The organism is Thermodesulfobacteriota bacterium, assembly GCA_040758155.1.
In the GTDB taxonomy this organism is placed as follows: domain Bacteria; phylum Desulfobacterota; class Deferrimicrobia; order Deferrimicrobiales; family Deferrimicrobiaceae; genus UBA2219.
Genome location: JBFLWB010000144.1, coordinates 1 through 56,322, shown reverse-complemented (window position 1 = coordinate 56,322; position 56,322 = coordinate 1). Strand labels below are relative to the sequence as shown.

Here is a 56,322-nt window from a genome sequence, read left to right as displayed (position 1 = left end):
GTTCAGAAGGTCAAGCAGCTCCTTCGAGGCTTTCTGCGCGCACATCGGTTGATGCCTCCTTTCGCGAAACGATATTGTCCGGAAAGACTAACGAGATATATTCTTGCATGGAAATATCGCCGCGGGAAACGATTTCGCGGTACCTTGAATCGTACCCTTCCAGATCGTTCCGGAGGTATTCCATGGTCCGAGACGTGATCATCCTGGGATCCGGCTGCGCCGGCTCCACGGCTGCGATCTACACCGCCCGCGCCAACCTGTCTCCCCTCGTCCTCGAAGGACGAGAGCCCGGAGGGCAGCTCACCCTCACCACAGACGTCGAGAATTTCCCGGGATTCCCGGACGGGATCCAGGGTCCGGAGCTCGTCGAGGTCATGAAGAAGCAGGCCGAACGGTTCGGCGCGGAATACAGGACCGAGACCGTCGTATCCGTGGATCTTTCGAACCGTCCCTTCACCGTCCGGACCGAGGAAGACGAGTACAAGGCCCGTACCCTGATCGTCGCCACGGGCGCATCGGCCCGGATGCTCGGGCTGGATTCGGAAAGGAAGCTGATGGGGCGCGGCGTCTCGACCTGCGCCACCTGCGACGGCGCCTTCTTCCGGAACCGCGAGGTCGCGGTCGTCGGCGGCGGAGACACGGCCCTCGAGGAGGCGACCTTCCTGACGCGGTTCGCTTCGAAAGTGACCCTGATCCACCGGCGCGACCAGTTCCGCGCCTCCAAAATCATGGTGGACCGCGCCCGGAACAACCCGAAGATCGAATTCGTCCTCGACACCGTCGTCACGGAGATCCTCGATCCGGCCGCGAACGAAGTCACCGGCGTCCGGCTGAAGAACGTTAAGGACGGCTCCGAAACGACGAGGAAGGTGGATGGAGTCTTCGTCGCCATCGGGCACGATCCGAACACGAAGGTCTTCGAGGGGCAGATCGAGCTCGACCACGGCTACCTCGTACTGCGGGGCGGCTCCCGAACGAGCGTCGAAGGGGTGTTCGGCGCCGGAGACGTGCACGACAAGACGTACCGCCAGGCGGTCACCGCGGCCGGGGCGGGGTGCCGCGCGGCGATCGACGCGGAACGCTTCCTCGAAGCGGAGGGAAGATGAAGGTCTACCTGGTGCGCCACGCCGATGCGATCCCCGCCGCGCCGGTCCTTCCGGATGCCTCCCGCCACCTTTCGGCCGACGGGCGCGCCTCCTTTCGCGAAACGGCCCGGCGCCTGATGGACGACGGCGTCCGCCCCTCCCTGATCCTTTCGAGCCCGCTCGTCCGCGCCTTGCAGACGGCGGACATCCTCGCGGAGCGGCTGGAATACGAGGGCGAGGTGTCGTCATCCCTCCTCCTGGGTCCGGGATTCGACCTCGAGAAGATGAACGAGATCCTGCTCTCCTTTCCCGGGGAGACGGAAATCGCGCTCGTCGGCCACGAGCCGGACATCGGACGGATCGTCGCCCGGCTGCTCGGCCGGCCGGGCGGATTCGCCATGCCGAAAGGGGGCGTTGCGGCCTTCTCCTTTCCCGACTCCGGAAAGCGGGACAAGGGGACGTTCGTATGGCTGCGGGACGGGGAACGCAGGGTAGACGACCTGTCGGATCTATAGACGGCTTGCCAGATCGGGAGCCTGTGTGATAATTTACGTCCAGCTTGCGCGCCCCCGATCATCCATTTTCCCGGCATCCCCGTCCCAGCGGATGATCCACGCCTGAAACGTTCGTCGTACTTCAACCGTCAACATAGAACCGAACTTCCAAGGAGAACGAACAAGAACATGCATTTTCGCGATTTCGGCTTATCCCCGGAGATCCTCCGGGCCGTGCAGGCGATGAACTACACCACACCGACCCCCATCCAGGAGCAGGCGATCCCCCACGTGCTGGAAGGGCGCGACATCCTCGGATCGGCCCAGACGGGCACCGGGAAGACGGCGGCGTTCGCGCTGCCCATCCTCCAGCGCCTCTCCGCTGCGGGCCGCCCGAAGCGTGGACGGCGCCCGATCCGCTCCCTGGTCCTCACCCCCACGCGGGAGCTGGCCGTGCAGATCGGCGAAAGCTTCCGCGACTACGCCGTCCACACCGGCCTGCGCCACACGACCGTCTACGGCGGCGTGAGCCAGCGGCCGCAGGAGCAGGCGCTCGGCAAGGGGGTGGACGTCCTGATCGCCACGCCGGGGCGGCTCCTCGACCTCATGAACCAGAAGCTCATCGACCTGTCCGCGGTGGAGATTTTCGTCCTCGACGAGGCGGACCGGATGCTCGACATGGGCTTCCTCCCCGACATCCGCCGGGTGATCTCGAAGCTCCCGGACGTGCGCCAGACGCTGCTGTTCTCCGCCACGATCCCGTACGACATCGCGCGGCTCGCGGACACGATCCTGCGCGACCCGGTGCGCGTCTCCGTGGCCCCGGCCTCCGCGCCGGCGGAGGCGGTCGACCATTTCCTGTATTACGTGGAGAAGGCGGAGAAGGCGGCGCTTCTGAAGCACCTCCTCTCCGACGACGCCGTCAAGAACGCCCTGGTGTTCACCCGGACGCGCCACGGCGCCGACCGCGTGGAGCGGATCCTGAGCCGCGCGGACATCCGGACCGAGGCGATCCACGGCGACAAGTCCCAGGGGGCCCGGGAGCGGGCGCTCTCGGCCTTCAAGAAGGGGACGATCCGGGTCCTGGTGGCCACGGACATCGCCGCCAGGGGGCTGGACATCGTCGAGCTGTCCCACGTCTTCAACTACGACCTGCCCAACGAGCCGGAGGCGTACGTGCACCGCATCGGGCGCACCGGCCGCGCCGGCCTGTCGGGCATCGCGGTGTCCTTCTGCGCCTTCGAGGAGCGGCCGCTGCTGGCGGAGATCGAGCGGCTGATCCGGAAGCACCTCACGGTCGCGACGGAGCACCCGTTCGCCTCCCCGGCGAAGGCGGGCCCTCCGACCGTGCTCGAGACGGGACGCATGGAGCCGCGGCACCGCCCCTACATGATCACCGTAGACGCGTCATTCCTCTCGTCGATGCGCTCCGCGCCGGGGGGGAGCCCCCCTTCCCGCGCCTCGAGGCACACGGAGGAGGAAGCCCGTCCGACCGCCGGCTCCGGCGGCAGGAAGACCCAGCACCGGGACGCCTCCGCTCCCGCGCGGGCCTTCCGGAAGTAGGCCCGACGCATCCCGGGGGAGGGCCGCGCCTTGCGACCGCGACACGTCCCGGCCCACCCCGCCCTTCTCCTCGTCCTGGCCACCCTCTTCTGGTCCGGGAACTTCGTACTCGGCCGGGCGGTCAGCGCGCGCATCCCGCCGATCGGCATGGCCTTCTGGCGCTGGGCGCTGGCGCTGGCGGTGCTGCTCCCCTTCTCCTGGCCGCATCTAAAAGAGAGGTTCCCGGAGATCCTCCGGTCGTGGAGGACGGTGCTGCCGCTCGGCATCTTGGGGATCGGCTCGTTCAACACGCTGGTCTACATCGGCCTCCACGAGACGACCGCCACGAACGCGATCCTGCTGAACTCGGCGTGTCCCGCCTTCATCCTTGCGATCTCCTTCGTCCTCCGCAGCCAGATGGCGACCTCCCGGCAGTGCGTCGGGATCGCCGTCTCCCTGCTCGGCGTGGCGACGATCGTCTCCCGCGGCTCCCTCGACACGCTTCTCTCGCTGTCGTTCAACCGGGGCGACCTCTGGGTGCTGACGGCGGTCTTCTGCTGGGCGTTCTACACGATATTGCTGAAGCGGCGGCCGGAGGGGCTCCACCCGCTGGCGCTGCTGACCGTCCTTATGGGGGTCGGCGTGGCGTGCCTGGCCCCCCTGTACGCATGGGAGATCTCCAGGGGATTGCGGATCGCGTTCGACGCCCCCACGGCCGGGAGCCTGCTCTACCTCGCGCTCCTGGCGTCGCTGGCGGCCTACGTCTTCTGGAACCAGGCGGTGGAGGAGCTGGGGGCGAACCGCGCCGGGGCGTTCCTCCACCTGATGCCGGCGTTCGGCTCGCTGCTGGCGGTGCTCCTCCTCGGCGAGACGTTCCGCCATTTCCACATGGCGGGCATCGCGCTGATCCTCGCGGGGGTCACGCTGGCGGGCCGGTGACCCCGCAGGACCCGCACCCGCCCCCGTCGTCCTCCCCGCTCTCCTTCTCCTTCTCCCCCTCCGCACCCTTCGCCGCCTTGCGCAGCGCGTCCAGCCGGTCGGCGACCTTCCGGTAGAAGGTGCCCTCGGGATACGCTCCGTCCGCACCCGCCTCCCCCGCCGGAAGCCCCGTCAGGATCGGGATCCCCTCCTCGATCCGGTCGATCTCGTGGATGCGGAACTTCCCGGAGCGGACCGCCTCCACGACCTCTTCCTTCAGCATCAGATTCCGCCGGTTCCGGCTCGGGATGATGACGCCGTGGGAGCCGTCGAGCCCGCGCAGCGCGCACAGGTCGAAGAACCCCTCGATCTTCTGGTTGACCCCTCCGATGGGCTGCACGGTGCCGTTCTGGTCCATCGACCCGGTGATCGCGATCCCCTGCCGTATCGGCGCTCCGGAGATGGCCGACAGCAGCGCGTAGAGCTCCGCGCAGGTCGCGGAGTCGCCCTCGATCATCCCGTAGAGCTGCTCGAACGTCAGCGACGCGGTGAGGCTGATCGGCGCCCGCGCAGCGAACATCCGTCCGAGCCAGTTCGAAAGGATGAGGACCGCCTTTTCGTGGATCTTCCCCGACATCTTCGTCTGGCGCTCGATGTTCAGGACCCCGCCCCTGCCGACGTACACCGTCGCGGTGATTCGGGACGCCTTCCCGAAGCTGTGGTCGCCCGCGTCGTAGACGGCAAGCCCGTTCACCTGTCCCGCGAGCTCTCCGCCGGTCTCGACGATGAAGGACCCCTCGGCGGTCAGGTCCCGCATCCGGTCCTCGACCAGGCTGTTCCGGTGGATCTTCGCCCGGAGCGCCTTCTTCACGTGGGATCCGGAGACCGCGTCGGCCTTCTCCTTCGACGCCCAGTAGTGCGCCTCCCGCAGCAGGTTGGAGATGTCGCTGAATTTCGTGGAAAGCTTCTCCTGGTCCTCCGCCAGCCGGACGCCGAAATCGACCACCTTCGCCACGCCGTCCGGGTCGAACGGGAGCAGCCCCTCCTCCTGCGTCTTGGTCGCCACGAACCGGGCGTAATGATCCATGGTGTCGTCCGTCCGCTCGATCCGGTGGTCGAAGTCCGCCTTCACCTTGAAAAGTTCGCGGTAATCCTCGTCGAGGTTGTACAGCATGTAGTAAAGCTCCGGGTTGCCGATCAGGACGATCTTCACCTTCAAAGGAATCGGCTCCGGCTTCAGCACCGCTGTGGACACGAGGCGGTACTGCTCCGCCACGTCCTCGATGCGGACCTCCTCCTGCCGCACGGCCCGCTTCAGGGCGTCGTAGGAGAACATGTTCCGGAGCAGGTCGATCGCCTGGAGGACCAGGAAGCCGCCGTTCGCCTTGTGGAGCGCCCCTCCGCGGATCATGGTGAAATCGGTGACGGCCGCCCCCATCTGCAGCTTGTGCTCCACCCGTCCGAAGAGGTTGAAGTAGGTCGGGTTGCTCTCGAACACGACGGGGGCCCCTTCCGCTCCCAGGTTGTTCACGATCACGTTCACCGAGTAGCGCTGGAAATCTGGTTCCGGCTTCGGGATCTTGAGGAACGGCATCTGCGGAGGCGGCTGCGGCTCGCCGCCCCCCTTGAAATCGTCGAGATTCGTCAGGACGTCCTCCCGCACCTCGTCGAGGTACAGCTTCACCTTCTCGTTGTCTTCGTGCTTCCGCCGCATGTCCTCTATGCCGCGCCCCAGCACGGAAAGCGCCGCGGTCCGCTCGAGGTCGGCCAGAGCCCTCTTGGTCTTCTTGTCCTCCTCCTTCATTACGCGGACGACGTCCTCCAGGCGCTCCTGGATCTGCTTCCCGTGCACCCGCATGTCGTTCTTTCTCTGCTCGTCGAAGGTCTCGTACTCCTCCTCCTTGATCGGTTCCCCCTGCGCGTTCACCGCGACGATGTTGTAGCCGTTGACCGCGCGGTGCACCTTGAATCCCCACCCCTCGGCCTGCTCCTCGAACGCGCCGAAGAGCTCCTTCTGCATGTTCTGGAACTCCTCGACGATCCGGCTCTTCTGCTGATCGTATTCCTTCGAGTCGAAGACCTTCGGGATCGTCACCCGCAGGTACCCCACCAGCTCCGCCATGTCCTGCTGGAAATCGATGCCGCGCCCCGGAGCGAGGGAAATGGCGACCGGCTCCGCGGTATCGCGGAAGTTGTAGACGTATACCCAGTCCCGGGGGACGGGCTCCGCCTTCGCCTTCTCCGCGATGAACTGGCGCACGGCGGAGGTCTTTCCCGTGCCGTTCTCCCCCAGGGCATAGATGTTGAAGCCGAGGCTGCGCATGTTCAGCCCGAAGTCGATCGCGCCGAGGGCGCGCTCCTGGCCGACGAAACGCGCCAGCGGGGGAAGGTCCTTCGTCGTCTTGAAGCGGAAACGGGACGGGTCGCAGGGGGCGTGGATCTCTTCGGGGGGCAGGATTCTGGCCATATCGTCTCCTGACGGATCGTTTGTTCATTCGCAAGCGCTTATTTGATCAAAAAATCGACCCGGCTGTCCCTTAAATTCTCCTTCTTCCCGGGAGCGAGCTCCTTCGGCTCCACGAGGAAGATCCTGCCGGGCTCCACCTTCCCGTCCGCGAGCAGCGCGTCGCGGACCCTCGACGCGCGCTCGACGGCGAGCTGCCGCAGGTCGCCGTCCGTCACCCGGATGTGCGCCAGCATCAGCTTCTCCATCTCGGGAGCGGGGAGCCCCTTCACCATCCCGAGCGCATTCCGCGGCTTGGGGAACTTCTCCTCCCGGTACGCGCCCTCAAGGTACTTCGGGTATTCCGCGGGTTCGACGCGCACGTTGTCGATCGCGGGCGCCGGCTGCCCGGACCTCGCGAGCCCCTTCACCTTCTGCGCGGCGACCTTCCTCCGGAAAAGGATATTCCGGAGCTCCTCCCGGTCCCGCTCGAGGTCCGCGTGCCCCGCGATTTCGAGCTTCAGGGAAGGACGCTCGTACAGCGCCTTCGAGAGGTTCGCCAGCTTCCCCGCGCCGGCAGCCGGGATGTCGGACCTCCCCGGGTCGAACTCGACGTAGGAGAGCTCCTCCCCCCCGCCCCCGAACAGCGCCCCGATCAGGGCGAAGGGCGCGGTGGCGGCTTTCGCCAGGAGGTTTCCGACGACCTGCCAGACGATCCTCCACACGCTGAACTTCGGATCGTCGATCCGGCCCGTGACGGGGATGTCCAGGCGGATCTCCCCCCGGCGGTCCTTGAGCAGGGCGACCGCGAGCCGGACCGGGAGCTTCGTCGCCTCCGGGCTGTCCACCGCCTCCCCGAAGGTGAACTGGTCGATGAACACCTTGTTCCCGGCGTCGAGCTTCCGCTTTTCGATATGGTAGGCGAGGTTCAGCGTCAGCTTCCCCTTCTCGATCGCGTAGCCGGCGTACCGGCCGGAATACGGGGTCAGCGGCGAAAGGTCCATGTCCCGGAAATCGACCTTCAGGTCCAGGAACAGATCCTTCGCCAGCGGGTTGATCTTCCCCCGGATCTCCAGGGGGGCCGAGTTCTGCAGCTTCCCCCGGAGGTCGACGTCCGCGAGCATCGACTCGTCCGAGGAGAGTCCGGACACCCGTCCCCCGATCTCGACGAGGTTCGCGCTGTAGTTCGGCTTCACGTACCGGTCGCTGAAATTCACGTCCCCGCCCTGCAGCGTCACGGCGTCGATCCGGACGGGCACCGCGGGCGATGCCGCGGCGTTGTCCCGCGCGGCCGTGTCCTCCAGGGAGGCCGTCGCGGCATTGTCCGCCGCCCCTCCATGCACGAGGATCCCCTGGACGTTCAGCGTCCCATCCTCGTTGACGATGAGCCGCGAGTAGAAATCGGTCAGGGCGATGTCCCGGATCGCGACGCTCGTCGGCCGGTGGCGCACGTCGATCCCGGCGAAGTGCAGCGTCGAGAACTTCAGGAAATCCTCCCCCCGCTCCTTGTCCAGGGAGGCGAAGCCGTTGACGGACGCGTCCCCCCGGTATGCCGCCTGGAGCGCCCCGCCTTTCGGGACGGAGAGCCGCACCTCCCCGTCCGCCGAGACGCTCCCGCCCGTCAGGAGGATCTTCACGCTCTCGGCGAAGTACGGCTGCAGCGGGCCGATCGGCAGCGTCTTCGCCCGGAGCTTTCCGGCCATCGAGACCGGCTCCAGGGAGAAGGATCCGCCCAGAGACAGCGTCCCTTCCCGGTTGAATCTCGTGGAGAAGGCGAACGCGCCCTTCCCCTTCTCCGCGGTCGTCACGTTCTCCGCCCGGAGGCGCATCTCATCGAAGTCCAGCGCCGCGGGAGGATCCGTCGCGCCGTCGTCGAACGCCACGCGGTATCGCCCGACGGACACCTTCCCCGCCGTCACGGTCCACGGCGGCGCCGCGCGCGCATCCGCCGGGGGCGGCGTTTCGGGAACCAGGCGGGCCACGTTGATCGCCCCGCCCTTCGCCCGCCGGATCGCGACCCGTCCCCCATCCGTCGAGATTTCCCCGGCCGCGATCTCCTTCCGTTCCGGATCGATCGACCCGTCCTTGAGGGAAAACCTGGGGACCTCCAGGAAATCCTCCTTCTCGTCCCTTCGGCGGAGCCGCAGCCGCTCGACCGTCGCGCCCAGCCCGTGGACCCGGTATCGGGCCCCTTCGGCACCTTGAGCGAAGGAATAACCCGCCTGGAGGTCGAGCGTTCCCTGCATCACGTCGAACAGGATCGCGTCTCCGTAGTACGGCGCGTACTTCCCCAGCGCAAGCTTCGAGACGGTGAGCGTCCCATCCGAGCCGAGCGGGGCGAGCTTCAGAGTCCCCTTCAGCCCCGCGGACTCCCCGGACTCCGTCGACAGAGAAAGCGAGACGTCCGCCGCCTTCCCTTCCTCGTTGCCCAAGCGGGCCGCATCGATCCTGAGCTCCCCGATGGCGGTCCGGAAAACGTCCCGCCTGGAGGCGTCCGTGAAGCGGATCTTCCCGCCGGAGATCCGGAACGCATCCACGGAAACGGCGGCCTTTTCCCCGTTCTCCCCAGCCGCCGTACCCTCCTTCCCGGGGACCATCGAGAGCAGGTTCAACCTCCCGCCGCCGTCGATGACGATATCGAGTTCCGGATCGCGGACCGTGAGGGAGGCGAATCGGAACTCCCGCGCCGCCAGGTCGGCCGGAGCGATGACGGCGCGCACCACCGGCAGGCGGATCATCGGGCTGCTGTCGCCGCCGGTGATCCGCACGTCCCGGAGCTGGGCGTACCCTTCCGCCCGGATGGAGGGCTTCCCCGACTTCTCCTGTCGGAAGGAAAGCACCGCCTTCACGTCGAGGAGCGCGCTCGGGACTTCGTAATCCCTCCGGAAGGGAAGGTATTCGAGATATCTCGGGAGGCTCAGGTCGACGATGTCGATCTCGAACGCCGTCTCTAGCGACTCCTGGAAGGGCTTCGTCCTCCCTCTCAGGGACACCGCGTCCCCGTTGACGACCGCGGCGAAGGAAGGGGTGACGTACCGGTCGACCGCGTATTTCAGATTCGACACGAACGGGACCGCGACCTGGATCCCCTCGACGACGTGCCGCGCGCCTTTCGGCCCGTCGAGGAATTCCACCCTGCCGTCGACGATCTGGATGTTGTTAAAGGAATACTTTAAAGGTTTTGACTCTTTCTTCGGTTTTTTCGATGCTTCTTCCAGAATATCAGAGAAGTTGTACGTACCGTCCGGGCGACGGACGATGCGCACATGCGGCCGCGTCAGCCGGATCTCCTTCAGGACGGGGCCCATGCGATACACGGATGCGACCTGGAGGTTCGCGAAGATCTCCTCCGCCGCAACCCATCGCTCCGGGGAGTCCCGGTCGGAGATCTCCAGCCCCCGGATGGAGACGGAAAGGAAGAACGGATTGAAGCGGACCTCGCGGATCTCGGCCTTCCGGTGGAGCGCCTCGGAGATGGCGTTCCGCAATACCGGCTTCAGGATCGCGGGCACGGCGAGGAACCCGAGGAGGACGAAGATGCACAACGCTCCGAGGGTGACGATCGCCTTTTTCCGTGTCACTCCGCTTCCTCCATGCGGGGATGGTACACCCCTGAGCGGGCCGCCCCGTTGAGCCGCGCCCGGTGCAGAAAAGCCCTCTGCGCCGCGGCGACGTTCCCGGGCTCCCCTTTCCACGTCTTCAGGACGGGATCCTGCAGCGCCCGGCCGTAGGAGAAGCCGAGCTCCCAGGGGTGCCTGCCCGTTGCGTTCATGGCGTTCAGGTTTTCCGTCGCCTGCCGGGGCGTCTGGCCGCCCGAGAGGAAGACGATCCCCGGGACCGCCGGCGGCACCGTCCGCGACAGGACGCGGACGGTTTCCCCCGCGACCCGGGTGGCGTCCCCCTGCGCCGGGCACTTCTTCCCGGCGATCACCATGTTGGGCTTCAGCAGCGTCCCCTCGATGCGCACCCGGTGGGCCGCCAGCTCCGCGTAGACCCGGGAAAGGAGCGCTTCCGTCACCTCCGCGCAGCGCTCGATCGTGTGGCCGCCGTCCATCAGGACCTCCGGCTCCACGATGGGGACCAGCCCCGCCTCCTGGGAAAGCGCCGCGTACCGGGCCAGCGCGTGCGCGTTCGCGCGGATGCAGAACGCCGTCGGGATCCCGTCCCCGACTTCGATTACGGCGCGCCACTTGGCGAAGCGCGCTCCGAGCTCCCTGTATTCCGCGAAGCGCGCGCGCAGGCCGTCGAGCCCTTCGGTGACCGTCTCCCCGGGATATCCCGCCAGCGGCTTCGCCCCCGCGTCCACCTTGATCCCCGGCACGATCCCCTGCCGCGACAGCACGGCGGGGAACGGGGTGCCGTCCGAGGCGCCTTGGCGTATCGTCTCGTCGTACAGGATCGCGCCGCCGATGTATTCGCCCGCCCCCGGTGCCGTGAACAGCAGCTCCCGGTACGCCCGGCGGTTCGGCTCCGTCGACGGGACGCCGACGGACCGGAACCTTTTTTCGATCGTGGGAGCGCTTTCGTCCGCGGCCAGGATCCCCTTGCCCGGCGCGACCAGCGCCCTTGCCGTCGCTTCCAGACCGCTCGCGTTCATGGGCCCCTCCTTGCCGGAACGGATCCGGGTTATATTTATAGGATGCCCTGTCCTCCGAAAAGCGACGATCTCCGGCTCGTCTATTCCACCGACCGGGGTCTTGTGTGCCCGAAATGCCGCGCCTCGATGGCAAAGTGCTCCTGCCGACGCGAATCCCCGCCTCCGAAGGGGGACGGGATCGTCCGCGTCCGGCGGGAGACGAAGGGGCACGGCGGGAAAACGGTCACCGTCGCGGACGGCATCCCCCTTCCGGGCGACGCCCTGAATGAGCTGTGTGCGGAACTGAAGCGCTGCTGCGGGACGGGCGGGACCGTCAAGGAGGGGGCGATCCAGATCCAGGGGGACCACCGAGAGAAGATCCTCGCGGAGCTTTCGCGCCGCGGTTTCAAAGCGAAACCCTCAGGCGGCTGACCGCCATCCGCCGGACGCATCCCCGTCACCGAGGAGCCACCTTCCTTCCGTCGCTCACCGAGTCTCCCGGGTGGACGACCACCGTTTCCCCTTCCGTAAGCCCCGAGAGAACCTGGGCGGCGAACCCGTTCCGTTTCCCGATCGTCACCTCGCGGACTTTCGCCCGCCCCCCCGCCACCGCATAAACGGCGTGCCGGTCGCCCTTCCGGAACACTGCGCCTTCCGGAACCTGCAGGACGTCCTTCTCCTCCCACAGGACGAAACCGGCCACCAGCCGGTAGCCGTCGCCGATCCTCTCCCAGATCTCCCGGGGGGAGGTGAAGTCCACGATCACGAACACCCGCTGCTCCTCCACTCCCAGCGCGGAGATCTTCGTGAACCCCGTCGGCTCCACCCGGCGCACCCTTCCTTCCAGCACCCCATCGCCTCCCCACCTCTTGAAGCGCACCGGGGTGCCCTCCGCGATCCGGACGGCGTCCGCCGAAAGCACGTCGACCTCCACTTCGATCCGGGCGGGATCGCCCACGACCATCAGGGGGGTACCCGCCGCCACCACGCCCTCGCTCTCCCGCGCCACGGCCATCACACGACCCGTCGCCGGCGAACGGACCACGACTTTCTCGCCGCCCGGGCCGGCTCCTTTTCCGCCCCGGATCAGCATCGCCCGCGCCTGCGCGACCTCGTGCCGCGCGGCCTCCGCCGCCGCTTCCGCCGATGCCTTTGCCGCCGCCGCCCGTCGCGCCTCCGAATCGACCCGATCCAGCGTGTCCCTCGTCGCGAGCCCCGCCTCCGCGAGCCGGCGGGTCCGCCGGAGCAGCTCCCCCGCGTAGTCGTCCGCCGCCGCGGCCTCCCGTGCGCGCGCCTCCGCGGCCTCCAGCGCCGCCTCCGCGGCCGCGACGCGGGCCTGGGCGGCGGCCCGGGACCGCGGATCGAGGGCATCCGCGCGCAGCGGCTCCAGGGCGGCCACCGGCTGTCCCTTCTTCACCGGGTCCCCGACTTCGAGGTCCACCCGCTCTACATAGCCGGAAACGGGGGCGGACACGACGAACCGGTCGCGCAGGCGCGTCTTTCCCTCTTCCTCCACGACGACACTCAACGGACCCCGCGCGACCTTCGCCGTCTCCACGGGAACCGGACGCGGCAGGAACGCCCAGAGGAGAAACAGGGCGGCGAATAGGAGCAGGACGATCGGCAGGATCCTGTTTTTCCATGCCATGCGGCGTCACTCCCTTGTCTTCAGCACGGCCACGAGGTCGAGCCGGTCGAGGCGGCGGCGCACCAGGAGGCCGGACAGGACCGCGGATGCGACGACTACGGCGGCGGCGAAGCCGTACGTGGACGGCTCCATAACGAAAGGGACCCGGAACAGGTCGGATTTCAGCTCATCCGCAATGTACCTCGCCATCCCCTCCCCCAGGAGGAACCCGAGGGGGATCCCGGCGGCGACGAGCGCGCCGAGCTCTCCGAGCAGGATGAACGAGATCTCTCCCCGCGTGAATCCCAGGACCCGCAGGCTGGCGAGCTCCCTGGCGCGTTCGGAAAGGGCGATCCTTGCGCTGTTGTACACCACGCCGACCGCGACGCTCCCGGCCAGCGCCGTTATGACGAGGGTGAACAGGAGGAACGTCCCCCCCATCGTCTCGTAAAAGGTCCGGATCGCGTCCTCCTGGGCCATCGTGCCAGCCACCGCGGGCATCCGCTTGAGTGCATCGTACACCAAGGCGCGTTCCGCCCGGTCCACCGACAGGTAGGCCCCCGAGATCACGTCCCCCTCTCCCAGCAGCCGGTTGAGGGCGTCCATCTCCATGTACGCGTTGACCCCGACGTACTCGGGGACCAGCCCGGCGACGGGGATCTCGAGCACCCGCCGCTTTCCCTCCAGGATCTCCACCGTCACCCGGTCCCCCGGACGGACGCCGAGGAGGCCGGCGAGGTAATCCGTAAAGACGACTCCGGAATCGGGCATCCGCAGCGGTCGAAGCCGCGTGTCCAGGACCCGGTGGAGGCGTCCCTCCTGCCGGAGCCCCTGGATCGCGAGACGCCGCTCCCGCGGGCCGGACCGGATCCGGGCGGCGACCGTCCGGTACGGCTCGCCGAGACGGACTCCCGGCAGGGCTTCCAGCGAATAAAGAGCCCGCGAGGCGGCGGGCTCGACGAAAGCGACGGTCAGGTCCTCCCGCTGGGCCAGGCGGAACTGGACGTCGACCAGGTAATGGATCGCGTCGCCCTGCACCCCCGACAGGACGAGGATGCCGCAGGACAGGCCGATGCCGAGGATCGAGAGGGAGGTCTTCACCGGACGCCTCCCCATGTTCCGGGCGATCATGCGGGCGGGCTGGGAAAGGAAGCGCCTCAATCCCAGCCGCTCCAGGAACGTCACACGGTACCTCTCCGGCGGCTCGGCCCGCATGGCCTCCGCCGGGGGGAGGAGGGTCGCCTTCCTCACGGCCTGGAACGCCCCCAGCAGCGCCGCTCCGCCGCTGACCAGGACCGCGACCGCCGCCACGGAAGGGCGCAGCTCGTAACGGAGCTCGGGGAATCTGTAGAATTCCATGTACATCCGGGTCATCCCCCTGCCGAGCCACGCCCCGGCCGCAAGCCCGCCTGCGACCCCCGCAAGGACGATCAGGGCGACCAGCTTCACGTAGTGCGCCCCGATGGAGGCGTCGCTCCAGCCGAATGCCTTGAGCGTCCCGACCTGGTCCCGCTGGAGGCTGACCAGCCGATTCACGGAAACGTTCAGCAGGAAGGCGGCCACCCCGAGGAAGATGACGGGGAAGATCGAGGCCATGTTCTCCAGCCCCCGGAATTCCTCCGAAAGGTAGCGGTGGGAAACCTGGTCGTCGCGGCCGTAGGCGCCCAGCCCCCCGTAGGATGCGATCAGAGCGTCGAGCCGACGGAGGACGTCCCCCTGCGATGCGCCCGGGGACAGCGTCGCCACGATGTCGTTGAACGCGCCTTCCATGCCGTACGCGGCGGCCAGCCCCTCCCGGTCCAGCCATAGCAGCCCGAACCGCTTCGAGTCGGGCAGGATCGATCCGGGGGCAAGCTGGTAGACGAACTCCGGGGAGACGCCGATGCCGACGATCCGCAATTCCTTCCGCTTCCCGTTGACGACCGCGCCGATGCGGTCTCCCGGATTCAGCGAGTGCGCGATGGCGAAGACGTCGCTAACCACCGCCTCGTCGTCCGCGCCCGCCGCCACGGAGCGCCCTTCCTTGAGATGCAGGGCGTTGAGAGCCGGCTCCCTCCCCCCCGGAACGGAGATCATCATCGCCCGGACGGGCTCCGGGAAGCCGGGCACGTCGAGGTTCCCCGCCGCCACGACGCGCGTCTCCAGCCGGTCCAGCCCCGGGACGGCCCGGATCGCCTCCGCGAGCGACTCCGGCGCGCGCTTCAGCGACGCGAACAGCTCGGCGAACCGGTAGTCCCGGTAGAACGCGGCGCGCGACTCCCTCAACGAATCCAGCGTGCTCAGGGAAATGACGAGGGTGGCCACCCCGCTCACGATGACCATGGCGATCGCCAGCGCCTGCCCCTTCATCCCCCACAGGTCCCGGAACAGCTTCCTGTCCAGCGCCTTCACGGGCTCACCAGCGCATGTCCCGGGGAGATTTCCTGGACTCGTTCCGGACGACGGACTGGATGGCGCCTGATCCGAGCCGGATCACCCGGTCGGCCATCCCGGCGATGTCCGCGTTGTGGGTGATCAGCGCCATGGTCGCGCCCAGCTCCCGGTTGACCCGCTCCAGCGCCTCGAGGACGACGATCCCCGTGGCGGCGTCGAGGGCGCCGGTGGGCTCGTCGCAGAGCATCACCAGCGGCCGCTTCGCGACGGCCCGTGCGATGGCGACCCGCTGCTGCTCTCCCCCCGACAACTGCGCGGGAAAGTGTCCCGCGCGTTCCGCGAGTCCGACCAGCGCCAGCGCTTCCTCCGGACGCATCGGGTCGGCGGCGATTTCCGTCACGACGGAGATGTTCTCGAGCGCGGTCAGGCTGGGGATGAGGTTGTAGAACTGGAAGACGAAACCGACGTGGCCCCTCCGGTACTCCGTGAGCTCCTTCTCCGTGGCGCGCGTCAGGTCCCTTCCACGGTACTCGACCGTTCCGCCGGTCACGGTATCCAGCCCGCCGAGAATGTTGAGGAGGGTCGACTTTCCGCTTCCGGACGGGCCGAGGAGGACAACGAGTTCGCCGGGATAGAGGTCGAGGTCCACCCCGCGGAGCGCGGGGACCTTGACCTCTCCCATGTCGTAGATCTTCGTGACGCCGCGCGCCCGAAACACGGGGGCGTCCGCGCCCGCGCTCTCCCTGCCCGTGACGGCCTCCGGCATGATTCCCCCTTCGTTCTATTCTCGGGAGAGGGAACGGAACAAGTCAAGCGAGGCGCGGCGCCTCGACAAGCCCGCCCCCTGCATGTATAATTCTGCTTTCATATTCGGCATATCCGAGGGAAAAGCAATGATCACGAAGTTGCAGGCGCAGGACGCGGCCCGGCCCGGCGCGCACGACCTCCGGCATGCATTAGGCAACACCCCCGTCGTCGAGCTGCGGACGCTGAATCCGAATCCGCGGGTTCGAATCCTTGCCAAGCTGGAAGGAAACAACCCCGGCGGCTCGGTCAAGGACCGGCCCGCCCTCTACATGCTCTCCATGGCGGAGGTCCGCGGCGAGCTGACGCGGGAAAAGACGATCCTCGAGCCCACGTCCGGCAACACCGGGATCGCCATCGCAATGATCGGCGCGTCCCGCGGCTACCCGGTAAAGCTGGTCATGCCCGCCTGCGTCAGTCTGGAGCGCCGCGCCGTCCTTTCCGCGTTCGGAGCCGAGCTGGTCCTTTCGCCCGCCCAGGAAGGGACCGACGGGGCGATCCGTCTCGCCCACCGGATCCTGGAGGAGACCCCCGACCGGTATTACATGCCGAACCAGTACGCCAACCCGGACAATCCGCTCGCGCACTACGAGACCACGGGGCCGGAGATCCTCCGGCAGACGGGGGGAGAGATCGACTGCTTCGTCGCCGGCATGGGGACGGGCGGCACCCTCATGGGAGTGAGCCGCTTCCTCCGGGAGAAGGCGCCGAAGGCGCAGGTCGTGGGCGTCGAGCCGACGCTCGGCCACCGGATCCAGGGATTGAAGAACATGAAGGAGGCGATCGTACCGCCGATCTACCGCGAAGAGAGCCTCGACTGGAAAATCGTCGTCGAGGACGAGCCGGCCTTCCTGACCGCGAGGCGCCTCGCCCTCGAGGAGGGGCTGTTCGTGGGAATGTCGAGCGGCGCCGCGGTCGCCGGGGCGATCGAGGTCGCCCGGGGCATGGCGCGCGGCACGGTCGTCGTCCTGCTGCCCGACCGCGGAGACCGCTACCTCAGTACCTCCCTGTTCCGCTCCACCTGCGGGAAGTGCCCCCCGTGATTCAGCCCCGGTCCGCGTCGGGCCTCAAGGAGTCCCGCAGTTCCTCCGCGATAGGGTCCTGGTAGATCTCCAGGGCCCTCTCCACGCACTCGAGGGATTCCCGGAATCTCCCCATCGCCTTCAGGGCGACGGCCTTGCGGGTCCAGGCCTCGCAGCTCTCCGGGTGCACCTCGATTGCCCGGTCGTAGAGCGCAATGGCCTCGGCCGTCTTCCGCTTCGCAAGGAGCGCGTCCCCTTCCTTCGCATAAGCATCGGCAAGCGCTTCGGGGTCCATGTCGTCCCTCCCGTCCCTGCGTCACCTGCAGGACCATTATCCCACGGAAGACATGAACTCTTCCATGAAGCCCGCCAGGGAGTCCACCCACTCGTAGGAGGCGGCGTTGTAGATGGAGGCCCGGATCCCGCCCACGGAGCGGTGCCCTTTGAGGCCGACCATCCCGCGCTTCTTCGCCTCGGCGATGAACTGCTCCTCGAGCTCCGGGCTCGGGAGGCGGTACACCACGTTCATCATCGACCGGCTCTCCTTCTCCACCGGAGAGCGGTAGAAGCCGGGATTGGCGTCGATGACGCCGTAGAGGCGCGCCGCCTTTTTCCGGTTCGCCTCCTCGATCTTCGGGAGGCCGCCCTGCCCCTTCAGCCAGGACAAAACGTTGCGGACCATGTAGACGCCGAACGTCGGAGGGGTGTTGTAGAGCGACTTGTTCTCCGCGTGCGTGCGGAACTGCCAGATCTTCGGGATGTCCTTCCTCCCCTTCTCGATCAGCTCCTTCGAGACCACGACGATCACCACGCCCGACGGTCCGATGTTCTTCTGGGCGCCCGCGTACGCCAGGCCGAACCGGGTGATGTCGAACGGCCGCCAGAGGAAATCGCTCGACATGTCGGCCACGAGCGGCACGGAAGCCGTGTCGGGGAACGGACGGGAGCCGTCGGCGTTGAACTGGACTCCGTGGATGGTCTCGTTCGAGGTGATGTGAAAATAGGCGGAGGCCGGATCGACGTTCGTCCCGGAGGCGCCGGGCACACGGGTGTATCTCTTCTCCTTGCCTTCCCCCTCGCCGAGGCTCTGGACGGAAACGGCCGCTCCGGTCAGCCCGGCGACGGACTTCGCCTCGCCGACCGCCTTTTCGCCCCAGGCGCCCGTGACGAGGTACTGCGCGCTCTTCCCCTTGTCGAGCAGGTTCAGTGGGATCTGCGCGAACAGCGTGGTGGCCCCTCCCTGGAGCAGCAGGACCTCGTAGCTCTCGGGAACGGAGAGGAGCTCCCGGACCAGGGCGATGGCCTCGTCGTGGACGGCCTCGTATTCCTTGCCCCGGTGGCTGTGCTCCATCACCGACATGCCGCTTCCAGCGAAGTCGAGCAGCTCCTCACGCGCGCGCTCCAATGCGGGCAGCGGAAGCGCCGCCGGTCCGGCGTTGAAATTGATCTTGCGGTTCATATGCGCCTCCAGGTCCGGATGTCGTACGAGAACGTCATTTTCACAAGGCCGGGGGCGACCGTCAAGACGGGGAAACGGCACGGCCCGCATTTCGCGGGCCAGTTGATTTTTCCGGACGATGGAATATCGTTAGGGATGGCGGGCGGAACCGCCCCGGAAGGAGGCAGAATATGGAACCGAGCAAGATCGTGGTCCGCTACGCCAGCGGAAGGGTCCTCAAGGGGCATACGCAGAACTTCTTCCCGAACCGTCCTTCGTTCCATCTCCTGCCGCTGGAAGGGGAGCCCTTCAAGGGGCCGGTGGAGATCCCCCTGGACAACCTGAAGGCGGTGTTTTTCGTCCGGGACTTCACGGGGAACAAGGATTTTCAGGAAAAGAATCGGATCTCCGAAGGGGAAAAGCCGCAGGGGCGGGTGATGGAGGTGACATTCCGGGACAACGAGACCATCCTCGGGACCACCCAGGGATACGACCCGAAGCGCCCCGGCTTCTTCCTGTTCCCCGTCGACAAGGGATCGAACAACACGAGGGTGTTCATCGTCTCCGCCGCCGTCCAAAAAGTGCGTTTCCTTTAAAGACGACGGGAAACCGTTCCGATAAGGAAATCATGAGGAAGGCCATCCGTCTCGCCGCCTTGATCGGATATTCGCTGGCCGCTGCGCTCCTCCTGCCGCCCATCCCGGCGGTTGCGGCCGGGGAGCCCGTCGGTTTCATAAAGAACGCCGCGGGTTCGGCGTTCGTGGTGCGCGACGGGGAACGCCTCCCCGCGGGCATCGGGACGAAACTCCAGGTCGGCGATACCCTCGTTACCGGGGAGGACGGATCCCTGGGAGCGATCTTCCGGGACGACTCCACCCTCTCGCTGGGGCCGGGAAGCAGCGTGGTCGTCCGGAACTTCGAATTCCAGCCCGATCAAGGGAAGTTCGGCCTCTTCATCCGCATCACCCGGGGCTCCCTCGCGTACCTCTCGGGGCTGATCGGCAAACTCTCCCCCGAATCGGCCCGCTTCGAAACTCCCACGACCACCATCGGCATCCGGGGAACCCACTTCGCCGTGAAGACCGGGGAGCCGATCGCAAGATGACGCGCGCGGGCGGCAGCGCGGAAATGCTCCCAAGGGCGCGGAGCTTCCGCCTCCTCGCCGCATGCCTGTTCGCCATCACTGTCGTCCCCGGATGCGCTTCGGCGCCGCCCACCCTGCCTTCCCGGACTCCGGACACGATCGTTCTCCTTCCCGACGCGTCGGGGAAGACCGGCGCCATCGTCGTGTCCGGCGGCGGGAAGGACCTCGTGCTCTCGGAAACCCGGCAGGCGGTGGTCGTCGGGGAGAACTCCGCCCCCGGCGCCCCGTTCATCATGCAGGACAACGAGGTGGCGTCCATCGCGGGAGCCGCGCTCAACGCGCTTCCGCCGCCGCCGAAGCAGTTCATCCTCCATTTCGAGCACGGGACCGCGACGCTCACCGGTCCGTCCAGGGGGCTGATGCTCCAGGTCGTGCGGACGATCAAGGCGATGGCCCCGGTGGACATCAGCGTCGTCGGACACACGGACACCGTGGGGGACCGGCAGTACAACTACAAGCTCTCCCGCAAGCGGGCACAGACCGTGGCCGACCTGCTTGTCGCCGCAGGCGTGGAGGAATCCATCCTGGAGATCACTTCGCACGGAAAGGACAACCCCCTGATCCCCACCGGCGACCAGGTCTCCGAGCCCCGGAACCGCCGCGTCGAAGTGACGATCCGATAGGCGGGCATGACCGGTAACCGCTCCCTTCCCATTCTGGTCGTCGGCTTCCTCCTGACCCTTGCGATGGCCGCCCTGAGCGTCTGGCCGCCGCAGCTCTTCCTGTACCTGGACGGCAAGATCTACGACTCCTTCCTCCGGTCCGCGCCGCGGAGCCCCGTTTCGGGCTCCGTGGCGATCGTGGACCTCGACGAGGCCAGCATCGCCGCTTACGGCCAATGGCCCTGGCCCCGCTACCGCGTCGCGCGGCTCCTCGAGGAGATCCGGCGCGCTGGAGCCTCCGCCGTGGGGCTCGACATGCTCTTCGCGGAACCCGACCGCACCTCGCTTGCGTCCCTTTCCGGCGAGATCCGCCGCGACCTCGGCGTCGGCATCTCCCTGGAAGGGATGCCCGTCGAAGCCCTCGATTCCGACCGGACCCTCGCGGCCGTGCTGGCGCGGGGTCCCTTCGTCCTCGGCTACCAGTTCGATTTCGACGCCCCCCGCGGCGAGCGCTGCGTCCTGCACCCGCTTCCCGCCGCGGTCCGGTCCGCGAAGGACGCGGCCGGGCCGGCGAACCTCTTCGATGCCATGGGAGTCGTCTGCAACCTCCCCGTGCTGGCGCGGGCGGCGGCCTCTTCCGGTTTCTTCAACGTCACCCCCGACTCGGACGGCGTGGTCCGGCGCGTCCCCCTGGTGATCCGGCACCGGGACGCGTATTACCCGAGCCTCGCCCTGGCCGTCTACCGGAAGACGCTGGGCGGCGACGTCGTCCTCGAAGCGGGGGCGGGAGGGATCGAGTCCATCCTTCTCGGGGGGAACAGGATCCCCCTCGACCCGCGCGGCAACCTCCTCGTGAACTACCGCGGCAGCCGCCGCGCGTTCCCCCACATCCCGGCGGCCTCCCTGCTGGACGGAACCGCGGACGCGGCCGCGCTCCGCGGGAAAGTGGTCCTCGTGGGAACGACCTCGGCGGGGCTCCACGAGATCCGGACCACGCCGCTCGAAGCCGCGCAGCCCGGTGTGGAGATCCACGCCTCGGCCATCGAGAACCTGATCGCATCCGACCCGATCTCGAGCCCCCGCTGGATCCGCGGGCTCATGGCGCTGCTGGTCCTCCTCGTCGGCGTCCTCCTGACGCTCGTCCTGGCCCGCGGGACGGCCGCATGGAGCCTGGCGATCGTCGTGCCGGCCGCCGCCGGCGTCTGGGCGGGCTCCTGGTGGCTCCTCGCCCATTCCCAACTGTTCCTGTCCCCGCTCGTTCCGACGGCCACCCTCGGGTCCGTCTTCACGCTGCTCACCTCGATCCGCTACCTCGAAACCGAACGGGAGGTCCGGGAGCGGACGCGGAAGCTGTCGCTGACGCAGGACGCCGTCATCCAGAGCCTGGCCGCGCTTGCGGAAACGCGGCACCACGAGACCGGGGGGCACATCCAGCGGACCCGTCACTACATGCGCACGCTCGCGCTCCGCCTGAAGGACCACCCCCGCTTCCGCGCCTACCTGGACGACGACGCGATCGACCTGCTGTTCCGCCTCGCCCCGCTGCACGATATCGGGAAGGTCGGCGTCCCCGACCACATCCTCCTCAAGCCGGCCCGCCTCACGGTGGAGGAATTCGAGGAGATGAAGAAGCACACCCTGTACGGCTCGGAGACGATCCGGTTGGCAAGGAACTTCCTGGGAGAGGATTCGTTCCTCCAGGTGGCCGACGAGATCGCGTTGAACCACCACGAACGGTGGGACGGAACCGGTTATCCGCGCGGGCTGAAGGGGGACGCGATCCCCATCCCCGGCCGCCTGATGGCGGCGGCGGACTCCTACGACGCCATCATCAGCCCGCGGCTGTACAAGCCCGCGATCTCCCACGAGGAGGCGATCGCCATCATCCGCGGCCTCAAGGGGGTCTACTTCGATCCCGACGTGGTCGACGCGTTCCTGTCCGCGGGCGACGAATTCGCGGAGATCGCCTCCCGGTTCGCCAGCGGCGGGGGCGTGGAGCCCGAACCGCCGAAAGGATACCAATCTGCTATAATGTGAATGGAGTGGCGCGGCGGGGTCACACAGGCCCCACGGCCATGCGGACGGCGGCGGAGAGATAACCGGCTCAACCGCCCGACCACCCGGGGAAAGGCAGGAACTCCCCGGACAAGGTGAAGACGCAGGCAAGCCGCGGATGCCGGTGGAAGGCCGGCCGCCACTCCCTATTCGTTTTTCCCCTCGCGCCGCCCCCCCCTCGCCCAACAGATCAGCACGGCTCCGCTTGCGGCGACGGCGGGCACGGCGATCCACAAGGCCCTGGAAAGCGCTTCGCCCCGTTCCATGCCGGCCTCGATGAATCCCGCGCTCCTGTGCCCCACCCATTCCGGGCTCAACGCGTCTCCCAGCAGGTGGATCAGGAAAACGTTGACGGCGAGACCCGTCGCCCGGATGCTCCCCGGGACGCAGCTCACCGTCAGCGCATTCACCGGGCTTGTGTTGCAGAAAAGGAGCAGCATCCCCAGGAAGAACGCCGCGTATGTCCCGCCGGGCGTCGGGGCGCGAAGCGCCCAGGCCACCACCGGGGCGGCCGCGAGCAGGGTCCCCCCCGCGATCCACACGCCCGCGTCGGTCCAACGCCTCTGCAGCCGGGAGGTCAGCGCGCCTCCCGCGAACGTGCCCGCGATCCCGGTGACGACGGCCATCCCCCCGAACACGATCCCCGCCCTCCCCGCGCCGATCCCGTGGACCCGCTGGAGGAGCGTCGGGGCCCAGGCGCTCAGCGCCCCCATGGCGAAGGTATAGGCGGTGTAGGACAGGGTGCACGCCACCCAGATCCGGTTGGTGAACAGGTGTTTCAGCTTCGCGGAAAAGGAAGCTCCCCCGAGGCGGTCTTCCATCGTGTCCATGCCGCCCCGCGGCGGATCGGCGACCCGCCACATGCGCGCCGCCAGGAGGAGGCCCGGGAGTCCGGCGACAAGGAACGACGCGCGCCAGCCCCACGCCTGTGCGACGAGCCCCCCCAGCCCGTATCCGATGGCGCTTCCGACCGGTATCGCCATGAAGTACCAGGTGAACACCCTCGCCCTGTCCTTTTCGGCGTAACAGTCGGAGAGGAGCGCCGGTCCCAGCGCGGCATACGCCGCCTCCCCCACCCCGACGAGGGCGCGGGAGAGAAGAAGGCCCCCGAACCCCCCGGCAAACGCGGCCCCGGCGGTGGCCAGGCTCCACAATGCGATTCCAGAGGCGATCAGCCGGGGGCGGTGCATGCGGTCCGCGAGCGTCCCGACGACGGGCGCCGCCAGCATGTAAGCGTAGATGAATACCGGATGGATCCACCCGAGCTGGGCGTCGCTCAGCCCCATGTCCCGGCCCATGGGCTCGAGCACGGCCGCCGCCACGTAGCGGTCCACGTAGTTGAGCATGTTGATGCCCGTCAGGAAGACCAGGAGGCCGGCGGCGTTCGTCATGGTGACCAAAGTATCAAAAGGGACCGGCCGGGAGAATCCCGACGTGTATAATACAGGCCGATATGACGAAGCCGATGCATCCCCTGACGAGGGCGACCCTCCTGGGCCTTCCCGTCGCCCTTCCCGCCGCCGCCGTCTGCGTCGCATACCTCGACGAGCCGCTCGCCCTGGCGATCGACGGCTTCCGGCGATCCAGCCCCTTCCTCAACAGATATACCGACGATCTCCCGGACCTTCTTCTTCCCTTCGTCCTCATCTTGTCGGCCTGGATGTGGACCGCATGGTTCCTCCGGGTCCGCAGGGGGTTCCGGGACGAAAGGGCCGCGTTCTACCGGTTCGCGGGGACCGTCCTCCCGGCCGCGCACGTCGCGAAGGCGGCGTTCAAGACCCTCTTCGGGCGGGTCGAAACGCGCGCCTGGCTGAGGGATCCGCTGCCCGACGGCTTCCACTGGTTCAATTCCGGGAACGGGCACAGCGGCTTCCCTTCCGGGCACATGACGGTGATCGCCGCCGTCGCGGCCGCGTGCTGGATCCATTTCCCGGAGCACCGCCCGCTCCTGATTTTCGCCCCGCTGCTTCTCGGCGCGGCGCTGGTCGTGACGAACTACCATTTCCTCGGCGACGTCGTCGCGGGGGGGTATCTCGGCCTGGCGGTCGCAGCGGCAATCCGCCGGGCGTTGGAGCGATATGATTCCAGGGCCGAACGTTAGCCCCGCCCCGGGTCGCGCTCCGGGCATTCTGCGGAGCCACCTGCCGATGGCGCCGATCGCCGCGGGTCTGACGCTCTCCGCCCTCGACTGGGCCGGCGTCTGCACCGAGGCGTGCGCGGAGACTTCGCTCTACCGTCTTTTCGGATTTTCGCTCCCTCCCCTGGGAGTCGCATACTTCGCGTTGTGCGGGACCGCCTGTCTCCTGCGTCGCCGGCACGCCGCGTATTTCGGGACGCTCGCCCTCCTGTTTTCAGGCGGGCTCGGAGCGGAGGCGGTATTCACCTACATCCAGAGGGCCGTGATCGGGAAATGGTGTCCCATGTGCGTTGGGGTCGCCCTCTGCGTGGCGGCCGGAAGCGCATTGATCGCGCAGGAGTACTTCGCCGAAAGGGAACGCATGTATCCTGAAAGGGAAAGGAAAACCGTCATGAAGCGATTCGCCGTGCACGGCGCGCTGGTCCTTCTCGCATTCCTGGCCGGGCTGGGAGTCACCGCGGCGGGCCTCTCCCGCCCCGACGCCCACGCGGCCGGGCTGGCGCCGGAGATGCTCTCCTTCGGCCCCGCGGACAGCACGCGGGAGGTGTACATCGTAAGCGACTGGTTCTGCCCGGCTTGCCGCGTTGCGGAACCGGAGATCCTCAAAGGGGCGAAGGCGGCCATGAAGCAGGCGAAGGTCGTCTTCGTGGATTATCCCATCCACCGGGAGACGATTAACTTCATCCCCTACAACCTGTCGTTCATGTTCAAGGAAAAGGAGAAATATCTCCAGATCCGGGAGGCGCTCGCCGCGCTGGCGCTCAAGACGAAGGAGCCGACGCCCGAGGACGTGCAGGCGGCGGTTTCCCCCCTCGGGGTGAAATACGTTCCGTTGAACTTCACGGACGTCATGGCGGGGACGCAGTACCATTACTCCCTGGTCCAGAAATACAAGATCCCGGGTACGCCCGCGGTCATCGTGACGGACACCCGGACGGGGAAGGTGAAGCGGCTGAACGGAGTCAAGGAGATCACGCAGGAAAATATCCTTCGCTCGATCGAAGACGTCTCCGCGAATTAGGCGGAAGGCATGCCGTCGACCATCCTCCTCCTGATCGTCGTCGTCTTCGCCGCCGCCGTCGCGCTCCTGGCGCTCGTCGGCGGGCGCAGGCTGTGGAAGCGGCCGTTCCCGGGAGAGCCCCCGCAGGACCGCATGACCCGCCAACAGGCCGCCGCCCTCCGCGAAGAGCTGAGCGGCCTGAAAAAGACGCTCTCCCGCAAGGCCGAAATCGCCGACCGGCTTCCCGTCATCGCGAAGAACCTCACCGAAAGGCTGCCGGAGAGCGCGTTCCCTTCCATCCTGGTACGGGGAGCGAAGGAACTCTTCGGCGCGGACCAGGTGGGCTACTTTTCTCCCCTCGAGGGCTCTACCGACTTCACGCTCGCGGTGGGAACGGGTTATCCCGCGGAATGGCAGGGGAAGATCCGGGTCGCTCCGGACGAGGGACTGCTGGGGCTCGCGCTCCAGAAAAAGATCGTCGCCGCGCGGATCGACCCCTTGGCCGGCTCCGGCCTGAGGGTTTCGTCCCGGTCGCTGGAACGGATCGGGATCCCTCCCGACTTCGCGGCGCCGATCTTCGGCCCCACCGGGATCAACGGCGTCCTCGTCATCACGGGCTGCCCGCACTCCCTGGAGGAGGAGAGGAAATACGTCTCGATGCTGGCCGACCTGTTTTCCATCGCGATGGAGAAGGCGGCCCTCGCCGACGCGACCCGGACCGGCGCGTGGAGGGACGAGCTCACCGGAGTGTCCACCCGCCTCCATTTCCTGCAGCGGTTCGAGAGCGAGATCCGGCGGACGGAGAACTACCAGCAGTCCTTCTCCCTCTTCATGTTCGACATCGACCGTTTCAAGACGATCAACGATGCCTATGGGCATTCCGTGGGCGACGCCGTGATCCAGCGGGTCGCCGAGATCACGAAGAAATACACCCGCATCTCCGACATCGTCGGACGCTACGGCGGCGACGAGTTCCTGGTGCTGATCACCTCCACGACCCGGGAGCAGGCGCTCCGGTACTCCGAGAACATCCGCAGCCGGATCGCCGAAGACGAGCTGAGGATCCAGGGGGTGAATGATCCCGTCCGGCTGACGATCAGCGGCGGGCTGGCGTTCTTCCCCATCCACGGGCAGACCACGACCGACCTGATGCAGGCGGCCGATCATGCCCTGTACGAGGCGAAGCGAAAAGGGAGGAACCGGACGGTCGTCGCCAAGGTCTCGAGCCTCGCCGACGCGGTCGACGGGGAGCGGACGACGCCCGATTAGCGCGTGAGCCTCCGCGCCGCACCCAGCGCCGCGACGAACGCCGCAACGGCGGCGTACTGGGCGGGAGTCAGCCCGTAATACGTCGCGTCCGCCAGGCGAAGGAAATCCAGGAAGAACCGCACCGGAGTGTAGAGGAGAAGGAACGCCACCGACAAGTACCCCGGCCTGCGCTCCTTCCGGCCCAGCCACAGGAAGGCCGGCGCCATCACCGTCAGCGTGTAGAGGAATTCGTACCAGCCGAGGTCGTGGTATCCGAGTTTCGCCAGCTCCGCCGCCGGAGGGAGCTCCGCCAGACGGCCCGCCGCCCTGTAAACCGATGCGATGAACGCCTGCGCTTCCGGGGTTTCCAGGCTGACCGCCAGCGGGAAGGAAGTCACGACGCCGGGATGGTCGTGCGCCACCGTGCAGCCAAGGCGCCCGAAGATCCACGCGAACGTGAAACCGTACGCGACCGCGTCGAGGTACCGGATCCTGTCCGTCGTTCCGACGCCGCCGCCCCGGAAGCGGAACCAGAGCCAGATTCCCAGCACGCCTCCCGCAATCCCCCCGAAGGAGCTGATGTTCTCCCACAACTTGAGCAGCAGGAGCGGGTTCCTCGCCGCCTCCTGCGGGAAATAGGCGATCACCGAGTACAAATGGGCCGACACGAAGCCCACGACGATCGCCCAGGTCATCAGGTCCCTGCAGGCGTCGGAATCCAGCGACGCCCGGCGGCAGCGCGCCAGGGAGATCGACCACCCCGTCACCACCGCCGCGGCGACCAGCAACCCGAAGACGTGGATGTACACCGGGCCGAACAGGTGGAACTTGATCGGTTCGAAATACGGGACCATCCTAGTATTCCCCTTCCTGCGGCGCATCCCCCGTCAGGACGGCAAGGTTGCCCCGGGCGCGCCGGTGGCCCGGGTCGAGGCGAAGCGCCTCCCTGTAACAGCCTATCGCATCTTCCCGCCGCCCCGCCTGCTGGTACGCGTAGCCGAGGTTGTTGCGCGCGCGGGGATTGGCGGGAAAAAGCCGTACCTCCTTTTCCCAAAGGGCGACCTCGGACCGGTATTCGTGGTTCCGTGCGATCGTGAGGACCGTCAGCAGGATGCCGCCCAGGACCGCAACGGGCACCCAATGGGCCGTCCGCAAGGTCCCCGCCCACGCGCCGACCGCCAGGAAGATTCCCCAGCACGCGAGATACAGGTGGCGCTCGCTGGCGACGTCCAGCCGCCGGATGAAGGAATACGCGGGCGCAAGGTGCAGGAAGAACCACAGGATCCCGAAGGCGACCGCCGGGAATCTGCGCCATGCGGCGACTCCCGCCGCGGCCAGCGACAGGAGGAGGACCCCTTCCGCTCCGGTCAGGAGCGTCCATGCGCCCGGGACCGCGATATCGGGATCGATGCTCAGCCGGTGCGCCATGGCGAGACGCGACAGGAGGTAGGATACGCCGCGCACCTGCGCGATCGCGGCTCCCGCCATGTCGCCGGACACGATCCGGGCGCCCCAGATCTTCCCGTACGCGGGATGCAGCAGGAACCAGGCCGCCGCGCAGGCGAGAAGCGCCCAGTGGACGGATTGCCTCCGCGCGGATTCCCGGAATACCGCCCTCCGTCCCGGCGCGGCGGTCTCCCATAAAAGTAGCGCCGCAGGGAGCGTCGCCGCGGTTTCCCGTGTCAGCAGCGCAAGGAGGAACAGCGACGGTGAGGCGAAGTAGATGCGCGCCCGGTCGTTCTCCTCCACCCCGCGGACGTAGCACAGCAGGCTTGCCAGGTAGAAGAAAGCCATGAGCGACATCGACCGGCCGCTGACGTAAGTGACCGCTTCGGTCTGGATCGGGTGGAGGGCGAACAGCAGCGCAGCGATGAAGGGGCCCGGCGCGATCCCGTCGGCCTGCGTTCCATTTCTCGCCGGGAGGATCCTCCGTGACAGCGCGTAGACGAGGCATACGTTCGCCGCGTGCACCGCCGTGTTGACCAGGTGGAATCCGAACGGCCCCGTGCCCACGGTCCGGTTCAGCGCATAGGACAGCTTCAGGAGCGGCCGGATTCCCCCGGCGGCCCCGGAAAGCCAGGCCCGGAGCGAATGGACCGAGGGGTTGTCCACGATCACGTTGAAGTCGTCGTACTGGAAGGAGCCGGAGAGCGAGTTGGCGTACGCGACGGCCACGCCGCCCAACAGCGCCGCCGTTCCTGCCCATCCCTTCCGGTTCATGGCCGCGGCGTCGCGCCCCCCGCCGCGGCCAGGGAGAATGCGTTGTCCAGCATCCCGACGGCGTCCCACCACCGGTTCGGCGCGTTCAGCAGGACGAGGAGGACGCGGTTGGGGCCGCGCTCCGCCAGAACGACGAGGCAAGGTCCCGCCTCCCGGGTGTAGCCGGTCTTCACTCCGACCGCGCCCCGGTACCGCCCCACCATCTCGTTGCCGTTTTCCAGCGGAAACGTCCGGCTGCCGTCGGCGTTTTCGATGTCGAGGCGCACCTGCGCGACGAGCCGCGCGAACCGGTCGTCCGCGAGCGCTGCCTCCGCGAGCAGGGCGAGGTCGTTCGCCGTCGAGTAGTGGCCGGGATGGTGGCGCCCCGACGCGTTGGCGAAGCGGGTATTGCGCATCCCGAGGGCCGCCGCCCGGGCGTTCATGCGCTTCACGAACCGCCCTTCCGTCCCGTCCACGTGCTCCGCCAGGGCGTGGGCGGCGTCGTTTGCCGACCGCAGAAGCGTCGCGGCAAGCAGCTCGGCGACGCGCAGCCGGTCGCCGGGCTTAAGGCCGATCCGCGCGCCGGTCTCCGCCGCGGCCGCCCGGCTGACCGTCGCCACCTCGCCGAGGCGTCCGCGCTCCAGGACGAGCAGCGCCGTCATCATCTTCGTGAGGCTCGCGGGAGGCAGGCGGCGGTCCGGCGAATGCTCCCAGACCGCCGTCCCGTCAACTTTCAGCAGGTAGGAGGCGGCGACCCCCGGAAAGGGGTCAGGCCGCCTTTCGCCCGCCCGGGCCGGCGAAGCCGCCGCCAGCAGGCAGGCGATCAAAACGATCTTCGGCGCGCGTATCACCAGCCCAGCAGGTTCTTGAGCTTCTTCGCCTTGTCGACGCCCGACTCGAGCGGGGTCTGCTCCCGGGGCTGCGCGGAATAGGAGCGGCCGGTCTCCCGGGCCTTCGCCGCGGCTTCTTCCCTCTCCCTCGCCTTCGCCTCTTCCTGCTCCCTGCGGCGCTGTTCGTCCTTCGCCGCCTGGTCCCGGAACATCTGCTGGATGTTCCCGATCGAGGGAACCTCGAACTTCTCGTATCCCTTCGGGATCTCGAACAGCGCGGGGTCCTGCTTCCCGATCTTCAGGTTTTTCAGCTCCATCCGGAACTTCTCCTTCTTTGCCCCGGAGGTCTTCACGTCGGTCTCCATCCGCATCACGATGTTTTCCTTCGTGATCCACATCGTCCCGCCGAACTTCTCCTTGCCCGGGCAGGAAACCTCGATCGTGCTTTTCCTCGTCCTGAACCCGTCGAGCGTCTCCTCGCCCGCGGCCGTCTGCTTCACGTCGCAATCCTGGATGTTCCCCGGGTCCCGTTTCGCGGTACTCTCGCCGAACTTGTGCTCCATGTACTTCTTCTGATCGGGCATCAGCGTCCACATGACCTTCTTGTCCATGCGCATGATGCTGACGGCCCCCGCCCCGAACTCGTTGCGCTCCTTCCCCGGGGCGGCGTGGACCTTCCCCGTCATGGCTTCACCCGATCCCGTGGTCACATGGCGGTCCGCCGAGTATTCGACGCTGGCGGGCGCGAGGCCGGCCGCGAAGGACGCCCCCGAAAACGCCGCAACCGCCGCGGCCAGGAACGCGAGAGCAACGATCCCCTTCCCTGTCCTCTTCCCCATTTCCGTCCCCTCCCGTTGGGATGTCCGGATTATATATCAGCCGTGCCGCGCGGTCACATCCGGCGCCCTTGCGGGAGATAATCGATTATGAGGTAATTCGCCCATGCGAACTGAAGTCATCGCCCGGCAGAAGGAACTCGGCAGGAAGACCGCGATCGTCCTGCCGGTGTTCTACCCGCGGGAGCTGCTCACCGCGATGGATGTCCACGCGGTGGAGCTGTGGGGCCCGCCCGGCCCTCCCCGCGGGCCGGATTCCGGGCGCATCCAGAGCTACGTATGCGCCGTGGCGCGCAACGCCCTCGCGTTCCTCGCGTCGGGCGGGGGGAAGGATGCGGACGCGCTCCTGATCCCCCACACCTGCGACGCCCTCCAGGGGCTGGCGACCCTCGCCCCCGACCTCGGCGGCTGGGAGAAGCCGGCGTTCCGATACCATCACCCGAAGGGGGAGGACCGCCCTTCCGCAAGGAAATTCGTCCGCTCGGAGCTGGAGGCGCTGGCCGGGGAGCTTTCCCGCCTGACCGGCAAACCGCCGGATGCCGGCCGGCTCCGGGAGGCGATAGCGCTTCAAGCCAAGATCGACCGTCTACGCGGGACGCTGCTGTCCCGGCGCGCATATCTCGAGACGGACGACGGCGCTTTGTACCGCCTGCTCCGCCGGGGCGAATATCTCTGGCCCGAAGATCACCTCGCGGAGCTGGAGGACGCCGTGCGCGGGATCCGCGAAGGGCGCCGCAGGAGCGGGATCCCCCTGATGGTCACCGGTTATGTTCCGGAGCCCATGACCCTCTTCGATCTTCTGGACGCCGCGGGCGCCTACGTGGCCGCCGACGATTACGCCGCGATCGGGCGACGAATCCCCCTTCCTTCGGAAGATGAGGACGCGGACCCGCTCGACCGGCTTTCCGTCCTTCCGTTCCGGCTGCCTCCCTGCCCGACCCGCTCTGCGGACCTGGTGCGCAGGATGGCTTACCTGGAGGGGCTGTATCGGCGGTCGGGTTCCGCGGGGCTTGTCGTTCACATCCCGAAATTCTGCGAGCCTGAAAGCTTCGACGTCCCCGCGATCCTGCAGCGGTTCGCCGGTCTCGGCGCGCCTGTGCTGCTGCTGGAAACCGGGCTGGAAAAGGAGATGCCCGCACAGGCAGCCACCCGACTGGAAGCATTCGTGGAGAACTTAAAATATAGGTATCCATCAAATTGATATTACGAAGGATTCAATATGAAGCACTGGCGCGATACGGTGGAGCGGCCTTGTCCGCGGTCTCCGCGGTTTCGCGGATCCGTGCGCGCGCGGGGCGCAAGGGTAGGACACGTCCGACCGGTCCCTTCGGCCCCCCCCTGGAATCCACGCGCAAGCTGAAGGAGCTGACCTCCCTCCATTACCTTGCGGGCCGGTACGCCGACGGCGCCGTTCCGGTCGCCTGGGTCACCTCCGGCTTCCCCGTCGAGATTCTGCGGGCGCTCGGATTCCATACGGTCTACCCTGAAAACCACGCCGCGATCTGCTCGGTGAAGCGCATGGTCCCGGACCTTTCCGCGGCGGTGGAGCGGCTCGGCTATTCGAGGGACCTCTGCGGCTACGCGCGCGCCGACATCGGCTGCGCCGTCACGGGGACGACCCCCGTGGGGCGCCTCCCCCGCCCCGACCTGCTCTGCTGCTGCACGAACATCTGCCAGACGGTCCTTTACTGGTACCGAGCCCTCGCGGACCGCTTCCGCGTCCCACTCGTCGTCATCGATGCCCCATTCCTGTACGGCGAGGCGAAGCCGCGTCACCTGGACTACGTCGCGGAGCAGCTTCTGGAGCTCGCCGCGACGGCGGAACGGATCGCTCGCCGCAGGCTGGACCGGGAAGCGCTGGCCGAAACGCTGCGCCGCTCCCGCGAAGGCTCGCTGCTCTGGGGGGAGTGCCTGGAGGCCGGTCGGGCGAGGCCGTCCCCATGGACCGGGTTCGACGCGTTCTTCCACCTGGCCCCGATCGTCGCCATCCGCGGCACCGCCGAGTGCAACCGCTATTACCGGATGCTCCGGGACGAGCTGAAGGACCGCGCCGCGCGCGGCGTGGGCGGCATCGCGGACGAGCGGGTGCGACTGCTCTGGGACAACCTGCCCGTGTGGTTCCGGCTCCGCGAGCTTTCCACCCGGCTTGCGGAAAACGGGTTCAACATCGTCTGCTCCACCTACACGAGCGCCTGGGCCGATGCCGGCGCCCTGGTCGATCCCTCCGATCCCGAAGGTTCCATGGCGCGCGCCTATCTGCACGTGTTCCTCAACCGGGACCTTCCGTACCGGCTCGCCCTCATGAAGCGGCTTTGCCGGGAGTACGGCGCTGCCGGCGCGATCCTTCACAGCGACCGCTCGTGCAAGCCGTACTCGATCGGCCAGGTGGACCTCCAGAGACGCCTCGTCTCGGAGGCGGGGGTCCGGGCGCTGCTGCTGGAGGCGGACCACGCGGATCCGCGCGCCTGGTCGGAGGAACAGGCCGATCACCGCCTGCAGGCCTTCATGGAGGGGTTCGAATGAGCGCTCCCGCATCCGTCGGCGTCGACGCCGGCAGCACGACCTTCAAGGCGGTCGCCATCGACGGCGAAGGACGGATCGTCGCCTCCTTCCTCGAGCCGGCCGACCCCCGCATCGAGGAGCAGGCGGCACGGGCGCTCGCCTCCCTCGGCGCGGAAGGCGGCGTTCCTGCGGTTCCCGTCGGCGCGACGGGCTACGGCCGCAGACGCGTCGCCGCAACCCGGGCGCTCACCGAGATCACCTGCCACGCCCGGGGCGCCTTCTTCCGGACCCGGGAGCCCGGCATCCTGGTGGACGTCGGCGGGCAGGACACGAAGGTCGTCCGCGTCGGGCCGGGCGGAACCGTCCTCGACTTCGCGATGAACGACAAGTGCGCCGCCGGAACCGGCCGCTTCCTGGAAGTCGTCCTGGCGCGGCTCCGGGTGCCGCCGGGCGAGGTGGCGCAATACGTCGCGCGCGCCTCCCGCACGGTCCCTGTGACCAGCACCTGCACCGTCTTCGCGGAGAGCGAAGTCGTCTCCCTTGTCGCGCGCGGAGAGCCGGTGGAGGACATCGTCAAGGGGCTGCACGCGGCGCTTGCGAGCCGGGTGGCTTCGCTGGTCGGCCCGGTCCCCGCGGGGGCCAGGGTGTTCATGAGCGGCGGCGTCGCGCTGAACCCGGCGATGGTGGACGCCCTGTCGCAGGCGCTGGGCGCGCCTGTTGCCGTGGTCCCCGACCCGCAGCTCGTCGGCGCCCTCGGCGCCGCGCTGTCGGCACTGGAGGCGGAGGCTCCGCGGACGTGAAGAAGCTCCCCCGCTCCTTCTACGACAGGAACACCGTGGAAGTCGCCCAGGAGCTGCTCGGGAAGCTGCTCGTCCACAACGTTGACGGAAAGGACCGGGTCGCGCGGATCGTGGAGGTCGAGGCGTACGTCGGGCCGCACGACCTCGCCTGCCATTCGTCGAAGGGGATGACGGGGCGGACCCGGGTCATGTTCGGGCCGCCGGGACACGCGTACATCTACCTTGTGTACGGCATGTACCATTGCATGAACGTGGTCACGGAGGGCGAAGGGCACGCCTCGGCCGTATTGCTGCGCGCCCTCGAACCGGTGGCGAACGTCGACGCCGCCACGAACGGGCCGGGCCGGTTGTGCAAGGCGATGGGGATCGACCGGCGCCTGAACGCGCACGACCTGACGGGCGACGGTTTTTTCATCGCGGAGGAGCCCGGCGCCTCCCCCGCCGCGATCGTGAAGAGGCCCCGGGTCGGCGTCGACTACGCCGGCCGCCGTTGGGCCGGCCGGCTCCTGCGGTTCTACATCAGAGGGAATCCGTTCGTCTCGAAACCGTAAAGTCCGCCTCCGGAGCGCGGATGCCCCCTCAGAACACGCGGCTGTCGAACACCCTCCGGGTCTTCTTCTCGGACCTCGGGAGCGACCCGTACGGGACGACCTGCACGTTGCACGATACCATCAGGTTGTGCTTGATCTCCCCGGCGATCGCGGAGGCGATGGGGCCGTCGGCGCCCTCGCCCATGTGGGCCCCCCGCTCCACCTTGATGGTCATGTAGTCCTTCCCGTCCTCCCGCCGCTCGATGTGCGCCTGGAACTCGCTTCCGGCCCCGTCGATCCTTGAGAGCACCTCGTCGAGCTGCCCGGGATACACGTTGACTCCCCGGAAGACGATCATGTCGTCGGAGCGGCCGAGGATCTTGTCGTGCCGCGGCAGGATGCAGCCGCACTGGCAGACGCCCTCGACCGTCCGCGTCAGGTCGCGCGACCGGTACCGGATGAGGGGCGACCCTTCCTTGCCGAGCGTGGTGAACACCATCTCCCCGATCTCGCCGGGCTTGACCGGCTCCAGCGTTTCCGGGTCGAGCAGCTCGAGGATGTAGTAGTCGGCCCAGTAGTGGATCCCCGACTCGTGGCGGCACGACAGTCCCGTCCCGGGGCCGTACAGCTCCGTGAGCCCCGGGATGTCGTACACCTCCCGGACGCCCAGCAGCGCCTTGATCGTCGCGATCATCGCGTCGCTGGTCCGCTCCGCCCCGAGGATGACCTTCTTCAGTTTGAGCAGGCCGCGGATCCCCCGCCGGTGCACCTCCTCCGCCAGCAGCAGCCCCATGGAGGCGGTGCAGCAGAGGACGGTCGACCGCAGATCGAGCAGGAAGGTGCACTGCAGGTCGAGGTTCCCCGGCCCCACGGGGATGGCCATCGCGCCGAACTTCTCCACTCCCGCCTGGAAGCCCGCCCCGGCCGTCCAGAGCCCGTACCCCACGCAGATCTGAACACGGTCCTCCTGCGTGAGCCCCGCCATCTCGAAGCAGCGGGCGAACATGCAGCCCCAGTCGGAGACGTCTTTCTGCGTGTAGCAAAGGACCTTCCGCTTCCCCGTGGTCCCCGAGGAGGAATGGATCCGCACGATCTCCTTCGGATCGACCGACAAAAGCGGCAGCGGGTACCCCTCCCTCAGGTCGTCCGCCGTCGTGAAGGGGAGCCGCCGGATGTCGTCGAGCGAGCGGATGTCTCCGGGCGTCACCCCCGCCGCTTCGAGGCGCTGGCGGTAGAAGGGGGAGTGCCGGAAGGCGTGCGACACCGTCCATTGGAGCCCCCGGAGCTGGTAGCCGGGAAGCGCGTCGACGGATGAGTATTTCGGGGGGAATCTTTTGAGCATGGCTTGATACCTCATTCCCTACCGTGACGTATTCCCAGCGCGAACGCCGCCAGGGACTCCTCTAGGACGCGGGGATTCCGCGCGAAGCGGGCGCCCAGCGCCTCCCGGATGTCTTCCGGTTCGCAGAAGATCCGCCCCCCCTCTCCCGCGGAATCGAGCCGCGCGAGAAGATACCCGATCAGGACCAGGTTGATCCCTTTCGGCATCCCCGCCTTCACCGCGATCCCCCCGGCGTCGACGAAAAGGACGCGGGGATCGGGGGGAGCCGCCCCCGGGGCCGTGGAATTCACCGCGGCCCACCCGGAAGGAGACAGGAAGCGCCGGTGGGCGGGAAGGTTCTCCTCCCGGAGCACGACGATGCCGTCGGCCTTCCCCTCGCGGATCAGGGGACCCGGGAAGCCGCCCACCTTCACGTGGGACACCACCGTCCCGCCCCGCTGCGCCATGCCGTGGATCTCGGACGTCAGGACGCTCATCCCGCGGCAGATGGCCGCCTCGGCCAGGAGCCGGGAAACGAAGAGCACCCCCTGCCCCCCCACGCCGCTGACGAGGATCTGCTGACGGACATCCCCGCCCCGCACCGCGCGCCCGTTCACGGCGCCCCCCCTTCCCCGCCGCCGGCGCGGATCGCGCCCAGGGGGCAGACGTGCAGGCAGACGCCGCAGCCCGCGCAGTGGAACCCGTCGATGCAGGCGCGCTTCCCATCCTCGTCGAAGACGATCGCCGGGCACTCGTACCGGTCTACGCAGTGCCGGCAGCCGGCGCACGCGTCGGTGACGACCGCCTTCGGGGCATCCGCTCGCGCCTTCCCCCCAAGCGACATCACGCACGGCTCCCGGGCGATCACCACGGCCGGGCCGTTCTCGCGGCTGTACGCGAGCGCCTCCTTGAGGAGGGCGACGAACTCGTCGAACCGGGACGGCGTTCCCACCTTGCAGAAGCCGGCGCCGCAGGCGCGGACGAGCGCCTCCATGTCGACGATACCGGTCGGCTCGCCCATCGCCCCGCACCCGGTAGCCGGCGTGGGCTGCGCTCCCGTCATGGCCGCCATCGCGTTGTCGAGGATCACGAGGACGAACTTCGCCTTCTGTACCGCCGCGTCGATCAGCCCGGGGATCCCCGCGTGGAAGAAGGTGGAGTCGCCGATCGTCGCGACGATGTCGACCGTCTTCCCGCCGAGCCGGTATGCCTGGTAAAAGCCCGCTGCCTGGCCGACCGCCGCACCCATGCACAGGACCGTGTCGACCGCCCCCAGGTTCAGCCCCAGCGTGTAGCAGCCGATGTCGCTCGGGTAGATCCCGTTGGGGGCGGCGCGCCGGATCGCGTAGAAGCTCGCGCGGTGCGGGCATCCCGCGCACAGGGTGGGACGGCGGCCCGGCGGAGGCGCACCCCTCTCCGCGGGTTTTCCCGCCCCGATCCCGGCGAACTCCGAGACGATGCGCTCGATCTCCTCCGGCAGCAGCTCCCCCGCCTCGGGCACAGCGCCGGTCGCCTTCCCCCTGACGCGCCCCCGGTCGAGAAGCTGCATCTCGATGACCGCTGCCGTCTCCTCGAGCACGAGGATCTCCCCGTAGCTTCCAAGGACGTGGGACACGAAGTCGGCATGCAGAGGAAACGGCTGGAGCACCTGGTAAAAGGGCACGCTCCCCCACAGCCCGAGCCCTTCCAGGACCTCCCGAGCGTGGGCCGCGGCGACGCCGGAGGCGACAACGGCTCGCGTCCCCGACGCGTCCGGATTCCATCGGATCGGAGCGGTCGGCGCCCACCCGGCGATCTCTGCCAGCTTCGTGGTCAGCTCTTTGTGAAGCAGGTTGCGGAAGACCGGCGTGGCCGCCCAGCGGGAGGGAGATTTCCGGAAATCGGCCTCTCCCGCCGGAGGAACGGAATCGCCGGGCAGGATGTCCTGGCACGCGTGGCACACACGCGTCGTGGGGCGGAGCATCACGGGGATCTCGAACTTTTCCGACAGCTCATACCCGAGCGCCACCAGATCCCGGGCATGGGCGGGGGAATCGGGGTCGAGCACGGGGAGCTTGGCGACCATCGCCATGAGCCGGCTGTCCTGCTCGGTCTGTGAGGAGTGCGGACCGGGGTCGTCCGCGGAGATGACGAGGAAGCCGCCCTTCACGCCCGAGTAGACGGCGCTCATCAGCGGGTCGGACGCCACGTTCAGCCCCACCTGCTTCATGCCCGCCGCCGCGCGCAGCCCCGCGACGCTCGCGGTGTAGGCGATCTCGAAGGCGACCTTCTCGTTCACCGACCATTCCGCGTGCATCGGGATCCCGCGATCGTTGCGCAGCTTCGCCACGGCGGAGAGGATCTCGGATGCGGGCGTCCCCGGGTACGACGCGGCGACCCGGCAGCCGTTCTCGATCAGCGCGAGCGCGATCGCTTCGTTTCCCAGCATGAGCATCGGACGGTTCATGGAGCCGCGTACTCCCGTCACCGCACCATGTCGGACAGCACGAGCACCGTCCAGTACGGGGAGATCATGAGGATGACGATGGAGACGATGTAGGCGGGGAAATAGTAGAAGGAGCCGCGGAAGACGGTCGATAACGGTATGCCGGACATCCCGGAGACGACGTAGCAGCAGATCCCGATGGGAGGCATGATGGCGCCCATCGTGGTGACGATCGTCACCGCCTGCCCGAACCAGATCGGGTCGTAGCCGAGCTGGACGACCAGCGGGTAGAAGATCGGCAGCGACACGAGGAGGAACGCAAGGGCGTCCATGACGCAGCCGCCCAGGATGTAGCATCCGAGGATCACCCACAGGACCATCCACCGGGGGAGGGCGAGCGTTCCGATCCACTCCGCGATCTCGAACGGCAGGCGGGTCAGCGTCAGGAAGCGCGCGAAGACCACCGCGCCCGCCACGATCATGAAGACCATGCAGGAGATCCGCAGGGTGTCCTTCATGGAATCGATGAACTTCTTCCATGTAAGTTTGCGTCTCGCAAGGCATATCGCATATCCGAGGAAGCAGCTCACGGCGGCCGCCTCCGTCGCGGTGACGACCCCGGTGAACATCGCGTACATGATGATCCCGAAGAGGACGAGGATGTCGGCCGCCTCCGGCAGCGCCTTCAGCCGCTCCTTCCATCCGAACCGCGGCCCCGCCGCGCCCCAGTCGGGATGGATGCGGCAGATCCAAACCACCGTGCCGAGGATGGCCAGCGTCAAGATGACGCTGGGGATGATGTTGCCGAAGAACAGCTTCCCGATGGACTGCCCCGTGTAGAGCCCGTACACGACGAGGACGAGCGAGGGCGGGATCAGGACGCCGAGCGTCGCGCCCGCGGAGACCGCGCCGGCGTTGAGCAGCGGGTGGTACTTGTACTCCTTCATCGCGGGGATCGCGACCGCGCTCATCGTGGCCGCCGTCGCCGTGTTGGACCCCGAGATGGCCGAGAAGGCCGCCGATGCCATGATCGTGGTCATGGCGAGCCCGCCCCGGAAGTGCCCGAACCATTTGTACGTCGCGTCGTAGACGCTGAAGTTGTAGCCGGCGTAGTGGACGATCTCCCCCACCAGGATGAACAGCGGGATCACCGTCAGCCCGTAGTTCGAGAAGATGTTCCACATCTCCGTCCCTACGATCGCGCACGCCGCGTCGAACGAGGTCATCAGGGCGATCCCCGCGGAGCCCACGAGCATCATGGTGAATGCCGCGGGGATGCGCAGGAGGAACAGGATGAGGAACATCGCCCCGATCCCCAGCAGGCCGATGGCGGGACCGCTCAACGCTTCTCCTCCTCTGCCCAGAAGGACTCCACGAGATCGAGGAAGATCGTCAGCGCGAGGACGGCGAAACCCAGGGCGACGAGGAACACGAAGGGGTGGAACGGGAACTTCAGCGTCTCCGAGAGCTCCCCCACCCGGATCAGCCGCACCCCGTAGGCCGCCGTCTGCCAGGAGACGACGGCGAACAGGAGGAGCATGGCGGCTTGGCTTACCCGGTCGACGACGCGCTTGAGCGCGGGAGGATACCGGTCCGAGAGGATGTCCACCACGATGTGGTGCCTGCGCTTCTGGGTGTAGCCGAGCGCGCCGGCCGTGACGAGCGCCCCGAGGAAGGAGACGACCTCGTAGGCGCCGCCCACGGGGACCCGGAAGATCCGCAGGACGACGTTGGCCGTCGCCAGCAGCGTGACCCCCAGCAGCGCTGCTCCGGCGAGGTACATCAGCCCCCGCCGGAGCAGCTCCGTCAGCCTTTCCAGTCCCATTGCGGATCCGCTATTTCTGCAGCTCGTGCTTCTTCTTCAGCGCCAGCGCGTCGGCGACGATCTGATCGCCGGGCAGGCCGAGGGCGGTAACCCGCTTGATGTAATCTTCGGTCAGCGGCCGGAGCAGCCCCTTCACGGTCTCGGCCTCGCTCGCGGGAAGGGTGTGGACCTGGAGCCCGTAGCTCTTCTTCGACCAGCCCAGCGCCTCCTCCACGTGGCCGTCGACGTAGTTCCCGGTCCAAAGGGAGTGTTCCCGCCGCATGTCGTCCAGGACCTTTTTCACGTCGGCCGGCAGAGAGTCCCACTTCTGCTTGTTCATCACGACCGCGAAGGAGACCACGGGCAGGTTGGCGACGGTGGCGTTGGGCGTATAGGCCGCGAACTTGAAGTCCTGGAGGATCTCCATGGAGGAGACGATCCCCTTCACCACCCCCTTCTGGATCGCCTCGGGGGTCTCGGACTGCGGCATGGCGACCGGGATCCCGCCGAGCCGCTTGACGATCTCCGCGGAGGTCCCCGCCACCCGGAGCTCCATCCCCTTGAGGTCGGCGAGCGATTTCACGGGGGTCCGGGTCATGAAGTTGGTCGGGGGGCAGGTGAAGAGCGCCAGGATCTTCACCTGGTCGAATTCCTTCGGCTTGTATTTCTCCATGAGGTCGTAAAGCGTCAGGCTGGCGACCCGGGAGCTCGTGAACCCCAGCGGGAGGTCGATGGCCTCGGACAAGGGAAACCGGCCCGGTTGGTAGCTCATGGCGAAGTTCCCGATGTCGGCGAGGCCGGATATGACGCCGTCCAGGATGTTCTTCGCGGGGAGAAGCGTCCCGCCCGGGAAGGTCTGGACCTTCACCTTCCCCGCGGTCCGCTTCTCCACCTCCCGCGCCCAGTGCTCCATCTGCACGCAGGGGAAGGTGGGGGCGGGCGGGAAGTTGGCGTAGGTGAGCTTGATCGGCGCGTCCGCGGCGGCGGAGGCGGGTACGGGCGCGCAGAGGATTCCGGCCGCAAGGGCCGCGAGGAAGAGGTGAATCGGCGTTCTCGTTCGCATGGCTGTCTCTCCGGTAGGTATTCTGATGGTCACATCAGCTCGCGGACCTTCTTCAGCAGGGCGATGTTGTGCGAATGCCCCGTCATGCGGGCGATCACCCTCGCCTGGAGGCGCCGCCCGAGGAGGTAGAAGTCGCCGAACGCGTCGAGGATCTTGTGGCGGACGGGCTCGTCCGGAAACCGGAGCGCTCCGTTGATCGGCCCCTCGTCCCCGAACAGGACGAAGTTGTCGAAGCGGCCTCCCAGCGCAAGTCCCTGCTTCTGCAGCGCGCCGATGTCCCTGGCGAATCCGAAGGTCCGGGCCGGGGCGATCTCCCTGCGGAAGTCCGACGGGTCGCCGAGGCGGAATACGAAGCGCTGCTTCCCGACGGGCGCGGGGTACTCGAGCGTGTAATCGATCTCGAACCCGTCGAACGGCTCCAGCCGGATCGACGCCTTCCCCGAATCGACCTGGATCGGCTCCGAAAGCGCGATCCGCCGCCAGTCCCCCTTCTGCTCCACCATTCCGACTTCCTCGATCAGGTTGCAGATCTCGACGGCGGAGCCGTCCAGGACCGGAACCTCCCCGTCGCACTTGACGAGCAGGTTGGAGATCCCGTACGCGTTCAGCGCGGACATGACGTGCTCGATGGTGGCCGCCTGGGTGGTCCCGAGGCGGATCGTCGTGGCCCATCCGGTCGACCCGACGAAATCGATGTGCGCCGGGATCGGCCGGTTGTCCGAGACGCCGGCGAAATGGATCCCGGATCCGGGCCCGAGCGGCTCGAAGATCAGCCCGCTCTTCTTCCCCGAGTGGAGCCCCTGCCCGTACATCACCGCCCCGCGGGCGAGCGTCCTCTGCGGCATCCGGTCGCCGGGAAGCGCCTGCTTCGCGAACACCACGGTCTTCAGCTCGGGAAGCTCGGCTGCATCGTGAAGGCCGGCCGGCACGGAGGCCTCTCCCCCGCCCGCTTCCGCCGCGCCCTCGCCGGACCCGAGCGCGCGGCGGATGGCGTTCAGCACCGTCTCGATCTCCAGCGGCTTCTCGATGAAATCGGCGGCGCCGTCCTTCGTGGCGCGGATCGCGGTCGAGATCGTCGCGTGCCCGCTCATCATGACGACGGGGGTGCGGGGGCTCTCCTCCTTGATCCGGCGCAACGTCTCGAGGCCGTCCATGCCCGGCATCCAGATATCGAGAAGCACGAGCGCCGGCCGCGAATCCCGGAGCCGCGCTATCGCCTCGGCCCCGTCCCCCGCCAGGATGCAGGAATATCCCTCGTCGGCCAGGACGCCTTCCAGCGACTGCCGGATGCTCGCTTCGTCGTCGACGATCAGGATCGGTCCGGTTCCGGACATGCCAAGCCCTCCTCGGTCAACCAAATTATAAGAGAATACACCAACGCGGGAATCGTTGTTTATAATGCACTAAATGGAAACCGAAGAGACTTCGCGCAGGGATCCCCCGGGCGGGCCGATCCGGATCCTGATCAGCTCCTGCCTGCTGGGCGAGAAGGTCCGTTACGACGGCAGTCACAAGAGGGATCCCTTCCTCACGGAGACGCTGGGCCGGTTCGTGGAATTCGTCCCCGTGTGCCCTGAAGTGGAGTGCGGCTTCCCGGTCCCGAGGGAGGCCATGCGCCTGAAGGGGAACCCGGACGCCCCCCGGCTTGTCGGGGCGGGGACGGGTACGGATTTCACCGACCTGATGCTGTCCTACGGCCGGAAGAAGCTGCGGAACCTCGAGGAGTCCGACCTGAGCGGCTACATCTGCAAGAAGGACTCGCCGACCTCGGGGATGGAGCGCGTCAAGGTGTTCGGCGCGGACGGAGTCCCGGCCAAGGTGGGCGCGGGGCTGTTCACGAAGGCGTTCATGGAGCATTTCCCGCTGATCCCGGTGGAGGAGGAAGGCCGGCTCCAGGACCCGATCCTCCGGGAGATGTTCATCGAGCGCATGTTCACCCTGCGCCGGTTCCGCGAGTCGCTTCGCAGGGGAAAGTCCCGGGGGAACCTCGCGGGGTTCCACACCGACCACAAGATGCTGATCCTCGCCCACGGGAGGACGCGGTACACCGAGATGGGGCAACTCGTGGGCCGCTCGAAGGATCTCCCTCCGGACGAGCTCTACGAACGCTACCAGCGGCTCCTGATGGAGGCGCTGGCGCAGCGCGCCACCCCCGCCAGGTGCGCCGACGTGCTCGTCCACATGATGGGGCATCTCCGGGTGCTCCTGATGCACGAAGAGAAGCAGGAGCTGCTCGAGGTGGTCGATCGGTACAGGAACCGCATGATCCCGCTGATCGTCCCCGTCACGCTGATCAACCATTACGTCCGCAAGTACAGGGTCCCCTACCTGGAGCGGCAGGTTTTCCTCCATCCCCACCCCGTCGAGCTGATGCTGCGCAACCACGTGTGAGCGCGGCTACACGAGAAAGCCGGCCAGCTCCCTCGCCGTGAGGTTCTCCATCCCGGAAACCGCCTGGATGACGGACTCCATCCGCGCGGGATCCAGAGAGCCGTCCGCGACCCGGCGGAACTTCCCGGCGGCCCCGTCCATGGACATCGGCCGGGTGTGGAAACCCTCGTAGTCGGTCTTCTCCCGGGTGAGGATCCGGCCGTCTCTCAGGGCGACGGTCAGGCGGCAGGCATGCTCCTCCGGAAAACGGGCGGAAAAGACGGGATCCGGCACGACCTCCACCTTCCGGAGAAGCTCCTGGACATCGTCCCGCAGGATCCGCTCCGGCGCATATTGCGCGGGGGTCACCTCCCCGTCCAGCGCGGCCACGGCCAGGATGTAGGGAAGGCTGTGGTCTGCCTCCTCCTTCGTCCGCACGACCGTCTTGTCCCCCTCGGCGCCTCCCCCGATGATCAGGAAGGCGACGTCGAAGATCTCCACGCGGATCCGCGCGATCTGCCGGCCCGTGAACCGCTCCGCCTCCATCATGCCGAGCAGCCCCTCGATCGCGGACTGGGAGTGGATCTCCGCGTTGTATTTCTTCAGGACGGTGCGGCTCACACGCTCCAGCCCCTCGCCCTCCCAATCGATCTCGAACGGCCCGGAGACGACCTGCATCCACCCTTTCGGCCCCTCGAAGGCGCCGGCGGGCCCGGTGATCCCCTCCTTCGCGAGGAAGGCGGCGCGCAGCCCGTTGAACGCCGCGTTGGGGGCGGCCAGCCCCTTCCAGTGGGAGAGCTCCCCCGTCCGGGTGGCGCGCACCGCGTTGTTCGCGGTCGCCGCGATCGCCAGGGCGTTCGCCAGCTGTTCCTCGTCGAGCGACAGGGCCCTCCCCGCCCCCGCCGCCGCGGCGATGACGCCCTGCGTGACGTGGTCGAAACCGCGGGCGCGCAGCGGGGCGACGTCCGACAGGCGGCACTGCACCTGGTACGCCGCCGCGAGGGAGGCGAGCAGCTCTCTCCCGCAGATCCCCGCGTATTCCGCCGCCGCCAGCACGGCCCCCAGGTTGTCGCTGGGGTGGCACGTCTCCCCCTTCGCGAGGTAGCTGTCGTTGAAATCGAGGTAGCGGATCAGAGCGGAATTGTAGAACGCAGCCCGGTCGGGCGACGTCCGGCCGCCCCCGATGAGCGTGCAGAGCGGCTTGCCGCCGAACTCCGCCACGTGCCGCCGGATCTTCCGGATCGGTCCGGCCTCCATGGCGCCCCAGGCGCACCCGAGGGAATCGAGCACTCTGATCTTGAGCGCCTTCCGGGCGGCGCGGGAGATGCCGTCCCATTCCGCCCGGTGCACGAACGTCGACAGTTCCTGGAGCCGCGTCCGCCCGTGGAGAAGACGGGCCGAATCGGCCCCGCCCCGGGGGCTCATGCCGCCTTCCCCCGGACCTTCGCCGCGACCTTCAGCTGCCGCACGCCCGCCGCGGGCGCCGCGCGCCCTCTCGCGGGCACTTTATAGGTGACCACGCGGCCCCACGTTCCCGCGGTTCCCCAGATACCGGAGCGCAGGCATTCGAGCTGCACGATCTGGGAGTGGTCCACGAACAGGTTCACCTCCGGGCCGTACGACTTCACGTACCAGGAAAACACGTCCGGGTCGGCCGCCTCGAACATCACGTTTTCCAGCCCGAGCTCCCGGATGAACCGGGCCGGGACGCCGGTGCGCCATGCCTTGACGTTTTCGGTGATCCCCTCCGACTCGATCATCACCAGGTGGGCCCCCGCGTCCAGGTACCGCTTCGCCTGGCGGATCGCCCGGTCCGGGTCCGCCACCCCCTCGGCTTCCAGCTCCGCGGCGGGGCTTGCGCCGCCGGCCCCGAACTGGATCCCGACCTCGGGCTTCGGCAGCATCCCGAGCCCGCGGACCTTCTCAACGAGGCGGACGAGGTCGTCGTCGGGGATCGAGATGAACCCCGAAGATACCTCCACGATGTCAAATCCCACCCGCCGGCACTCCTCGAGGTACCGGTCCACGACATCCGGCCCCATCGTCAGCACGTGCTCGATGAACCCGCCCGTGGACACGAGGACGTCGTCCCCGTGGCAGAGATCGATCAGGTCGCGGACCGACTTCTCCGGCATGAGGACGAAAGAGCCGCCGCTGAACTTGAAGATGTCCACGTACTCGCCCATCGTTTCCAGGATGTCCTGGAGCGCCCGCTTCCCGAGGGGCGTGTAATACGGACCCCGGATCTCCGTCACTCCCCTTTTCCGCGGCTTGCCTTCCCTTTCGTTTATGTAAAGGGAGCCGAATCCTCTCCCGCTTTCGTTTTCCATCGCGATCCCCTTTCGCCTTCATGGCGTCTGCATAAGGAAAGCGTAATTCTCCGCGCAGGAACCGTTCTGTGAAACCTTTCACAATTCCGGATGATAGCCCCCGACCGGATTGCTCTTCCCCCGGAAGGGCGATAAATTGGATTCCATGGGGCTTTCCGTCATCACGGCGAACGACCTGTTCCTCGGGATGGAGAAGGCGGAGCTGGACAGGATCCTCCCCCTGTTCACGGAACGGAAATATCCGAAGGGCCGCGTGATCTTCGAGCGGGGAGATTCCGGCGACGCGCTCTTCATCGTGAAGGATGGGATGGTCAAGCTGGTCTCCCATTCCGGGCGCGGAACGGAGACGATCCTTCACATGCTCCCGCCCGGCGCGATCTTCGGGGAGCTCCTGTTCTCCGAGGACCGGCGGACGTTCACGGCCCTCGCCGGGAAGGACTCCGAGGTCGCCGCCCTTCCCAGGCGCGCGCTCGAGCGACTGCTGGCGACGGTCCCCGCGTTCTCCATGAATTTCATCCGCATCCTTTCCAGGCGCCTCGCGAAGGTCGAGCAGGAGTACGCGAGTTTCGGCCACACCTGGTCCTATCACCGCCTGGCCAGGATCCTCCTGCGGCTCGCCGGGGAGCACGGCGTGAAGGCCCCGGGAGGCACGGAGATCGCGGTCCGCCTGACCCACGAAGAGCTTGCGAACCTGATCGGCACCACGCGGGAAACCGTGACGACGCAGCTCGGCAGGTTCCGCAGGATGGGGATGGCCCGCCGCGACGGGAAGTACCTTCGGGTGAACGTGGGCCGCCTCGCCCGGTTCATCCGCGGGCAGGAGACGCCCGGCGCCCGCGGGAGCGCCGCCGCGCGGCGGAAGCCGTCCCGGCGGGGGTAGGAATGCCCGGCCGCGATTCATGATACATTTCCAGGAAAACCGATCGGAACGGAGGTCGTCCATGGCCGTCGTATTCGTCACCGTGGTCCCGCTCGGGACCGCCACGCCGAGCGTTTCCCGCTTTGTGGCCGGGGTGGAGCGGGTGCTCCGCGACAGCGGTCTCAAGCACGAGCTGACCGCGATGGGAACGATCATCGAGGGCGACCTCGACGCGATCCTGCCCGTCCTCAGGAAAATGCACGAGCAGCCCTTCGGCGAAGGGGCCATGCGGGTGTCGACCTCGATCCGGATCGACGACCGGCGCGACAAGAAGGGAACGATCGAGGGGAAACTGCAGGCCGTCAGGGAAAAGCTGGAGAGTTAGCGCGGCGGGGCGTCAGGGCCCGCAATCCAGCATCCGCAGGGTGTCGCCGAGATCCGAGACGCGGAACGGCTTGGAGATCACGGCGTCGAAGCCGTATTCCCGGTAGTTCGTCACGACGGGGTCGCTCGAATGACCGCTGGAGACGACGGCTTTCAGGCCGGAGTCGATCCTGCGGAGCTCCTCCACGGCCTCCCTCCCCCCCATCCCGCCGGGGACGTTCAGGTCGACGATCACCGCGGAGAAGGGCTGGTCGGATTCCTTCGCCTTCACGTACAGGTCGATGGCTTCCTTACCGTCCCTGGCGAACTCCACCTCGTGACCGAACATCTTCAGCATTTCTCCGACGACCGACCTCACCATTTCCTCGTCGTCCATCAACAGGACTTTTCGCTTCCCCTCGGATCCCAAGGATGGCCTCCTTCCGGTCCGGATGATTCATCGGCAAGACACCGGAAAACTTTAAAACCCGCATTTCTCACCAGCGTCCGTAGCGAGGCGGTGGAGACGGGCGTGGCTACAAGGCGTCGCGACCGAGGGCCCCGGAGGCGCACTTGAAAGTGCGTCGAGGAGCCCGACCGAGCGCAACGCAGTAGACATGCCCGTATCCGCCGCCGCAGTAGGAGGCTGGAGAGAAATGCGGGTTTAGACCGAACCGTTGCGATATCGAGAATAATCCTATTTTGAGGTATCGGCGAGCCGTCAATCCGTGACCATGACATCTCAAGAGGCGTCAGGAGGACGAAATGTCGGAGAAGTTGCCGGTCGACATCGCGAAGGCGTTCGTTGAAGCGTACGCGAAGAAGGACTGGGCCGGGTTGTGGGCCCTGTCCGACTGGAGGATCGTCCTGGACGAGATTCCCACGCGCAGGAAAACGCACGGCATCAAGAGGTTCATGACCATCATGCAGGAATGGGGAGCCTCTTTCCCCGATTCGAAGATAGAGATCAAGGACATGTCGGACTACGGCAAGACCGCGAGCTTCATCTTGAAGTGGACCGGGACCCACGAAGGTCCGATCGACACGCCGGGGGGGACGATCTTCCCGACCGGGAAGAAGATCGACGTCCCCGTGACCATGACGGTCGATGTCGGGGAGGAGGGAACGGTGGAATCGGTCACCCACCTCTTCGACATGGCGCTTATGGAGAAGCAGATCGAGCTCAGGCCGGAGGAAAGGGTCGCCTGACGCACCGGCGGCCGGCCCTGTCGCCCCGGCAGGCGGATCTCCGCCGCGCCGGGCGCGGCCGGACGGCCGCTTCCTTCTTCATTTTCCCCCGTATGCGATCCGGTAGATCGATCCGGACATGTCGTCCGATACCATGAGGGAGCCGTCGGGCATCACTTCGAGGTCGACGGGGCGCCCCCACGCCTCCCCTTTCCGGAGCCACCCGTCGGCGAACGTTTCGTACGCGACCGCCCTGCCCCCCGAGAGGCGGACCAGGGAGACCCTGTACCCCTGAGGGACCGAACGGTTCCAGGAGCCGTGCTCCGCGATGAAGATCTGCCCCCGGTATTCCTTCGGAAACATCTCTCCGGTGTAGAACCGCATCCCGAGCGAGGCGACGTGGGCGGGAAGCTCCCATTCCGGGAGGGTGAATTCCCTGCTCCCCCGGTTTTCCCAGTGTTCCGGATCGCGCACCGTATTCCCGTGCAGGTAGGGGAAGCCGAAATGGAGCCCCTGCTTCGATGCGCGGTTCAGTTCGTCCGGCGGGATGTCGTCTCCGAGCCAGTCGCGGCCGTTGTCGGTGAACCAGAGCTCCTTCGTGGCGGGATTCCAGTCGAAGCCGACCGTGTTGCGCACGCCCCGCGCGAAGACCTCCAGCCCTTTCCCGTCGGGGCGCATCCGCAGGATCGACGCGAACCGCGGGTCGTCCCGGTCGCAGACGTTGCACGGCGCTCCGACGGGAACGTACAGCAGCCCGTCCGGGCCGAAACGGATGAACTTCCATCCGTGGTGCTTGTCGGCCGGAAACCCGTCGTTCACGACGACCGGTTCCGGCGGATTGTCGAGGCGGGCGCCGATCCCGTCGTACCGGAGAACGCGGCGGATCTCCGCGACGTACAGCGCGCCGTCGCGGAACGCCACGCCGTTGGGAGTGTTCAGCCCCCGCGCGATCCGTACGACGCGCCGCGTCCCGTCCGCCGATTTCTCCGGAAGCACCGCGTAGACCGATCCATCCCCTCTCCGCGTCCCCACGTAGAGGATTCCCCCGTCTCCGAGGGTCATCGACCGGGCATTGGGCACGGAGGCGTACAGGGAGATCGAAAATCCCGGCGGCAGCCGGATCTCCCCCATGGGCGCAGGCGTTTTCGCGAGGCATCCGGCGGACCAGAGGATGGACAGGGCGACTACGGCCGCGGGCAGGGCGAGGATCCCGGGGGGATGTGACGTTTTTCGGCTTTTTTCGGGAAACGGTCCTGCCGGCTTGCCGTTATTTGTTTTCATCCCTGCCCCTCGCTCTCGTAAGCCTGCGTTTTAACGAGTATTCGCGTTTCGGACCGCTTGGCACATTTTTTTCAAGATCCTTCCGTGGGAACGGGCGGAATAGATGGAACGAGGCATGCCGCCCGGATCCCGCCGGAGGGATGGGATGAGACGATTCCTGTTGGCTACGGTCCTGCTGGCGGCGCTGCCGATCGTCTCGTGGGGCGCGTCCCCGCCACGGGAAGACACGATCGGGATCGTCCGGGTATCGAAGGGCGAGGCGAGCATCATCCGCGGAGAGAAAAGCTTTCCCGCCGCCGTGGGCTCCAGGATCGAAATGGGGGACATCTTGAGGACGGGAGCCGACGGCTCGGTGGGAGTCATCCTGCGCGACAACTCGAGTCTCTCCCTCGGGCCTCGAAGCGACATGGTCATCGGTAAGTTCCTCTTCTCGCCCGCCGACGGCAGGATGGCCCTTTTCGCCCGTCTCGCCCGGGGCACCATGGCCTACATGTCCGGGCTGATCGGAAAGCTTTCTCCGGAATCGGTCCGGTTCGAAACCCCCACGGCCACCATCGGCATCCGGGGGACCTGCTTCGTCGTGAAGGCGGGGGATCCCGTCCCGAACTGACGGATCACTCCTTCGACTCCCCCACCAGGACCTCCACGGTCCTGCGCTCGGCGCCCCGCAGCAGTTCGATCCGCGCGAGGTATCTCTCTTCCGTTTCCGACAGGAGGCGGTGGAGGTCGTCGACGCTTTCCACCGGCTTCCCGTTCATCCCGAGAACGATGTCCCCCGAGACGATCCCCGCGACCCCCGCCGGGCCGTCGGGGTCCAGCGTCATCACCTCCACCCCCGACTCCTTCGAAAGCGCCAGGTGGCGGACGATGCGCCGCTCGATCTCCCTCCTCCGCCCGGTGATGCCGAGATACCCCCTGCGGACCCTGCCGTGCGCCAGGATCTGCGACACCACGTGGCGCGCCGTGTTGGAAGGCACCGCAAAGCCGATCCCCTGGGCGGCGGCGATGATCGCCGTGTTGATCCCGACGACGCGCCCCCGCGAGTCCACCAGCGGCCCGCCGGAGTTTCCCGGGTTCAGAGGGGCCGTGTGCTGGATGACATTCTCGATCAGCCGGTGATCGCGGCTGCGCATTGCGCGCCCCGTGGCGCTGACGACCCCTGTGGAGACGCTCGACTGGAACCCCAGCGGGTTCCCGATGGCGATGACGAGCTGCCCCACCTTGAGCGCGGAGGAATCGCCGAGGGCCGCATAGGGAAGTCCCGAGCCGTTGGCGCGCACGACCGCCAGATCGTTCGGAGGGTCCGAGCCGACGGCGACCGCGCCCAGACGCGTCCCGTCCATGAGCGTCAGGAGGACCCTGCCGCTCTCCTGGACCACATGGTGATTGGTGAGGACATACCCGTCGGGCGTCAGCAGGACGCCCGACCCCGCGCCGATCGGCTCCACTCCGCTCCCGTCCGGCGCGTCCCTCCCGACGTTCACGCTGACGACCGCGGGCCCGACCGCCTCCACGACGCCGGTGACGGCGCGCGAATACGCGTCCAGGAGCTCCGTGTCCGACCTGCCGGAAGGGCCCACCTCGCACCGGCCGGCCGGAGCCGCTTCCCCTTCCGGCGTTTCCGATGCCCACAGCAGTTTCCGGGGATCCGCCTTCGACATCCCTTCCGCCTCCTTCCGCCCGCTTCAGAACGGATATCCCTTCAACCCCCGGACTCCCTTGAGCGCAGATATCTCACCCGTGTGGCAGAAGGTGTGGCCGATCACGACGTTGTTCAGGACAAACGCAAGAGTGACGATTCCCATCCCCTCCGCCGACATGTCCACGGGGCGCTCCAGGTCCTCTTCGGACAGCGTCGCCAGCCACGCGTCCGTCGCCGCCGTGACCGCGGCCCCGTATCCCCGCAGCGCCGGCAGATCGACCCGGACGCGCCGGCTCCACTCCGCGAAGGCGCGCCCCCACTCCTCCGGGGAGGCGGGCGGGGGAACGGAGGGATCCATCCCCGGGCCGAGCTCGGACAACCCGGTCTTCCCCGCGAACGCGCCGGCGCGCAACGGGCGCTCCCCCCGGACCATGCGGTTCACGACCTCGTCCATGGACAGCACCACGTGCGCATACGCCGCGCCGATCGGCAGCGCGGTCCCCGGCGGGATCCACTGCGCGATTTCTGGAGACACGTCCTGGAAGGTGCCCTCCATGGTTTCCCACGCGGAACGGAGCTGCTCCCGCAGCAATGCGATGGCCCTGCCGCTCTCCTTTTTCATCCCTTTCGCCGCTCCTTTCGAGATGTCAGCGCACGGCGGCGCCCGCATCCTCCATTCCCCTCCGGGACGAGAGGGCCGCCACCGCGGCGAGCGCCCGGTTCCTCCAGAGCATCCTTTCCTGCCCGATCCTACGCGCCCATGGTTTGATGCGCGCGACCCGGCCACGGCTCCGCTCCTCGAGGACGTTTTCGTACAGGCGGAGCGCATCTTCGGCGCACCGGTGGATCGAGTAGCGAAGAGAAGTTTCCCGCGCGGCCTCCCTCATCCGGTGGAAATCCGCGGGCGGCAGGCGGGACGCACGGAGCAAAGCGTCGGTGAATGCCGGCAGGCTCATCTCGGAAAGCAGGAAGCCGTTCCGGCCGTCCTCCACCGCTTCGCGGACCCCGGGCGCGTCCACGGCGACCACGGGCACCCCGGACGCCATCGCCTCGGTGAGGACCATTCCCTGCGTCTCGTTCCGCGACGAGAAGGCGAACACGTCCATCGCATGGTAGGCGTCGGCGAGCTTCCCGTCGCGGAGGACCCCCGCGTAGTGGAGGCGGCCGGTCATCCCGCACCGCTCGAACCGGTCCCGGATTTCCGCCTCCGAAGGTCCCGCGCCGACGACCAGGAAGCGGGCGGTCCGGTGGACGGCGAGGAACCCGGTCACGGCCTGTACGAGGAACCCGAGGTTTTTCTCCGGCCCCAGCCTGCCGACGTGTCCGACGACGAAGGCGCCCGCGGGGATCCCCATCTCCGCGCGGAAGCCGTCCCGGTCGCCGCGGCGAAACCGTTCCGGGTTCACACCCGTGGGGATCACTCCGATGGGGGCCGTCACGCCGCGCTCGCGGAGGATCCTGGCGGTGCTCCCGCTCGGGGCGATGACGCGGTCGCAGAGGTTCGCATACCCCGTGGAGAGCTCGACGACGAACCGGCGCATCGCCGGGGAATCGCCCACGACGTAATGCGCCATCATTTCGTACATCGTGTGATGCGTGAACACCAGGGGGATGTTCCGGGAGGCGGAGATCCGGAGCGCCATGTCGCCGAGCACGTACGGATGATGGGAATGGACGATCTCGGGCCGGAAATCCTCGAGCGCATGGTAGAGGAAGCCCGGTATGGGCAGGCCGATGGAGAAATCGCTCCCGTTGAACCTCCGGATGGACGGGATCCGGACCACCCCGGCCTCCTTTTTCGGGGAGCCGGGGTACGCGGGAGCGACCACGAGAACGCGATGCCCGCGGCGGCGGAATTCGGAGGTGAACGCCTCTATCGACCGGACGAGCCCCCCCACGTACGGGGAGAACGTATTCGTCGCCATCAGGAGATTCATCCGGGCCTCCCGGAAACGGGCGGTCTACCCTATGCTGCCCTCCTGGTGATCCTCCAGCGTGGAGCAGATGCGTTCCCTGGAACGGTAGAACAGGGAGAACCGGAGATCGCGCGCCGTCGGGAACAGCCCGTACATTTCCAGGGCGACGTCCTCCGGGCGCTTGTACGGATCCCACCGCGCCTTGCAGTTCGGGCGGATGAACCGTCCGCTCAGCAGGAGTCGGAAGAACATCAGGTCGCACAGCATGCCTTCCAGCCAGGGCGTCCAGTTCTCGTATCCCGCGACCCACTTAAGGTGCGGGGTCCCGCCGAGCAGCACCTCGGCCGTCTTCCGGTTGACGAAGTCGCAGGCTCCGAGGTAAAGGCCGTCGTAGCTGGTCAGCGGGGACAGGATGTTCTTCAGCTTCGTCCGGCTGATGTCCTGCACCGCGCTGATCGCCCCCCGCTTCCCGTGGCATGCGAAATAAGCGATCTTCGCCCGGTTGTCGGCTCCCTGGTCGTGGCCGTACAGCGCCGATTTCAACCCCTCCGCGTTCTGGAAAACGATATAGCTGAACAGCGCGTCGTGGCCGGGGCGGTCGCGCTTGTACCCGTTCCGGCGGGCGTAGCACTCCTCGGTGTCCCGCTTGAGCTGCTCGAAGAACGGCTTGACGGTCTCGTCGTGCAGACGGTCCCACTGCGCCTCGAACACCTTGATGATGTACCGGAACCCGTTCCTTTCCCGCATTTCTACATTGTCCCGCCCGCCCGACCCCGGCGTCAAGCCTTTGGAATGCCTTTATTTATCAAGTGATTACAGCTATTTACCGCGGAAGGGACCGCGCGGAATCAGACGTAGAGATCGACGAGGCCGCCCGAAACGGGGGGGATGCAGACAAGATAGAGCCTGTCTCTGAGGAACCTTCCGTAAGCCTTCTCCAGACCGAAATCGTTGAGGGAGATTTCCAGGCGGAAATCGCGGTCCCGGACCGCTCCGGAAAAATCTTCCGCCTCGGGAGCGCGCGCGGGTGATGCGGAGCCACGCCGGGCCTTCAAGGCAAGGGCGCCCGTCCGTTCCCGGACACCCCTCGTCGATACAATGCCCCCGATCACCTGCGCCCCTTTCGAAAACCGCTTTCCGCGCCTCCCGCGCACAAAGACCGCCCTATGGGGCCTCGCAAAAGGTGTTCCATCACCTTTATGATGCAACTATCCGATTTTACGTTTATTGTTTTTATAAAATTCCGCCCGCCCGGAAATGCCGTCCTCACATTGGGAAAATTATTCCCCCTCCTGCCAAGTATAATGGACGGCATGCGGAAACATCCGGTTCTTCAAGGAGGAGCGCCGTGGGACTGTTCGACTACTTCAAGCCCGTTTCCACGATGACCGCGGAGGAGGTACGCGACTTCCTCCGGAACCGGAGCGCGGACTCCCTGAACCTCGTGGACGTCCGCCAGCCACACGAATACGAAGCCGGCCACCTGCCGGGGGCCGTTCTCATGCCGTTGGCCGAGATCCCGAACCGCCTGGGCGAGCTCGACCGGTCCCGGCCGACCATCACGTACTGCGGGGCCGGCGTCCGGAGCCGCGCCGCGGCGTCGATCCTCGAAGAGGCCGGCTTCTCGCCGGTGTCCAGCATGTCCGGCGGGATCAATGCGTGGAACGGTCTCGTCGCGGAAGGGGGGTACGAGGAGGGACTCGTCTACTTCTCCCGCGCCTCGGGGGCCGAAGAGCTGATCTCCCTGTCCTGGGCCCTCGAGGAAGGGAACCGCGCCTTCTACGAACGCCTCTCCGCGGACGCGGGGGAAGGCGCCGCGGCATCGCTGTTCCGTTCCCTGGTGCGGGCGGAGGAAAATCACAAAGCGACGCTGGCGGAGCTGCACGCGCGCGTGACGCGGAAGGCAGGCCCACTCGCCCCGCCGGAAGGGATTGCCGCCGGCGACTTCCTGGAGGACGGGTCCCGCGTCGATTCCACGCTGGCCCGTGTACGGGGGAAGTCGATCCGGGGTGCGCTGGATATCCTGATCTCTGTGGAAGCGAACGCAATGGACCGCTACGTCAAGATGGGGAGGGCGGTCTCCGACGCCGATTCGCGGAAGGTGTTCCTCACCCTTGCCGAGGAGGAGCGTGCCCACCTTCAGAAGTTGTCCGATCTGTTGGAACGGATGCCGCCGGGATAACCGGTTTGCCCCCCGGGCGCGGGAGCCCGGGGGGCCGGATCCGTCGCGCGCTCATTCACCCGACGCCTTTTTCCGCTCCTCGATGGGGATCCGATGCGCGTTTTCCGCAAGCCAGGCGTCGAACGTCATCATCCCGGGATGGATGCGCCTGGCGACCGCGAGATCCCGGGCACCGCAGAATGCGCTTTCGCAGTCGCGATAGAACTGGAACATGTTCCCGAGTTCCTCGGCGCCCGGGAACCCCTGCCGACGGTACGCGTTGGGAGAGATCGCATCGTACCGGATCTTCCGGCCGAGCGCGCGAGCGAGCGCCGCGGCCATCTCTTCCCCGGTCAGGTGATCCCCGGCGATGCCGACGGTCCTGCCGACGTACTCCGCCTTGTTCCGGATGATGTTGTAGGCGCACCGCCCGATGTCGTCGATGGCGATGCCGGCCATTTTCCTGTCCCCCAGCGGAAACGCGATCGCCAGCTCCCCTTCGGGGTCGACCTTGGGCCCCATCCCGAAATAGATCATGTTTTCCCAATAGAAGGAGGCCAACAGGTACGTCACCGGAAGGCCGAGATCCGCGAAGTAGCGGTCCGCCTCCGCCTTGGCGTCGAAATGTGGCACCTTGTAGTTCCCCATCAGGGTCGGCATCCGGTCGTCGTGCAGCGGCACCCACTTGCGGGTGTCCTCGAGCGTGGACCAGATGACATGGCCGACGTGGGTTTCCTTCGCCGCTTCGGCCATGTTCTTCGCCTGGGCCTTCTCTTTCTCCGGGGACATGTGCTCCCAGAACGGAGTGACGCAGTATGCCGCATGGGCGCAATGGAACGCCTTCTTCAGGCTCTCAACGTCGTCGAGGTCGGCCGGGACGACTTCGGCGCCCAGCTTTTTCAGCTCCCTGGCCTTTTCGGATTCAGGATTCCTGGTGAGGGCGCGCACCTTGTACTCGCCCTTCGTGTCCCCAAGGACGGCGCGGCACAGGCTGCCTCCCTGGGCTCCCGTCGCCCCGACAACAGCGATGATCCTCGCCACTTTTTGCCTCCTTTTTTATGTCCGGACACCTATTCGCAACGGTTGACCCCACAACGGAACCAACGTCGATAAATGTACGATCCGGCAGGAATCAGATAAGATTCCGGTTTGAAGAAAAAACCTCGATTGGCCGATAAGACGAATGGTATGCTTTACTATCAGTAAATATTCCGATTGAACTGAAGGGGTCACTTTCAGGGCTCCTGGATGGAAAGGTGGGTGTGTGAAGAGAGTCGCCGTTTTCCTCTGCCTTGTCGTTCTTGCGGGCTGCGGAGGGGGAGGGGGTTCCTCCACTCCCCTTGCGGACCCGACGCTCCCCTTCCACGTGTTCGCCACCACGCCGACGTCCGGAC

At 67.3% G+C, this 56,322-nt stretch carries 54 protein-coding genes (1 of these 54 only partly in view); 23 read left to right on the top strand and 31 right to left on the bottom strand.

All coding sequences use genetic code 11. The annotated features are described in order from the left end of the window. Positions 1-45: the 5' portion of a ferritin-like domain-containing protein gene (locus tag AB1346_10155; GenBank protein MEW6720798.1), read on the bottom strand. It extends 387 nt beyond the left edge of the window; the window shows 45 of its 432 coding nt (coding positions 1-45); the start codon lies at positions 43-45; its stop codon lies off the left edge, out of view. Between the two features lie 137 nt (positions 46-182). Between AB1346_10155 and trxB the strand changes: the two genes are divergently transcribed. From trxB to AB1346_10135, 4 genes are all read left to right on the top strand, one after another. After that, on the top strand, positions 183-1,106 hold the full coding sequence (gene trxB, locus AB1346_10150; protein ID MEW6720797.1) for a thioredoxin-disulfide reductase: 924 nt from the start codon (positions 183-185) through the stop codon (positions 1,104-1,106). Further along, positions 1,103-1,600: a phosphohistidine phosphatase SixA gene (gene sixA / locus AB1346_10145; protein MEW6720796.1), complete on the top strand. Its 498-nt coding sequence runs from the start codon at positions 1,103-1,105 to the stop codon at positions 1,598-1,600. Before trxB ends, sixA begins: the two co-directional genes overlap by 4 nt. Positions 1,601-1,768: 168 nt before the next feature. Beyond that, on the top strand, positions 1,769-3,142 hold the full coding sequence (locus AB1346_10140) for a DEAD/DEAH box helicase (GenBank protein MEW6720795.1): 1,374 nt from the start codon (positions 1,769-1,771) through the stop codon (positions 3,140-3,142). A 30-nt stretch (positions 3,143-3,172) separates the two neighbouring features. Then, positions 3,173-4,060, top strand: a complete 888-nt coding sequence (locus AB1346_10135) for a DMT family transporter (GenBank protein MEW6720794.1) — start codon at positions 3,173-3,175, stop codon at positions 4,058-4,060. Here the strand turns inward: AB1346_10135 and AB1346_10130 are convergent. The 3 genes from AB1346_10130 to AB1346_10120 are packed head-to-tail and all read right to left on the bottom strand — an operon-like array spanning position 4,041 to position 11,079. Then, positions 4,041-6,506 (bottom strand): ATP-binding protein, encoded by a 2,466-nt coding sequence (locus AB1346_10130; GenBank protein ID MEW6720793.1) that lies wholly within the window; start codon positions 6,504-6,506, stop codon positions 4,041-4,043. The two genes, AB1346_10135 and AB1346_10130, sit on opposite strands and share 20 nt — an antisense overlap. Positions 6,507-6,544: 38 nt before the next feature. Next, the gene (locus AB1346_10125) at positions 6,545-10,063 is read right to left on the bottom strand and encodes a DUF748 domain-containing protein (GenBank protein ID MEW6720792.1); all 3,519 of its coding nucleotides are present in this window, start codon (positions 10,061-10,063) and stop codon (positions 6,545-6,547) included. Further along, the gene (locus AB1346_10120) at positions 10,060-11,079 is read right to left on the bottom strand and encodes a class I fructose-bisphosphate aldolase (GenBank protein MEW6720791.1); all 1,020 of its coding nucleotides are present in this window, start codon (positions 11,077-11,079) and stop codon (positions 10,060-10,062) included. The genes AB1346_10125 and AB1346_10120 overlap by 4 nt, the downstream gene beginning before the upstream one ends. 42 nt (positions 11,080-11,121) lie before the next feature. Between AB1346_10120 and AB1346_10115 the strand changes: the two genes are divergently transcribed. Continuing rightward, on the top strand, positions 11,122-11,490 hold the full coding sequence (locus AB1346_10115) for a translation initiation factor Sui1 (GenBank protein ID MEW6720790.1): 369 nt from the start codon (positions 11,122-11,124) through the stop codon (positions 11,488-11,490). Between the two features lie 25 nt (positions 11,491-11,515). Here AB1346_10115 and AB1346_10110 read toward each other — a convergent pair whose 3' ends face one another. Genes AB1346_10110 through AB1346_10100 form a run of 3 tightly spaced genes read right to left on the bottom strand, consistent with a single transcriptional unit; the run spans position 11,516 to position 15,824 of the window. After that, the gene (locus AB1346_10110; protein MEW6720789.1) at positions 11,516-12,706 is read right to left on the bottom strand and encodes an HlyD family efflux transporter periplasmic adaptor subunit; all 1,191 of its coding nucleotides are present in this window, start codon (positions 12,704-12,706) and stop codon (positions 11,516-11,518) included. A 6-nt stretch (positions 12,707-12,712) separates the two neighbouring features. Then, positions 12,713-15,076, bottom strand: a complete 2,364-nt coding sequence (locus AB1346_10105; protein MEW6720788.1) for an FtsX-like permease family protein — start codon at positions 15,074-15,076, stop codon at positions 12,713-12,715. A gap of 4 nt (positions 15,077-15,080) precedes the next feature. After that, on the bottom strand, positions 15,081-15,824 hold the full coding sequence (locus AB1346_10100) for an ABC transporter ATP-binding protein (protein ID MEW6720787.1): 744 nt from the start codon (positions 15,822-15,824) through the stop codon (positions 15,081-15,083). A 127-nt stretch (positions 15,825-15,951) separates the two neighbouring features. On the opposite strand from AB1346_10100, the gene AB1346_10095 reads away from it, so the two are divergent. Beyond that, positions 15,952-16,905, top strand: coding sequence for a cysteine synthase family protein (locus AB1346_10095; GenBank protein ID MEW6720786.1), 954 nt, complete (start codon positions 15,952-15,954; stop codon positions 16,903-16,905). 1 nt (position 16,906) lies between these two features. Here the strand turns inward: AB1346_10095 and AB1346_10090 are convergent, their stop codons facing one another. Continuing rightward, entirely contained in the window at positions 16,907-17,179 is a 273-nt protein-coding gene (locus tag AB1346_10090; GenBank protein MEW6720785.1) for a tetratricopeptide repeat protein, read from the bottom strand. A gap of 36 nt (positions 17,180-17,215) precedes the next feature. Next, complete coding sequence (gene serC, locus AB1346_10085) at positions 17,216-18,343, bottom strand: 3-phosphoserine/phosphohydroxythreonine transaminase (GenBank protein ID MEW6720784.1); 1,128 nt, start codon at positions 18,341-18,343, stop codon at positions 17,216-17,218. Positions 18,344-18,513: 170 nt separating this feature from the next. On the opposite strand from serC, the gene AB1346_10080 reads away from it, so the two are divergent. Genes AB1346_10080 through AB1346_10065 form a run of 4 tightly spaced genes read left to right on the top strand, consistent with a single transcriptional unit; the run spans position 18,514 to position 22,105 of the window. Further along, a complete protein-coding gene (locus AB1346_10080) occupies positions 18,514-18,918 on the top strand; it encodes a hypothetical protein (protein ID MEW6720783.1) in 405 nt (134 codons plus the stop codon). A gap of 32 nt (positions 18,919-18,950) precedes the next feature. Further along, the gene (locus AB1346_10075; protein ID MEW6720782.1) at positions 18,951-19,427 is read left to right on the top strand and encodes a FecR domain-containing protein; all 477 of its coding nucleotides are present in this window, start codon (positions 18,951-18,953) and stop codon (positions 19,425-19,427) included. Then, positions 19,424-20,089 carry an OmpA family protein gene (locus AB1346_10070; protein ID MEW6720781.1) on the top strand — a complete coding sequence of 222 codons (666 nt, stop codon included), beginning with the start codon at positions 19,424-19,426 and terminating at the stop codon, positions 20,087-20,089. Before AB1346_10075 ends, AB1346_10070 begins: the two co-directional genes overlap by 4 nt. A 6-nt stretch (positions 20,090-20,095) precedes the next feature. Further along, positions 20,096-22,105 carry a CHASE2 domain-containing protein gene (locus tag AB1346_10065; GenBank protein ID MEW6720780.1) on the top strand — a complete coding sequence of 670 codons (2,010 nt, stop codon included), beginning with the start codon at positions 20,096-20,098 and terminating at the stop codon, positions 22,103-22,105. A gap of 164 nt (positions 22,106-22,269) precedes the next feature. Here the strand turns inward: AB1346_10065 and AB1346_10060 are convergent, their stop codons facing one another. After that, positions 22,270-23,514 carry an MFS transporter gene (locus AB1346_10060; GenBank protein ID MEW6720779.1) on the bottom strand — a complete coding sequence of 415 codons (1,245 nt, stop codon included), beginning with the start codon at positions 23,512-23,514 and terminating at the stop codon, positions 22,270-22,272. 62 nt (positions 23,515-23,576) lie between these two features. Between AB1346_10060 and AB1346_10055 the strand changes: the two genes are divergently transcribed. The 3 genes from AB1346_10055 to AB1346_10045 are packed head-to-tail and all read left to right on the top strand — an operon-like array spanning position 23,577 to position 26,529. Next, positions 23,577-24,224: a phosphatase PAP2 family protein gene (locus AB1346_10055; GenBank protein MEW6720778.1), complete on the top strand. Its 648-nt coding sequence runs from the start codon at positions 23,577-23,579 to the stop codon at positions 24,222-24,224. 46 nt (positions 24,225-24,270) lie between these two features. Then, positions 24,271-25,281: a vitamin K epoxide reductase family protein gene (locus AB1346_10050; GenBank protein MEW6720777.1), complete on the top strand. Its 1,011-nt coding sequence runs from the start codon at positions 24,271-24,273 to the stop codon at positions 25,279-25,281. A gap of 9 nt (positions 25,282-25,290) precedes the next feature. Beyond that, positions 25,291-26,529, top strand: a complete 1,239-nt coding sequence (locus AB1346_10045; protein MEW6720776.1) for a sensor domain-containing diguanylate cyclase — start codon at positions 25,291-25,293, stop codon at positions 26,527-26,529. Here the strand turns inward: AB1346_10045 and AB1346_10040 are convergent. From AB1346_10040 to AB1346_10025, 4 genes are read right to left on the bottom strand one after another with little or no spacing between them, the layout of a single operon-like run. Beyond that, the gene (locus tag AB1346_10040; GenBank protein ID MEW6720775.1) at positions 26,526-27,362 is read right to left on the bottom strand and encodes a prolipoprotein diacylglyceryl transferase family protein; all 837 of its coding nucleotides are present in this window, start codon (positions 27,360-27,362) and stop codon (positions 26,526-26,528) included. The two genes, AB1346_10045 and AB1346_10040, sit on opposite strands and share 4 nt — an antisense overlap. Position 27,363: 1 nt before the next feature. Next, positions 27,364-28,728, bottom strand: coding sequence for a tetratricopeptide repeat protein (locus AB1346_10035; GenBank protein ID MEW6720774.1), 1,365 nt, complete (start codon positions 28,726-28,728; stop codon positions 27,364-27,366). Further along, a complete protein-coding gene (locus AB1346_10030; GenBank protein ID MEW6720773.1) occupies positions 28,725-29,534 on the bottom strand; it encodes a serine hydrolase in 810 nt (269 codons plus the stop codon). Before AB1346_10030 ends, AB1346_10035 begins: the two co-directional genes overlap by 4 nt. 20 nt (positions 29,535-29,554) lie before the next feature. Continuing rightward, positions 29,555-30,376 carry a DUF4412 domain-containing protein gene (locus AB1346_10025; protein ID MEW6720772.1) on the bottom strand — a complete coding sequence of 274 codons (822 nt, stop codon included), beginning with the start codon at positions 30,374-30,376 and terminating at the stop codon, positions 29,555-29,557. 103 nt (positions 30,377-30,479) lie between these two features. Between AB1346_10025 and AB1346_10020 the strand changes: the two genes are divergently transcribed. The 4 genes from AB1346_10020 to AB1346_10005 are packed head-to-tail and all read left to right on the top strand — an operon-like array spanning position 30,480 to position 34,226. Beyond that, a complete protein-coding gene (locus tag AB1346_10020) occupies positions 30,480-31,574 on the top strand; it encodes a 2-hydroxyacyl-CoA dehydratase family protein (GenBank protein ID MEW6720771.1) in 1,095 nt (364 codons plus the stop codon). 50 nt (positions 31,575-31,624) lie between these two features. Beyond that, positions 31,625-32,896: a 2-hydroxyacyl-CoA dehydratase family protein gene (locus tag AB1346_10015; GenBank protein ID MEW6720770.1), complete on the top strand. Its 1,272-nt coding sequence runs from the start codon at positions 31,625-31,627 to the stop codon at positions 32,894-32,896. Continuing rightward, positions 32,893-33,675, top strand: a complete 783-nt coding sequence (locus AB1346_10010; protein ID MEW6720769.1) for an acyl-CoA dehydratase activase — start codon at positions 32,893-32,895, stop codon at positions 33,673-33,675. Before AB1346_10015 ends, AB1346_10010 begins: the two co-directional genes overlap by 4 nt. Beyond that, entirely contained in the window at positions 33,672-34,226 is a 555-nt protein-coding gene (locus AB1346_10005; protein MEW6720768.1) for a DNA-3-methyladenine glycosylase, read from the top strand. The genes AB1346_10010 and AB1346_10005 overlap by 4 nt, the downstream gene beginning before the upstream one ends. 28 nt (positions 34,227-34,254) lie before the next feature. Here AB1346_10005 and AB1346_10000 read toward each other — a convergent pair whose 3' ends face one another. From AB1346_10000 to lpxC, 7 genes are read right to left on the bottom strand one after another with little or no spacing between them, the layout of a single operon-like run. Beyond that, positions 34,255-35,547 carry a phenylacetate--CoA ligase gene (locus AB1346_10000; GenBank protein ID MEW6720767.1) on the bottom strand — a complete coding sequence of 431 codons (1,293 nt, stop codon included), beginning with the start codon at positions 35,545-35,547 and terminating at the stop codon, positions 34,255-34,257. A gap of 11 nt (positions 35,548-35,558) precedes the next feature. Next, on the bottom strand, positions 35,559-36,143 hold the full coding sequence (locus AB1346_09995) for a 2-oxoacid:acceptor oxidoreductase family protein (protein MEW6720766.1): 585 nt from the start codon (positions 36,141-36,143) through the stop codon (positions 35,559-35,561). Then, positions 36,140-37,972 (bottom strand): thiamine pyrophosphate-dependent enzyme, encoded by a 1,833-nt coding sequence (locus tag AB1346_09990; GenBank protein ID MEW6720765.1) that lies wholly within the window; start codon positions 37,970-37,972, stop codon positions 36,140-36,142. Before AB1346_09990 ends, AB1346_09995 begins: the two co-directional genes overlap by 4 nt. A 17-nt stretch (positions 37,973-37,989) precedes the next feature. Beyond that, entirely contained in the window at positions 37,990-39,294 is a 1,305-nt protein-coding gene (locus AB1346_09985) for a TRAP transporter large permease (protein ID MEW6720764.1), read from the bottom strand. Continuing rightward, on the bottom strand, positions 39,291-39,776 hold the full coding sequence (locus AB1346_09980) for a TRAP transporter small permease (GenBank protein ID MEW6720763.1): 486 nt from the start codon (positions 39,774-39,776) through the stop codon (positions 39,291-39,293). The genes AB1346_09985 and AB1346_09980 overlap by 4 nt, the downstream gene beginning before the upstream one ends. A 10-nt stretch (positions 39,777-39,786) precedes the next feature. Next, entirely contained in the window at positions 39,787-40,818 is a 1,032-nt protein-coding gene (locus AB1346_09975) for a TRAP transporter substrate-binding protein (protein MEW6720762.1), read from the bottom strand. 29 nt (positions 40,819-40,847) lie between these two features. Next, positions 40,848-42,152 carry a UDP-3-O-acyl-N-acetylglucosamine deacetylase gene (lpxC, locus tag AB1346_09970; GenBank protein MEW6720761.1) on the bottom strand — a complete coding sequence of 435 codons (1,305 nt, stop codon included), beginning with the start codon at positions 42,150-42,152 and terminating at the stop codon, positions 40,848-40,850. Positions 42,153-42,225: 73 nt separating this feature from the next. Here lpxC and AB1346_09965 point away from each other — a divergent pair, with 73 nt between their 5' ends. Then, positions 42,226-43,209, top strand: coding sequence for a DUF523 and DUF1722 domain-containing protein (locus AB1346_09965; protein ID MEW6720760.1), 984 nt, complete (start codon positions 42,226-42,228; stop codon positions 43,207-43,209). 6 nt (positions 43,210-43,215) lie between these two features. Here the strand turns inward: AB1346_09965 and AB1346_09960 are convergent, their stop codons facing one another. Both AB1346_09960 and AB1346_09955 read right to left on the bottom strand, forming a co-directional pair. After that, positions 43,216-44,613 (bottom strand): MmgE/PrpD family protein, encoded by a 1,398-nt coding sequence (locus AB1346_09960; protein MEW6720759.1) that lies wholly within the window; start codon positions 44,611-44,613, stop codon positions 43,216-43,218. After that, entirely contained in the window at positions 44,610-45,518 is a 909-nt protein-coding gene (locus AB1346_09955; protein MEW6720758.1) for a phosphosulfolactate synthase, read from the bottom strand. The genes AB1346_09960 and AB1346_09955 overlap by 4 nt, the downstream gene beginning before the upstream one ends. Positions 45,519-45,663: 145 nt before the next feature. Between AB1346_09955 and AB1346_09950 the strand changes: the two genes are divergently transcribed. Both AB1346_09950 and AB1346_09945 read left to right on the top strand, forming a co-directional pair. Beyond that, on the top strand, positions 45,664-46,398 hold the full coding sequence (locus AB1346_09950; protein MEW6720757.1) for a Crp/Fnr family transcriptional regulator: 735 nt from the start codon (positions 45,664-45,666) through the stop codon (positions 46,396-46,398). 61 nt (positions 46,399-46,459) lie between these two features. Beyond that, on the top strand, positions 46,460-46,762 hold the full coding sequence (locus AB1346_09945; protein ID MEW6720756.1) for an MTH1187 family thiamine-binding protein: 303 nt from the start codon (positions 46,460-46,462) through the stop codon (positions 46,760-46,762). Positions 46,763-46,774: 12 nt separating this feature from the next. On the opposite strand, the gene AB1346_09940 is transcribed toward AB1346_09945, so the two are convergent. After that, on the bottom strand, positions 46,775-47,170 hold the full coding sequence (locus tag AB1346_09940) for a response regulator (protein MEW6720755.1): 396 nt from the start codon (positions 47,168-47,170) through the stop codon (positions 46,775-46,777). A gap of 335 nt (positions 47,171-47,505) precedes the next feature. On the opposite strand from AB1346_09940, the gene AB1346_09935 reads away from it, so the two are divergent. Further along, positions 47,506-47,949 (top strand): ester cyclase, encoded by a 444-nt coding sequence (locus tag AB1346_09935; GenBank protein ID MEW6720754.1) that lies wholly within the window; start codon positions 47,506-47,508, stop codon positions 47,947-47,949. Positions 47,950-48,027: 78 nt separating this feature from the next. On the opposite strand, the gene AB1346_09930 is transcribed toward AB1346_09935, so the two are convergent. After that, positions 48,028-49,209, bottom strand: a complete 1,182-nt coding sequence (locus AB1346_09930) for a PQQ-dependent sugar dehydrogenase (protein MEW6720753.1) — start codon at positions 49,207-49,209, stop codon at positions 48,028-48,030. Between the two features lie 145 nt (positions 49,210-49,354). Here AB1346_09930 and AB1346_09925 point away from each other — a divergent pair, with 145 nt between their 5' ends. Continuing rightward, entirely contained in the window at positions 49,355-49,819 is a 465-nt protein-coding gene (locus tag AB1346_09925) for a FecR domain-containing protein (GenBank protein ID MEW6720752.1), read from the top strand. Positions 49,820-49,823: 4 nt separating this feature from the next. Here AB1346_09925 and AB1346_09920 read toward each other — a convergent pair whose 3' ends face one another. From AB1346_09920 to AB1346_09900, 5 genes are all read right to left on the bottom strand, one after another. After that, entirely contained in the window at positions 49,824-50,870 is a 1,047-nt protein-coding gene (locus AB1346_09920) for a trypsin-like peptidase domain-containing protein (GenBank protein MEW6720751.1), read from the bottom strand. Between the two features lie 24 nt (positions 50,871-50,894). Next, positions 50,895-51,473: a DinB family protein gene (locus AB1346_09915; GenBank protein MEW6720750.1), complete on the bottom strand. Its 579-nt coding sequence runs from the start codon at positions 51,471-51,473 to the stop codon at positions 50,895-50,897. A gap of 25 nt (positions 51,474-51,498) precedes the next feature. Continuing rightward, the gene (locus AB1346_09910) at positions 51,499-52,776 is read right to left on the bottom strand and encodes a glycosyltransferase (protein ID MEW6720749.1); all 1,278 of its coding nucleotides are present in this window, start codon (positions 52,774-52,776) and stop codon (positions 51,499-51,501) included. 36 nt (positions 52,777-52,812) lie between these two features. Continuing rightward, complete coding sequence (locus AB1346_09905; protein MEW6720748.1) at positions 52,813-53,514, bottom strand: hypothetical protein; 702 nt, start codon at positions 53,512-53,514, stop codon at positions 52,813-52,815. A gap of 101 nt (positions 53,515-53,615) precedes the next feature. After that, the gene (locus tag AB1346_09900) at positions 53,616-53,822 is read right to left on the bottom strand and encodes a hypothetical protein (GenBank protein ID MEW6720747.1); all 207 of its coding nucleotides are present in this window, start codon (positions 53,820-53,822) and stop codon (positions 53,616-53,618) included. 293 nt (positions 53,823-54,115) lie between these two features. Here AB1346_09900 and AB1346_09895 point away from each other — a divergent pair, with 293 nt between their 5' ends. Continuing rightward, a complete protein-coding gene (locus tag AB1346_09895) occupies positions 54,116-54,949 on the top strand; it encodes a rhodanese-like domain-containing protein (protein MEW6720746.1) in 834 nt (277 codons plus the stop codon). 51 nt (positions 54,950-55,000) lie between these two features. Here the strand turns inward: AB1346_09895 and AB1346_09890 are convergent, their stop codons facing one another. After that, positions 55,001-55,969, bottom strand: a complete 969-nt coding sequence (locus tag AB1346_09890) for an NmrA/HSCARG family protein (GenBank protein MEW6720745.1) — start codon at positions 55,967-55,969, stop codon at positions 55,001-55,003. Positions 55,970-56,322 lie beyond the last annotated feature (353 nt).

Bases quoted from the DNA above. Each gene is read 5' to 3' on its own strand.
- trxB (MEW6720797.1), top strand. From the start codon at position 183: ATGGTCCGAGACGTGATCATCCTGGGATCCGGCTGCGCCGGCTCCACG.
- sixA (MEW6720796.1), top strand. From the start codon at position 1,103: ATGAAGGTCTACCTGGTGCGCCACGCCGATGCGATCCCCGCCGCGCCG.
- AB1346_10140 (MEW6720795.1), top strand. From the start codon at position 1,769: ATGCATTTTCGCGATTTCGGCTTATCCCCGGAGATCCTCCGGGCCGTG.
- AB1346_10130 (MEW6720793.1), bottom strand. From the start codon at position 6,506: ATGGCCAGAATCCTGCCCCCCGAAGAGATCCACGCCCCCTGCGACCCG.
- AB1346_10120 (MEW6720791.1), bottom strand. From the start codon at position 11,079: ATGAACGCGAGCGGTCTGGAAGCGACGGCAAGGGCGCTGGTCGCGCCG.
- AB1346_10115 (MEW6720790.1), top strand. From the start codon at position 11,122: ATGCCCTGTCCTCCGAAAAGCGACGATCTCCGGCTCGTCTATTCCACC.
- AB1346_10110 (MEW6720789.1), bottom strand. From the start codon at position 12,706: ATGGCATGGAAAAACAGGATCCTGCCGATCGTCCTGCTCCTATTCGCC.
- AB1346_10100 (MEW6720787.1), bottom strand. From the start codon at position 15,824: ATGCCGGAGGCCGTCACGGGCAGGGAGAGCGCGGGCGCGGACGCCCCC.
- AB1346_10095 (MEW6720786.1), top strand. From the start codon at position 15,952: ATGATCACGAAGTTGCAGGCGCAGGACGCGGCCCGGCCCGGCGCGCAC.
- AB1346_10090 (MEW6720785.1), bottom strand. From the start codon at position 17,179: ATGGACCCCGAAGCGCTTGCCGATGCTTATGCGAAGGAAGGGGACGCG.
- serC (MEW6720784.1), bottom strand. From the start codon at position 18,343: ATGAACCGCAAGATCAATTTCAACGCCGGACCGGCGGCGCTTCCGCTG.
- AB1346_10080 (MEW6720783.1), top strand. From the start codon at position 18,514: ATGGAACCGAGCAAGATCGTGGTCCGCTACGCCAGCGGAAGGGTCCTC.
- AB1346_10075 (MEW6720782.1), top strand. From the start codon at position 18,951: ATGAGGAAGGCCATCCGTCTCGCCGCCTTGATCGGATATTCGCTGGCC.
- AB1346_10070 (MEW6720781.1), top strand. From the start codon at position 19,424: ATGACGCGCGCGGGCGGCAGCGCGGAAATGCTCCCAAGGGCGCGGAGC.
- AB1346_10065 (MEW6720780.1), top strand. From the start codon at position 20,096: ATGACCGGTAACCGCTCCCTTCCCATTCTGGTCGTCGGCTTCCTCCTG.
- AB1346_10060 (MEW6720779.1), bottom strand. From the start codon at position 23,514: ATGACGAACGCCGCCGGCCTCCTGGTCTTCCTGACGGGCATCAACATG.
- AB1346_10055 (MEW6720778.1), top strand. From the start codon at position 23,577: ATGACGAAGCCGATGCATCCCCTGACGAGGGCGACCCTCCTGGGCCTT.
- AB1346_10050 (MEW6720777.1), top strand. From the start codon at position 24,271: ATGGCGCCGATCGCCGCGGGTCTGACGCTCTCCGCCCTCGACTGGGCC.
- AB1346_10045 (MEW6720776.1), top strand. From the start codon at position 25,291: ATGCCGTCGACCATCCTCCTCCTGATCGTCGTCGTCTTCGCCGCCGCC.
- AB1346_10040 (MEW6720775.1), bottom strand. From the start codon at position 27,362: ATGGTCCCGTATTTCGAACCGATCAAGTTCCACCTGTTCGGCCCGGTG.
- AB1346_10035 (MEW6720774.1), bottom strand. From the start codon at position 28,728: ATGAACCGGAAGGGATGGGCAGGAACGGCGGCGCTGTTGGGCGGCGTG.
- AB1346_10025 (MEW6720772.1), bottom strand. From the start codon at position 30,376: ATGGGGAAGAGGACAGGGAAGGGGATCGTTGCTCTCGCGTTCCTGGCC.
- AB1346_10020 (MEW6720771.1), top strand. From the start codon at position 30,480: ATGCGAACTGAAGTCATCGCCCGGCAGAAGGAACTCGGCAGGAAGACC.
- AB1346_10010 (MEW6720769.1), top strand. From the start codon at position 32,893: ATGAGCGCTCCCGCATCCGTCGGCGTCGACGCCGGCAGCACGACCTTC.
- AB1346_10000 (MEW6720767.1), bottom strand. From the start codon at position 35,547: ATGCTCAAAAGATTCCCCCCGAAATACTCATCCGTCGACGCGCTTCCC.
- AB1346_09990 (MEW6720765.1), bottom strand. From the start codon at position 37,972: ATGAACCGTCCGATGCTCATGCTGGGAAACGAAGCGATCGCGCTCGCG.
- AB1346_09980 (MEW6720763.1), bottom strand. From the start codon at position 39,776: ATGGGACTGGAAAGGCTGACGGAGCTGCTCCGGCGGGGGCTGATGTAC.
- AB1346_09975 (MEW6720762.1), bottom strand. From the start codon at position 40,818: ATGCGAACGAGAACGCCGATTCACCTCTTCCTCGCGGCCCTTGCGGCC.
- lpxC (MEW6720761.1), bottom strand. From the start codon at position 42,152: ATGTCCGGAACCGGACCGATCCTGATCGTCGACGACGAAGCGAGCATC.
- AB1346_09965 (MEW6720760.1), top strand. From the start codon at position 42,226: ATGGAAACCGAAGAGACTTCGCGCAGGGATCCCCCGGGCGGGCCGATC.
- AB1346_09960 (MEW6720759.1), bottom strand. From the start codon at position 44,613: ATGAGCCCCCGGGGCGGGGCCGATTCGGCCCGTCTTCTCCACGGGCGG.
- AB1346_09955 (MEW6720758.1), bottom strand. From the start codon at position 45,518: ATGGAAAACGAAAGCGGGAGAGGATTCGGCTCCCTTTACATAAACGAA.
- AB1346_09950 (MEW6720757.1), top strand. From the start codon at position 45,664: ATGGGGCTTTCCGTCATCACGGCGAACGACCTGTTCCTCGGGATGGAG.
- AB1346_09945 (MEW6720756.1), top strand. From the start codon at position 46,460: ATGGCCGTCGTATTCGTCACCGTGGTCCCGCTCGGGACCGCCACGCCG.
- AB1346_09935 (MEW6720754.1), top strand. From the start codon at position 47,506: ATGTCGGAGAAGTTGCCGGTCGACATCGCGAAGGCGTTCGTTGAAGCG.
- AB1346_09930 (MEW6720753.1), bottom strand. From the start codon at position 49,209: ATGAAAACAAATAACGGCAAGCCGGCAGGACCGTTTCCCGAAAAAAGC.
- AB1346_09925 (MEW6720752.1), top strand. From the start codon at position 49,355: ATGAGACGATTCCTGTTGGCTACGGTCCTGCTGGCGGCGCTGCCGATC.
- AB1346_09920 (MEW6720751.1), bottom strand. From the start codon at position 50,870: ATGTCGAAGGCGGATCCCCGGAAACTGCTGTGGGCATCGGAAACGCCG.
- AB1346_09915 (MEW6720750.1), bottom strand. From the start codon at position 51,473: ATGAAAAAGGAGAGCGGCAGGGCCATCGCATTGCTGCGGGAGCAGCTC.
- AB1346_09910 (MEW6720749.1), bottom strand. From the start codon at position 52,776: ATGGCGACGAATACGTTCTCCCCGTACGTGGGGGGGCTCGTCCGGTCG.
- AB1346_09905 (MEW6720748.1), bottom strand. From the start codon at position 53,514: ATGCGGGAAAGGAACGGGTTCCGGTACATCATCAAGGTGTTCGAGGCG.